39 protein-coding genes are annotated in these 43,912 nt (G+C 49.0%); 29 read left to right on the top strand and 10 right to left on the bottom strand.

The window, feature by feature from the left end; genetic code table 11:
• A partial coding sequence (locus L0156_19615; protein ID MCI0605200.1) for a YHS domain-containing protein occupies positions 1 to 158 on the bottom strand: 158 nt, incomplete at its 3' end.
• 24 nt (positions 159 to 182) lie between these two features.
• Complete coding sequence (locus L0156_19610; protein MCI0605199.1) at positions 183 to 599, bottom strand: hypothetical protein; 417 nt, start codon at positions 597 to 599, stop codon at positions 183 to 185.
• A gap of 28 nt (positions 600 to 627) precedes the next feature.
• On the opposite strand from L0156_19610, the gene L0156_19605 reads away from it, so the two are divergent.
• Positions 628 to 2,523, top strand: coding sequence for a TonB-dependent receptor (locus L0156_19605; protein ID MCI0605198.1), 1,896 nt, complete (start codon positions 628 to 630; stop codon positions 2,521 to 2,523).
• On the opposite strand, the gene L0156_19600 is transcribed toward L0156_19605, so the two are convergent.
• The gene (locus L0156_19600; protein ID MCI0605197.1) at positions 2,520 to 4,403 is read right to left on the bottom strand and encodes a potassium transporter Kup; all 1,884 of its coding nucleotides are present in this window, start codon (positions 4,401 to 4,403) and stop codon (positions 2,520 to 2,522) included. The two genes, L0156_19605 and L0156_19600, sit on opposite strands and share 4 nt — an antisense overlap.
• A gap of 147 nt (positions 4,404 to 4,550) precedes the next feature.
• On the opposite strand from L0156_19600, the gene L0156_19595 reads away from it, so the two are divergent.
• A complete protein-coding gene (locus tag L0156_19595) occupies positions 4,551 to 4,988 on the top strand; it encodes a rhodanese-like domain-containing protein (protein ID MCI0605196.1) in 438 nt (145 codons plus the stop codon).
• A gap of 55 nt (positions 4,989 to 5,043) precedes the next feature.
• Complete coding sequence (locus L0156_19590; protein MCI0605195.1) at positions 5,044 to 5,904, top strand: sensor domain-containing diguanylate cyclase; 861 nt, start codon at positions 5,044 to 5,046, stop codon at positions 5,902 to 5,904.
• 87 nt (positions 5,905 to 5,991) lie between these two features.
• Here L0156_19590 and L0156_19585 read toward each other — a convergent pair whose 3' ends face one another.
• Together L0156_19585 and L0156_19580 are read right to left on the bottom strand one after the other, a co-directional pair.
• Positions 5,992 to 7,113, bottom strand: coding sequence for a PQQ-dependent sugar dehydrogenase (locus tag L0156_19585; GenBank protein MCI0605194.1), 1,122 nt, complete (start codon positions 7,111 to 7,113; stop codon positions 5,992 to 5,994).
• A 49-nt stretch (positions 7,114 to 7,162) separates the two neighbouring features.
• On the bottom strand, positions 7,163 to 9,196 hold the full coding sequence (locus L0156_19580) for a S9 family peptidase (protein ID MCI0605193.1): 2,034 nt from the start codon (positions 9,194 to 9,196) through the stop codon (positions 7,163 to 7,165).
• Positions 9,197 to 9,323: 127 nt separating this feature from the next.
• Between L0156_19580 and L0156_19575 the strand changes: the two genes are divergently transcribed.
• From L0156_19575 to L0156_19480, 20 genes are all read left to right on the top strand, one after another.
• Complete coding sequence (locus L0156_19575; protein MCI0605192.1) at positions 9,324 to 10,325, top strand: trypsin-like peptidase domain-containing protein; 1,002 nt, start codon at positions 9,324 to 9,326, stop codon at positions 10,323 to 10,325.
• A gap of 94 nt (positions 10,326 to 10,419) precedes the next feature.
• Positions 10,420 to 11,508 carry a 3-dehydroquinate synthase gene (gene aroB / locus L0156_19570; protein MCI0605191.1) on the top strand — a complete coding sequence of 363 codons (1,089 nt, stop codon included), beginning with the start codon at positions 10,420 to 10,422 and terminating at the stop codon, positions 11,506 to 11,508.
• A 2-nt stretch (positions 11,509 to 11,510) separates the two neighbouring features.
• On the top strand, positions 11,511 to 13,001 hold the full coding sequence (locus L0156_19565; protein ID MCI0605190.1) for a PQQ-binding-like beta-propeller repeat protein: 1,491 nt from the start codon (positions 11,511 to 11,513) through the stop codon (positions 12,999 to 13,001).
• 63 nt (positions 13,002 to 13,064) lie between these two features.
• Positions 13,065 to 14,741, top strand: a complete 1,677-nt coding sequence (locus L0156_19560; protein MCI0605189.1) for an ATP-binding protein — start codon at positions 13,065 to 13,067, stop codon at positions 14,739 to 14,741.
• Positions 14,742 to 14,909: 168 nt separating this feature from the next.
• Entirely contained in the window at positions 14,910 to 15,908 is a 999-nt protein-coding gene (locus L0156_19555; protein ID MCI0605188.1) for a GHMP kinase, read from the top strand.
• Positions 15,909 to 16,568 carry a 5-oxoprolinase subunit PxpB gene (gene pxpB, locus L0156_19550; GenBank protein ID MCI0605187.1) on the top strand — a complete coding sequence of 220 codons (660 nt, stop codon included), beginning with the start codon at positions 15,909 to 15,911 and terminating at the stop codon, positions 16,566 to 16,568. It abuts the gene before it with no gap.
• Complete coding sequence (locus L0156_19545) at positions 16,565 to 17,344, top strand: LamB/YcsF family protein (protein MCI0605186.1); 780 nt, start codon at positions 16,565 to 16,567, stop codon at positions 17,342 to 17,344. The genes pxpB and L0156_19545 overlap by 4 nt, the downstream gene beginning before the upstream one ends.
• Before the next feature lie 83 nt (positions 17,345 to 17,427).
• Positions 17,428 to 18,321, top strand: a complete 894-nt coding sequence (locus tag L0156_19540) for a biotin-dependent carboxyltransferase family protein (GenBank protein ID MCI0605185.1) — start codon at positions 17,428 to 17,430, stop codon at positions 18,319 to 18,321.
• Positions 18,318 to 18,911 (top strand): DNA-3-methyladenine glycosylase, encoded by a 594-nt coding sequence (locus L0156_19535; GenBank protein MCI0605184.1) that lies wholly within the window; start codon positions 18,318 to 18,320, stop codon positions 18,909 to 18,911. Before L0156_19540 ends, L0156_19535 begins: the two co-directional genes overlap by 4 nt.
• 231 nt (positions 18,912 to 19,142) lie before the next feature.
• The gene (locus L0156_19530) at positions 19,143 to 19,931 is read left to right on the top strand and encodes a carboxypeptidase regulatory-like domain-containing protein (GenBank protein ID MCI0605183.1); all 789 of its coding nucleotides are present in this window, start codon (positions 19,143 to 19,145) and stop codon (positions 19,929 to 19,931) included.
• A gap of 71 nt (positions 19,932 to 20,002) precedes the next feature.
• Positions 20,003 to 20,776 (top strand): hypothetical protein, encoded by a 774-nt coding sequence (locus L0156_19525; protein ID MCI0605182.1) that lies wholly within the window; start codon positions 20,003 to 20,005, stop codon positions 20,774 to 20,776.
• Positions 20,773 to 22,527 carry a cbb3-type cytochrome c oxidase subunit I gene (locus tag L0156_19520; GenBank protein MCI0605181.1) on the top strand — a complete coding sequence of 585 codons (1,755 nt, stop codon included), beginning with the start codon at positions 20,773 to 20,775 and terminating at the stop codon, positions 22,525 to 22,527. Before L0156_19525 ends, L0156_19520 begins: the two co-directional genes overlap by 4 nt.
• Positions 22,527 to 23,120 (top strand): heme-copper oxidase subunit III, encoded by a 594-nt coding sequence (locus tag L0156_19515; GenBank protein MCI0605180.1) that lies wholly within the window; start codon positions 22,527 to 22,529, stop codon positions 23,118 to 23,120. The genes L0156_19520 and L0156_19515 overlap by 1 nt, the downstream gene beginning before the upstream one ends.
• A gap of 8 nt (positions 23,121 to 23,128) precedes the next feature.
• A complete protein-coding gene (locus L0156_19510; GenBank protein MCI0605179.1) occupies positions 23,129 to 23,422 on the top strand; it encodes a cytochrome C oxidase subunit IV family protein in 294 nt (97 codons plus the stop codon).
• A gap of 7 nt (positions 23,423 to 23,429) precedes the next feature.
• On the top strand, positions 23,430 to 23,636 hold the full coding sequence (locus tag L0156_19505; protein MCI0605178.1) for a TMEM199/VMA12 family vacuolar ATPase assembly factor: 207 nt from the start codon (positions 23,430 to 23,432) through the stop codon (positions 23,634 to 23,636).
• Entirely contained in the window at positions 23,633 to 23,896 is a 264-nt protein-coding gene (locus L0156_19500) for a hypothetical protein (GenBank protein ID MCI0605177.1), read from the top strand. Before L0156_19505 ends, L0156_19500 begins: the two co-directional genes overlap by 4 nt.
• Before the next feature lie 88 nt (positions 23,897 to 23,984).
• Complete coding sequence (locus L0156_19495; GenBank protein ID MCI0605176.1) at positions 23,985 to 24,923, top strand: COX15/CtaA family protein; 939 nt, start codon at positions 23,985 to 23,987, stop codon at positions 24,921 to 24,923.
• Positions 24,920 to 25,870 carry a heme o synthase gene (gene cyoE, locus L0156_19490; protein ID MCI0605175.1) on the top strand — a complete coding sequence of 317 codons (951 nt, stop codon included), beginning with the start codon at positions 24,920 to 24,922 and terminating at the stop codon, positions 25,868 to 25,870. Before L0156_19495 ends, cyoE begins: the two co-directional genes overlap by 4 nt.
• A 101-nt stretch (positions 25,871 to 25,971) precedes the next feature.
• Complete coding sequence (locus tag L0156_19485; protein MCI0605174.1) at positions 25,972 to 26,418, top strand: DUF420 domain-containing protein; 447 nt, start codon at positions 25,972 to 25,974, stop codon at positions 26,416 to 26,418.
• A gap of 11 nt (positions 26,419 to 26,429) precedes the next feature.
• Entirely contained in the window at positions 26,430 to 28,961 is a 2,532-nt protein-coding gene (locus L0156_19480) for an EAL domain-containing protein (GenBank protein ID MCI0605173.1), read from the top strand.
• A gap of 69 nt (positions 28,962 to 29,030) precedes the next feature.
• Here L0156_19480 and L0156_19475 read toward each other — a convergent pair whose 3' ends face one another.
• Positions 29,031 to 29,660 (bottom strand): response regulator transcription factor, encoded by a 630-nt coding sequence (locus L0156_19475; protein ID MCI0605172.1) that lies wholly within the window; start codon positions 29,658 to 29,660, stop codon positions 29,031 to 29,033.
• A complete protein-coding gene (locus tag L0156_19470; GenBank protein ID MCI0605171.1) occupies positions 29,657 to 32,671 on the bottom strand; it encodes a histidine kinase in 3,015 nt (1,004 codons plus the stop codon). Before L0156_19470 ends, L0156_19475 begins: the two co-directional genes overlap by 4 nt.
• A 137-nt stretch (positions 32,672 to 32,808) precedes the next feature.
• Between L0156_19470 and L0156_19465 the strand changes: the two genes are divergently transcribed.
• The gene (locus L0156_19465; protein ID MCI0605170.1) at positions 32,809 to 33,069 is read left to right on the top strand and encodes a ferredoxin family protein; all 261 of its coding nucleotides are present in this window, start codon (positions 32,809 to 32,811) and stop codon (positions 33,067 to 33,069) included.
• A 9-nt stretch (positions 33,070 to 33,078) separates the two neighbouring features.
• On the opposite strand, the gene L0156_19460 is transcribed toward L0156_19465, so the two are convergent.
• On the bottom strand, positions 33,079 to 34,266 hold the full coding sequence (locus tag L0156_19460) for a glycine C-acetyltransferase (protein ID MCI0605169.1): 1,188 nt from the start codon (positions 34,264 to 34,266) through the stop codon (positions 33,079 to 33,081).
• A 4-nt stretch (positions 34,267 to 34,270) separates the two neighbouring features.
• Entirely contained in the window at positions 34,271 to 35,374 is a 1,104-nt protein-coding gene (locus tag L0156_19455) for an alcohol dehydrogenase catalytic domain-containing protein (protein MCI0605168.1), read from the bottom strand.
• Positions 35,375 to 35,416: 42 nt separating this feature from the next.
• Between L0156_19455 and L0156_19450 the strand changes: the two genes are divergently transcribed.
• Positions 35,417 to 37,687: a sulfatase-like hydrolase/transferase gene (locus L0156_19450; protein ID MCI0605167.1), complete on the top strand. Its 2,271-nt coding sequence runs from the start codon at positions 35,417 to 35,419 to the stop codon at positions 37,685 to 37,687.
• Between the two features lie 86 nt (positions 37,688 to 37,773).
• On the opposite strand, the gene L0156_19445 is transcribed toward L0156_19450, so the two are convergent.
• Positions 37,774 to 38,016 (bottom strand): hypothetical protein, encoded by a 243-nt coding sequence (locus L0156_19445; protein ID MCI0605166.1) that lies wholly within the window; start codon positions 38,014 to 38,016, stop codon positions 37,774 to 37,776.
• Positions 38,017 to 38,158: 142 nt separating this feature from the next.
• On the opposite strand from L0156_19445, the gene L0156_19440 reads away from it, so the two are divergent.
• From L0156_19440 to L0156_19425, 4 genes are all read left to right on the top strand, one after another.
• Complete coding sequence (locus L0156_19440; GenBank protein ID MCI0605165.1) at positions 38,159 to 39,502, top strand: aspartate aminotransferase family protein; 1,344 nt, start codon at positions 38,159 to 38,161, stop codon at positions 39,500 to 39,502.
• A 76-nt stretch (positions 39,503 to 39,578) separates the two neighbouring features.
• Positions 39,579 to 40,925: an APC family permease gene (locus L0156_19435; GenBank protein MCI0605164.1), complete on the top strand. Its 1,347-nt coding sequence runs from the start codon at positions 39,579 to 39,581 to the stop codon at positions 40,923 to 40,925.
• An 83-nt stretch (positions 40,926 to 41,008) separates the two neighbouring features.
• Entirely contained in the window at positions 41,009 to 42,478 is a 1,470-nt protein-coding gene (locus tag L0156_19430) for an aldehyde dehydrogenase family protein (protein ID MCI0605163.1), read from the top strand.
• Between the two features lie 226 nt (positions 42,479 to 42,704).
• A partial coding sequence (locus tag L0156_19425; GenBank protein ID MCI0605162.1) for a carboxypeptidase regulatory-like domain-containing protein occupies positions 42,705 to 43,912 on the top strand: 1,208 nt, incomplete at its 3' end.

The raw sequence follows: 43,912 nt of genomic DNA, 5'->3' as shown, positions 1-43,912 counted from the left end.
GTACCTCCGCTTTCCTGCGGAACTTGCGGGCGGGACGCTTGCGGTGCGTAGTTTCCAGGGTTTTGGCGGAATTTCACCAGGCAACCTTTACTACAAAAATAGTACGTAGTTTTGTCGAAAGTGAACTGTCCTGCCGCTTTTTCGGGAACCACATCCATGCCGCAAACCGGATCCTTCATGAATCAAAATTTACGGGGACGACCTGTTTTAGGCAATCTTATTTCCGAACGGCTCTTCAGGTAGTATTCCACCAGATCCACAACCGGATACCAGATTACACCTTCCTTGTCCCGCACATAAGGTATTTCTTGAGTCTTGCGGCGCCTGTACAGGGTCGCCTGGGAAATCTTAAAGCGCTTCTGGACTTGATCCTCGCGGATCAATAACGGAAAACCGGATCGCGCGGCTTTGCGGCCAAAAGATTGCCATGCTTCTTTCAAAATTGCATCCAGGATAGCGACAAGTTGTTTCAGCGTATCTTTTTTGATCAACCTCCGTTTTTTCAGTTCTTCCAGCTGAGATTCGAGTTCGACCGAAAGTTCATCCGCCTGCTGCAATTTTTCAAATAGTTCCGGTAAACTGGCCTGAGGTTTCTTCATGCTTTATTTCAAAATATCATTAAATACGTTGAATTCTATAAAGGCATTCGCCTGGATTCTGATTCTGTCCATGATTGGAGCGCGGGCATGGGGGCAAGAGACGGAGGATCCTCAGCAGAAAGCAAAGCCGGTGGTCATAACCGTTTCAGCTCAGGCGATTCCGGAATCCTCGGTATCTGCGTCTGTTACTGTAATTTCGCGCGAGATGATTGAAGCAAGTAAAGCGGAAAATGTGATCGACCTTTTGCAGGGAGTTCCGTTCCTTCACATTTCTCAGACCGGTGGGGCGGGCGGACTCTCGGCAGTCATGCTGCGCGGGGGCGATCCGAACTTTACATTTGTCATGATCGATGGAATTCCGGTAAACGATCCAACCAATTTGCTGGGCGGCTCGTACGATTTTTCTTATCTAAGCACGGATCAGATTGAACGAATTGAAATTGTGCGGGGTCCTCTTTCTTCTGTTTTTGGATCGGAAGCGATCAGCGGAGTGATGAACATCGTTTCCCGGAAAGGGGCCGGACCATTAAAACTATTTCTGGAGGCACGCGCGGGGAATTTTGGTTCGCAGGAAGTGCGAACTGGTATTCAAGGTCAGCATTTGAAATGGTCTTATGCTTTCAGCGGCTCCTACTTTGATATTGATGAACAAACGGCACAGGATACTTTGAACCGGAAAACGGCCGCCCTTTTTTCGAGTCTGGATTTGGGAACGGGCCGGGTTCTCAATTTCACCACGCGCTACACCGGCAGTGACGCTTCCGGTTTTCCTGAAAATGGTGGCGGGCCCCTCTTTTCGATACTGCGCGCTCCGGAGAAATCTGAATCGGAGGAATTGGTGTTAGGCGTGCGTTATCAGCAGCCGGCATTCGAAATAGATTTCGATTTCTTTGAGCACTGGAACGATTCCGCAACTCCCGCGATTCTGGACGGAATTCCACCGGGAGTTTTTTCGTTGCCTTCCTTTGAGAACAAGAGTGATTTTGAGCGAACCAGGATTCAGGCAACTGGCTTCTGGACACGGTCGCCATGGTCCGCTACAATCAGCGCATCCTGGAAACGCGAATCGGGTAATAGTGAGGGGATCATTGCCGAAGTCTTCCCCACCGAGTTTCAGCTTCAACGAGATACTCTGGCCGGTGCAGGCGAGATTCTTTACGATTCAGGCAATTTGCACGCAACTTTTGGGATTCGTGTGGATGATAGCGAGAATTTTTCAGAAGAAGTTTCTCCGCGTTTCGGCGCTACATATTTTTTTCCTAACGCAGGGACAAGAATTCGCGGGACGTGGGGCGAAGGTTACAAACTGCCATCCTTTTTTGCTATAAGCGATCCGAATATTGGAAATCCTGATCTTTTACCGGAACGAAGCCGCGGTTGGGATATCGGAGTTGAGAAGGAATTTCTTGATGCAAGGCTATTTGTGTCCGGCGCCTGGTTTCACAATTCCTTTCGCGATTTGATTGACTTCAGTTCTGATGAATTCCGGCTGGTTAACCGGCGCGAGGTGATTTCAAAAGGAGCCGAGGTGGAAGCGAGATTTCGCGCAACACACGCGATCCAATTCCTGGCGCATTTAAATTACGTGGATGCGGATATTCGTGACAGCACTGAGCCTTTACGGGACCGTCCGAAGTGGCGCGGAGGACTGGGACTGGATTGGCAACTTACGGACGCCGCCCGTTTGCATTTGAGATACACGGCGGTAGGGAAGCGCTTCGATTTCCAGATTCCAGTGCCCGAGCGTTCCGTCGCGGGGGAATACCAGACACTGGATCTTGCCGCTTCCTACCAGATCCTCGATAGCCTTGCGGCTTTTTTGCGCGTCGATAACCTGCTCGACCACGAATTTCAGGAGTTCATCGGTTTTCCAAATTCGGGAATCTACGCGCGCGCGGGCATTTCTTTGAGCTTTGAACCTTAAAGTTCGACCTGGGCGCCGAGCTCTACTACGCGGTTAGAAGGAATACGGAAGAAACTTGCGGCATTGGTGGAGTTTTTGGACATCCAAATGAAAAGTTTTTCCCGCCAAATTGCCATTCCCCATTTGGGGCTTGCCACGAGTGATTCGCGTCCCAGAAAATAGGAAGTATCCGAGGGCTTGAATTCCAATCCGGGAACCTTTACCTGTTCTAGAACGCGTGGCACATTGGGATCTTCCATGAAGCCATAGCGGATAATAACGCGAAAAATGCCATTTCCCTTTGGGATGACGACAACCCGGTTCTTCTCGTCAACATGCGGTAGCTCAAGAGTTTCTACCGTAAGCAGCACAACTTTCTCATGCAGCACTTTATTGTGTTTGATGTTGTGAAGAAGTGCGTGAGGCGTGGCTTCCGGCGTACGATCCATGTACACCGCAATTCCGGGAACGCGGACAGGTGGATTAATTTCTACGCTACTGACAAATAGCTCATCCGGTAAAGCGGAAACCTGCAACCGGTCACCCAGAATTTTTCGTCCGCGCCACCACGTGGTCATCAAGGTGAAGACAACGGTCGCGATTGCTAGTGGGACCCAACCACCGTCCGGCAGCTTGATGATATTCGCGCCCCAGAACGCAAGATCGATCGCAAGGAAGAAGGACATTAATAAAATTGCGGGAAGTCTTTTCCAATGCCACAAATCGCGGGCCACAACATAAAGCAGAATCGTTGTAATTACCATTGTTGTTGTTACGGCGACTCCGTATGCCGCCGCAAGATTGCTGGAAGTTTTAAATTCGTGAACCAGGATGATTGTGGCAATCATCAGAGCCCAGTTCACCGCAGGGATGTAAATCTGTCCGATTTCTTTTGCTGATGTATGAAGGATTTGAACGCGGGGAGAATATCCAAGCTGCACAGCCTGGCGGGTCAGAGAATATGCTCCTGAAATCACAGCTTGCGACGCAATCGATGTCGCTGCAGTAGCCAGAATCACGAGTGGAATAATGGCCCAGGAGGGCGCCATGAAAAAGAAGGGATTCACAGCAGTGTCGGGTTTGTTCAAAAGCAACGCTGACTGTCCAAAATAATTTAGCGTCAACGCAGGCAGAACAATGTAAAACCAATTGAGGCGGATCGGACGCTTTCCAAAATGTCCCATGTCCGCGTAAAGTGCTTCGCCTCCTGTGACAACGAGAAAGACGGAGCCAAGAACAAGAAAACCTTTCCAACCATTGAGAAGGAAAAAATGAACGCCGTAAAAAGGATTGATAGCAGCAAGTACCTGAGGGCGCTGAAAAATATGGACGATCCCGAGTATGGCAATCGTGAAAAACCACAAAAGCGTCAGAGGTCCAAAGATTGCTCCGACTCCCGCAGTGCCTTTTCGTTGAAAGAAGAACAAAAAGAAAAGAATGCCGATCGTAATGGGGATGATCTTGTTTTCAAAGAATGGTGTTGCTACTTTCAAACCCTCCACTGCGCTGAGAACAGAAATTGCGGGAGTGATGATTCCGTCCCCGTAGAGTAAAGCAGCTCCAAAGAGTCCGATCGTCACCAGAAAACCGAGCCCAGTTCTTCGAGGCAGGCTTTCTGTTCTTAGCAATGACATCAGTGACAGAATTCCTCCTTCGCCGCTATTATCAGCACGCACCACGAAGATCAGATACTTGATTGAAATGACAATGATCAGCGACCAGAAGATGAGAGAAAGGACTCCCAGCACGTTCGCCTGCGAAACTGGAATGGAATGCGGACCGTGGAAGCATTCGCGCAAGGCGTACAAGGGACTTGTTCCGATGTCCCCGTAAACCACGCCAAGGGCACCTAGACACAACACTAGAAGATAACGTCCTTGCAGACGATCTTCAGTGGCTATTGATTGCGAGTCTGTTTCTGTCTGTTGATCGGTTGCTACAGTGCTCAACGATGACTCTCAAGTTGACCAAGTATAACTGAACCATCTGATTCTTCAAATTTGGTCGTTCTGTTATAATAATTCAAGCATGAGGTGATAGAGGCGAAGATGAAGGAGATAGGGGCTAACGAAGCCCTCGATCAGTTGCAAAAGGATCCGGAAACTGTATACCTGGACGTCCGTTCTGTCCCGGAATTTCAACAAGGGCATCCGATCCGTGCGATCAATATTCCCATTTTGCATTTCTTGCCCGGCATGGGGATGATGCCCAATGAAGACTTCCCAAAGGTTGTAGAAGCCAACTTGACTAAGGAAACGAAGCTCGTTGTGGGCTGCAAAACGGGGGTTCGATCTGCAAGGGCCTGCGAAATTCTTGCGCAACTTGGCTACTCCGATGTATCGAATATCCGCGGAGGTTTTGTTGGTGTCATGGACAACATGGGCCGAGTATTGGAGCCCGGATGGAGTTTACTGGATTATCCCCTCTGCGGCGCATGCACTGAAGATGCGCAATACGATACACTGGCGACAAAAGCAAAACTTTAAAACGAAATACAACTTGCTTTGGGCCGGTTAACGAAAGTTACCTTGAGGGGGTGCCGTGGCTAACATTCCTTTCCAGCTTTTAAAAGACCTTGAGAGCGTTCGTTCTCTGTTTAGAAACCTTAAAATCGGCCTGTACACAATCGATGTTCACGGGAATTTTCTGGAAGCTACGGAAGAGTTTCTTGAAATTTTAGGTCTTTCTTCAATTAAAGAGCTTCGCCAGAGCAATGCAAGAGAAAGATTGAATCTGGAGCCTTATGACCGGAACCCGGCCATGCCCAGACAGGATCGCCTGGTGCGTGAACTGGACCTATCCGTGCGAAGAGCGGACGGCCGCCTGATGACCTTGTTAGATATCTCCTACGCGTCTCACGATGAAAAAACGGGCGATTTGATTTATCACGGGATCATTATGGATGTCACGGACCGCAAGCGTCCCGAGCGTAGCGCTCTGGAACAACCAAGCTTGAGAGATCCGCTAACAGGTTCTTATAACAGACTCTTTCTGGAAGAATTTGAAAGACGAATGATCGAAATTGAAAAGAACTGGGGTTGCATTTACATCTTCATCGATCATTTCAAGCAGTTTAATGACAGGTACGGTTATGAGACGGGCGAAGAGGTTCTTCGAAAAATGAGCCACTTCTTAATGAGATATGCACGAGCGAGCGACGGAGTAATTCGTATGGGAGATGATGAGTTTCTGGTTTTGCTTCCCAATGTGGATTCCTCGATCGTTTCCCGAATCAATCGCCGGTTTCGCCAGGCCGCTCTGGGTCAGGCACCTATCACTTTTTCCATGGGGACCGCTACACGACATACCGGTGAGTCACTGGAAAAGACAATTCTTCGCGCTAGCCGTGACTTAACTCCTGTTCGTGTACTGTTAAGAACCCCCAAAGTAGTTCGGCGTTAGAAAAACAAAGAAGAAAATTGTCGCTAGTACTGCAGAGGAACATACAATTTTTAAAGCTCTGCGTCCCTGCGCCTCTGCGTTAAAAAATTATTGTTCGGCGAGTCGGAAAATCTCGCCGGTGGGGGAGTGATGGGCGATGTAAAGCTCGCCGTTTTCATCTTCACCGAACGTACTGATATTTTTACCACTCGATAGCAATGGAGAAACGATCCACTTTCCGGAAGAACGTTTTGCTCCCGAAATAACTCCGGAACAGTAGTCGGCAAAAAGATAAGTGCCTGCTAAAGCAGGGATTGCGCTCCCGCGATAAACGAAACCGCCCGTGACAGAGCATCCCTGTGAATGGTTGTACTCAACAATGGGAAGCTTGAGTCCGGGACTGTTGCAGTTTGAGGAAGGATTGAAACAATGCTTTCCTTCCATCTTGCGCCAACCATAATTCACGCCTCCGGGACTTTTCCTTCGCTGGTAGTTGATCTCCTCCCACTCACCCTGTCCAACGTCACCGATATAAAGGCCGCCTCTTCGACTGTCAAATGCGATTCTCCATGGATTGCGAAGACCGTAAGACCAGATTTCAGGTCTTGCGGGCGGACGGTTTGCGAATGGATTGTCCGGCGGGATTGCGTACGGTGAAGCGCTATCAACATCGATTCGCAAAATTTTCCCGAGCAAGCTGCCGAGATTCTGCGCATTGTTGTTTGGATCACCTCCGCCACCACCGTCTCCAACAGAAAGATACAGATAACCATCTCTGCCGAACTGAAGTTTGCCGCCATTATGATTACCGAAATTCGGATGAGAAATTTTCAAAAGAGTTCTCTTGGAACGTTTCCTCGCAACATTCGGATTGGCGGAAGTTTTGAACCGGGCAAGAACCAGATCTCCTGAAGAGTCCACGTAATACACATAAAAGAGTCTGTTGTTTTCGTAATCGGGATGAAACGCCAGACTGAGGAGTCCCTGTTCTCCGCAACAGGTTACGGAAGTCTGAATACTCAGAAATGGCTTCGTCAAAACATTTGTGCCGTCGTAGACAACAATCTTGCCACCCTGCAGAACGATGAATAGCCGGCCGGATGCGTCTCCAGCATGGACAATATCTACGGGTTTGTCGAGATTTGCCGCAACAGAAACGAGTTTGATTTGAGCTTCAGCACCCGCAAAAAACAAAACCAGAAAGAGGCAAGTCGCAATAACTCTGGCCATAGTAAAACATCACTCTTCTTCAAAAGATATATCCTGTCCGAAAGTCTGTCTACTTCGCCGGGACTTTGCTGGGAGCTCCTTTCAGGTAGTAATCAAACCACGCCATGTATCTTTGGAAGCGATCTTTCTGATACGAAGGCGTATTGATACCATGTGGTTCACCCGGGTAGACAACGAGCATCGTGTCGATTCCTAATCGTTTCAGTGCCTGAAAGATCTGTTCTGAATTAATTAAAGGGACGTTTTGGTCCGATTCTCCACACATCACAAGAGTGGGCGTCTTCACTTTTTCAATGTCAAAAAACGGAGAAAGCTTCATGTACAGCTCCGGTCTTTCCCAGGGGAGTCCGATCTCTTTTTCCCATTCGTACTGATAATGATCCACGCCGTAGTCCATAAAGTAGTTCGCTTCGCTGGCGCCCGACATCGCGGCCTTGAATCGAGTTGTCTTTGTGATGATGAAATCGGTCATCATTCCACCGTAACTCCATCCTCCGACAGCCATTTTTTCGCCATCTGCATAACCCAGCGAGATCAGATGATCCACTCCTGCCATTTCATCTTCGTAGTCTTTATTTCCCCAGTCGGCAAAAATGGCTTTACAAAACTCCTCACCGTAGCCGGTGGAGCCTCTCGGGTTCACAAGCAAGACTACATAGCCGCTGGCTGCAAACAGTTGCGCGCGAAAATCGAAATCCTCCATGTATTGTGATGTTGGTCCGCCATGCGGCCAGAGCACGAGCGGATACTTTTTGGATGCATCAAAAGAAGCGGGCTTTACGACGAAAGCTTCCACGGAAGTTCCATCTTTGCTTTTGTAACGAACTCTTTCTGTTGTCCCGAGTTGAATTCCTTCCACTACCTTTGTGTTTGTGAAAGTGAGCTGTTTGCTTTTGCCGCCGGTTGAATGAAAAATCTCAGCAGGCAATGTGGTTCTGGAAGCGAGAAGGATGACTGATTGATTCGGACCGAAATCGTAATCATAGACAACGTTTTCGCCTCCAACATTTTTGTTCAAGCCAGTGCCGGTCGCAGAGACAGAGGCAAGCAATTGTTTGCCTTCATGTTCCAGGATGAAGAAAATGGTGCGTCCGTCCCCGCTGAATCGCGGCATGAAGCAGTTCCGGTCCAACTCTCGCGTGAGCACTTTCGGCGCTCCGCCCCTTGCGGGAATCACCATGACTTCTGTTGTGTCATACCAGATCAAATCTGGTTGATGCTGTGCCTGGTATACAATCCACTTTCCATCCGGACTCCATTGCGGTGCTTCATCGGGTCCCTCATTGGTCGTGAGTCTTTTTACCTCACCCCCTTCCGCCGAAACAAGAAAAATGTCCGTGTTGCGATTCGCATCCGGATGCTCTGACCGGTTGCTGACAAACGCGATCTGTTTGCTATCTGGACTCCACTGTGGCGACGAGGAAGCTGAGCTCCAAACCTCACCGCCATCGTTGTATGGACCGGACGTGATCTGTTTTAGCTGTTTGCTTTGAACATCCAGTGTGTAAATGTGATCGTAAAGTTCCTTGAGGTACCCATATTCATCGAATTTGAATTGCAGCCGCGTGATCACCACCGGCTTTTTCGTTTTTTCTTTCTCTTTTTCCTTGTCATCATCCAGCGGCGCATCGGGATCCGCATCGTTAATCACAAGCGCCAATCTCTTGCTGTCCGGCGACCATGTAAAATCGGAGACTCCCTGTTTGACTTCAGTCAACTGCATTGCTTCGCCGCCGCTTCGATTCAACAGGAAAACTTGTTTCTTCTTGTTTCGTTTTGAAAAGAATGCAAGATACTTGTTATCAGGGCTCCAGCGTGGATGGCTGTCCTCTTCTTCATGTGTCGTTAATTGAACCGCCTCTCCCCCGGCGACCGGGACCATATAAATATCTTTGTTGGCCTTGTCTTTCTCTGCATTCATCGTTTCAACGACATAAGCAATCCATTTTCCATCAGGGGATGTTTGTGGATCGTTCACATCTTTGAAAGCGAACAAATCGTCAACCGTTAGATTTCTTTTTCCCTGCGCGAATACAGTGGCCGGTAGGAAGAGGAGGAGAATGATCATTAACGTTTTTTTCATGGCGCTCCTTTGAAATGGCAAACTCTAAATATACAGGGTTGCTTTTTATCTTTGTAGAGCGTTTCACATCGTGAAATTGGACATTTTCGCCAATCGTGGCGATCTTCATGATGGATGGGAGGAATCAATGCCTGATTTTCGCTTTGTTTCCAGCTTTGCTTCAGCTGATGGAATTTCACAACCCATCTCTGAAATCGAAAAGGATGAACAACTTCTCGATGCTTATTCACGTGCTGTCATCACTTCAGCGGAGAAGATCAGCCCTTCAGTTGTGAATATTGAATCCGGTTTTTCTGGATCAAGAGAGCAGCACGGAGGCGGTTCCGGTTTTGTTTTTACACCGGATGGTTTCATTTTGACGAACAGCCATGTTGTGAGTCGAGCTTCCCGCGTGGATGTCACACTATCCGACGGACGTAAGCTGAGGGCAACCCTGGTCGGCGATGATCCGGACACGGACATTGCTGTGATCCGCGTTGACGGTTCCAGAATTATTCCCGTTGAATTTGGCGACTCTCAAAAAATTCGCGTGGGACAACTCGCCATTGCAGTTGGAAACCCGTTCGGATTTCAAACGACGGTCACCGCCGGTGTTGTGAGCGCTTTGGGTCGTTCTTTGCGTTCCAAGTCAGGTCGTCTAATCGATAATGTCATTCAAACGGATGCCGCGTTGAACCCGGGCAATTCAGGCGGTCCACTGGTCAATTCAGCAGGACAGGTGATTGGAGTAAACACAGCGGTGATTCTTCCGGCGCAAGGACTCTGCTTTGCGATTGCAATCAACACAGCGAAATATGTTGCCGCACGACTCATCAAAGAAGGCAAGATTGTTCGAGGCTACCTCGGTGTTGCGGGCCAAAATGTGCCGCTGCACCGGCGGATTGTTCGCTATCATGGTTTGAATATCGAATCTGCAATCCTGGTTGCATCCGTAGAGCCAAACAGTCCGGCATGGCGCGTGTCACTTCGCGAAGGAGATCTCATTGTCGCCTTCGATGGTCATCCAACTCCCGGAATCGATGTTCTCCACCGATGCCTGGCTGAAAAAGAGACAGGCACGAATGCAACTCTCACCATATTGCGCGGCACCGACAAAAAAGTAATTCAAATACATCCTGAGTTCCGGTAGGGCAATGTAGAGCGGCCGTCCCGGCTGCTAGAGCTCCGCCGGCGAGGACGCCCGCGCTACTTTGTTTACACGCTATCGATTAAACTATGAAGCCATGGAGTTCACCTGCAAGAGCGCAACAGATCGCACGTATAGGGTCCATTTTGAATGGGGAATTTTGAACCAATTGAAGTCGATCCTGGACCAGGAGAACATTCCTGGGCCCTTCTACGTTATTAGTGACCGGAACGTATTCAGGCATCAGGGCAGGCGTCTGGAAGAGGCCCTGCGTGGCGCCCCCTTTCATCACTTTCTGGCTCCTCCGGGTGAAACTTCGAAGGACTTAAAATACTGGAAACGGATCCAGGATTTCTTGTTGAAGAAGGGCGCAGACCGCCGTTCAGCCGTGATTGCTTTTGGCGGTGGTGTGATTGGAGATCTTGCGGGATTTGCCGCTTCCACTTACATGCGCGGTCTGGATTTGATTCAGATTCCGACGACCCTGCTTTCGCAATCGGACAGCAGTATCGGAGCAAAAGTGGCTGTGAATCATCCAAAAGCCAAAAATTTGATCGGCAGTTTTTATCAGCCAAGGATTGTAATCACCGATCCGGCGCTGTTGGAAAGTTTACCGCCGCGAGAATTTTCTGCCGGATTGGGAGAAGCAATTAAGTACGGCGTCATTTCTGACCCGGAGCTTTTTGAGTTGTTACATGCAAACGTTGAAAAAATCCTTTCCTATGATCGGGAAATGCTCGGATCTTTGATTGCGCGATGCATTGCAATCAAAATCCAGGTAGTAGAAGAGGATGAAAGGGAATCTGGTCTCCGTAAGATTCTCAATTTTGGACATACCATCGGCCATGCGTTAGAACAGGCAACGCGTTACAAAGTGCTTCGCCATGGCGAAGCGGTGGCCTGGGGGATGCTGGCAGCCGGATGGATAGCAATCCGCAGAAACATGTGGGATTCAGGTGAATTTGAAAAATTGAAATCGATTCTCGTTCGATCAAAATCTATGGTTCCTTTTGGCGACTTGAAAAGGACTGATATTCTCAATGCATTGAAACATGACAAAAAGAAAGCAGGGAAGAAATTGAGCTTCGTCTTGCCTGAAAGGACGGGAAAAGTCACAATTGTGAAGGACATTAGCCAGGAAGAAATAGAAACAGGACTGGACTATATTCTCCGGTTCCGGAATTAAATATGGATTCGTCAAAAATAATATCGCTGGAAGATTTCATCCGTAAGGAGAATCGCTATCCATCAGAAGAAGAAGCGCTGATCTGGGCGCTTCAACTCTGCGACATAATGGAGGATTCGGCGGGCGGTTTCCGGATGTTGAGTCCGAAAAATGTTTACGTCGAAAATGGAAATCGCTGGAGCACGGCTCATCCTCCCCTCACAGACGATGTATCGGAAGCGTTATTTCGATTTGGGGCGCTGCTACATTTCCTGCTGACGCGGAATCCTTTCAGGATCAGCCATTATCTGGATGGACCTCCTGCGGTTCGCGAAAGAAATCCCCAAATATCCGTTCGGTTTGAATCGATTATCGTGAAATTGCTTCAGAACGTGCGGTCGCTCCGCTATTCGAGTGTTCCCGAATTCAAAGAAGATTTGAATCAACTGCAAAGAGAACTAAAGGGTGATTGGACCGTTCACTGGTACGGTTTTAAAGCAAATGGCGCTCGCACAAATCATGTGAATGATGCTTCTTTTCAGCCTGCAGGAAAAACACTGAAAGAAGTCTGGAAAGCGGACATCGGCGATGTCTGGGGCTCGGCGGTCGTTGCTGGTGAATATCTGTTTGTCGGCTCAGGGGATGGAAATTTTTACAGCATCGACTCGCAAACTGGAAAAATTATCTGGAAACTCGGGCTCGGAGCGAGGATCGAAAGCACGGCCTGTATCGATTGCAAAACGGCGTACATCGGGAATGATTTTGGGGCATTCCACGCGATCAATATTCGAAACGGCTCTATGCTCTGGAAAAGGAATCTAGGTGAATACATTCGCTCGTCTGCCTATTATGATGATTCGTTTGTATACGTAGGAAGCATTAATCCCGCGCAGAAAACAGGATTTCTCTGGTGCCTGAACCGCGAGAATGGATCCGTTGTCTGGAAAAAGGGGATGGGGCCGGTATTTTCAAGTCCGGTGGTGGACCGGAATGAGATTATCCTGGGAAGCGACGATGAAAAGCTCTATTGCCTGAGCATCCAGGGAGCAGAAAAGTGGAAGCTCAGCTTATCAGGCAAAATCAGAAGCACGGCTCTGAGCATTCGAGACTTTGTCTACATTGGCAGTTTTGGCGCTGTGTTCTACAAAATTAGAAGGAGTACGGGTGAGATTGTATGGGAGAACCGCGATGCAGGCGCCATGTATTCTTCGCCGGCCTATGGTCGTAGTTTCATTTGTGTGGGCGGCAATTCCGGCGCTGTAAGTTTCTACCAGCAGGCAACAGGTAAAAAGAGCGCGGAATTTGCCACCGGCGGTCCGGTGACTGCAACACCTTTGATCGTCAATCAGTTTGCGCTGGTGGGATCGAACGATGGCATCTTCTACATTCTCGATTCGGGCGGAAATGCAATCTGCGCCTTTGATGCAAAAGCTCCCATGAATTCGACGGCTTGCTATCATAATTCTATGATTTACGTTGGAAGCGATAACGGTTTCCGGGCACTGAGCTTTTAATCAAAGTAGCGCGGACGTCTCATCTGCGGATCCTGCAGGCGGGACGCCCGCACCACTTTGTTTATGCAGGACGTTGTACAAATACCGAAATGGTTGAAGGAGAAGGTGATTGACCGCTTCAACAGCGGTGTCTCTCATATTTTTATTCTCCATTTCAACATCAGCGATTATTTCCCGGTTCAAGATCGTTTTGTGCCATTGCAGGACATGCTGGAAGAGCTTTGCTCGCAACGTGAAATTCTATCCACGTATCAATATCCTTCGGGCTTGCAATTTGCGCGCTCCGAAGTGGATGACAAATTCAGGCGTCTTGCGGGGATTGGTTCGCGCGAACATCTACCGTCCGGGCCGCATCAAAGCCTTCAGCTGATCGATCGCATTCTGAAGAGTGATGCCTTTCCACCACGGCAGCTCGCTTTAATCATTCCGTTTGCAGAAACAATTTTTCCTGCAAACCCAAATCTGAGTCCTGAAGACAAAGCGAATGTGATCACTATCATGCGCTGGGCTAATGACCGTTCGGTTGCCGTGCGGAAACCGATCATGTTCCTGCTTACGGCAAATCTAAAAGACCTGAACAATCAGATTCTTTCCTCGAGTCAAGGAATCGAAGTTGTTCAGATCCCGAAACCGGAACAGGAGGACCGCAGACATTACATCGATTTTTTGATCGCACACAATCCGGCGCTAAAGTTGAATTTGACCGCAGAGGAGTTTGCGCACCACACACAGGGATTGAGTCTGAATCAGATCGAAGACATCGTGCTTCGCGCGACTGCTGAAGGGAGCACCATCACAATCGATTCGGTCCTTGTGCGGAAAGTCGAGATTCTGGAACAGGAATATGGACAGGTCCTGGAAATCATTCGTCCGAAGTTCGGTCTGAGTTCCGTAGGGGGGCTGGATTATGCTGTCCGGGAGCTAAGAGAGATTTCAGAAATCATGAAAAAAGGATTAACAAGCGCGGCGCCCATGGGCGTGATTCTGATGGGACCACCCGGCACGGGAAAGAGCTATCTCGCGGAATGTTTTGCGAGGGAATGCGGTTTGCTCTGCGTAAAATTCAAACCGCTTCGTGATATGTACGTGGGGCAGTCGGAACGCAATCAGGAGCGGGCCTTCTCTGCGATCCGCGCGCTGGCTCCGGTTGTCGTGATGGTTGATGAAAGCGATCAGCAGCAATCTTCACGCAATTCGCAATCCGGAGATTCAGGTGTGACGGAGCGAATGCGCGCGCAGTCTTTCGAATTTTGGGGAGATCAATCTCTTCGCGGAAAAGTGCTCAGGATCGATCTGACCAACCGTGTCGATTTGATTGATAGCGCGATGCGACGATCGGGACGAACGGATGTCAAAATCCCGATTCTGATGCCCGGTACGGTTGCCCGCAAACAGATTCTCGAAGTTCTTGTAAAACGTTACGGTTTTAAAACGGAAAGTCAGGATTTTCAAGAATACGCTGACAAGACGGAGGGATTCTCAGGCGCCGACCTTCAGCTTGTCCTGACGACTGCCTACCGGTTCGCGTCCTTAGAAGCAAATTATGAAGGTGATGTTCTGATCAAAAAGGAACATCTCGATCGGGCGCTCGAGGACTTCATACCAACTTCGCGCGACCAGGAATCTATCGATGAAATGACTCTGGTGGCTTTGAACGAATGCAGGTCGAGACGTTTGCTTCCGGAAGGACACGAACAGATTCGCCAGGGGATTTTGGAGAGAAGTATTCGTGGATCGTGATCATGATCGTAATCGTAATCATGATCCTGAATCGTAATCTTCGGTCCTGAATTCTATTAATAAAAGGATGATGATTGGCGATTAAGATCAACGATCATGATCACGATTACGATCCACGATTATTTATGATATGGTTGAACGCTACATTTTTACCAAGGAGTCACTCGAATGCAGATTTTAGCCAAGGCGCCCACCCGCATTGATTTATCCGGCGGAACGCTGGACATTTGGCCTCTTTACCTTTTTGTCGGGGAAGCTACCACCATTAATCTTGCTATTAATTTGTACGCAACCGCAAAACTCGAGCCCCTTCCCGGGACAAAAATCAGCATCGTTTCGAAAGATCAGAAAGCCACACAGGAAGCTGCAAGTTTCAATGAGCTCAATCACGATAGCAATCTTGGACTGGTTACGCGCTTGATTCAGCACTTTTCGCCGGAGCAGGGCTTCCAGCTTGAAACCGATTGTCAGGCGCCCGCTGGCGCAGGTCTTGGCGGCTCCTCCTCCCTTGCCATTGCGGTCTGCGGCGCCTTAAACGAATTCACAGGCAAAAATTATTCTCCCGAGCAATTGATTCGCGTTGCTCGCGATGTGGAAGCACAGGTTCTCGGGATTCCAACAGGAAGACAGGATTACTACGCAGCAATGTTTGGAGGTTTTAACGCCTGGCATTTTCGCGTTGAGAAAGTCGAACGAGAAGCGTACCAGGTTTCCCCGGATGAGCTTCGGGAACGATTGCTCCTTTTTTACAGCGGCCAGCGGCGTTCGTCCGGCATGAACAACTGGCAGATCATCAAGAATCGCATCGATGGTGATTCGAATACTGTAGAAATGCTGCAGATGATCAAGCAGGAAACGGAAAAATTGCACAAAGCACTGAAGGAGGAAGATTGGGGAGAGGCTTATGAAGCGATCCACCACGAATGGATGGCTCGCAAAAGACTGGCCCCCTCGATCACGACCCCTGAGATTGAGGAATTAATCGAATTCGGTATCACCAATGGATCTCGCACCGGGCGAGTCTGTGGAGCCGGTGGCGGGGGATGTGTTGTTTTCGTCATCGACAATTTCACGCGACAATATCTTTACGATCTGGCCAAGGGAAAGAAATATCACGTTCTGGATTTTGAAGTCGCGCAAGACGGTCTCTCAGTCCAAACAAGCTAAATGCAAATCGTTTACACGGGCGAACAGGCAGTAGTACTATCAGTATCGTACGATAAGACGCGCGACTGCGTCGCTGCCATCCGCCGCATGGTTCAATTCATCCGTGAGCATCCGCATGACGCTGTTACCTCCTGCCGCGCAGGGCTGGATTCGCTTTTAATCGAATATTTGCCGGATGCTTCTTTCCCGGCGTGGCTTCAATCTCTCTCTGGACTTGAAGGCGATTCTTCCGTTATGGAGAGCGATGAGGAAGTCTGTATTGTTCCGATTTGTTATGATTTTGGATATGACATCGCGAAGATTTGCGCAGAAAAAGGCTTAAACGCGGAGGAGATCATTCAAATTCATTCGGAGACCGAATATCAGGTATGGATGATCGGTTTCATGCCTGGATTTCCTTACATGGGAGAGCTTCCTGCCCAATTGCAGCTGGAGAGAAAAAAGAATCCCGATCCGGTGGTTCCGGCGGGATCGGTCGCAATTGCAGAAGAGTATGTCGGCATCTACCCGTTTGATTCACCGGGGGGCTGGCACGTCATTGGAAGAACGCCCTGGAAGATTCTGGATTACAGTAGAAATGTACCCTGGATATTTAAATATGGAATGAAGGTCAGGTTCCAGCCAATTTCGACTCAAGAGTACGAAAGGACAAAACAATGAAACAGCTTGCGATCGATTTGAACTCGGATGTTGGGGAAGGTTTCGGGCCTTACAGAATTGGAAACGACGAAGAAATCTTTCCTTATATTACTTCCGCAAATATCGGATGTGGTTTTCATGCCGGAGATCCCACCACAATCAGAAAAACACTGGATCTCGCAGCCAGACATAACGTCGCTGTGGGCGCGCATCCCGGCTATCCTGACCGTTTGCACTTCGGTCGTATTCCTATGACGATTCCTCCTGAAGAAGTTGTAGACATGATCCTCTATCAAATGGGTGCGCTTCAGTTGATGGCAGAAAGAGCGGGGCTCAAATTGCAGCATGTGAAATTGCACGGAGCGCTCTATCATTCGGCCGCGGAAGACCGGAGACTTGCAGAAATGTTTTTGGATGCCATCGTGCGCCTCGTGCATCCCCCCATTGTTTTGGGACCGCCCGGTTCTCTTTTGCAGACGGAAGCGGAAGAGCGTGGACTCGATTTTGCGGCCGAAGGTTTCGCTGACCGTATTTATGGAGAGGAAGGGAAGCTGATGCCGCGAAACAGCAAGCAGCCGAGTACGATTTCCGATCCAGCGCTGGCTGCTGAGCAGGCGCTCCAACTGGTGAGGGAACGGAAGGTGCAAACCGTTTCGGGCAAGAGAATCGAATTAAAAGTGAGTACGATCTGCATTCACGGCGATACTCCGGGAGCAGCAAAAATCGCTCGCGTGGTGTATGAAAAACTGCAACAGGCTAAGATCTCGATCCAATCACTAAAAAACATTATTGATTGATTGAACCGCCAAGACGGCAAGAACGCCCAAGAAAAAGTTCCAATTCCGATCTTGGCGAACTTGGCGCCTTGGCGGTTAAATTCATGATCGAAGTGGTGCAACCCGGAATGCTTACGACCATTCAAGATTCCGGGCGGAAGGGATTTGAAGCATACGGAGTTCCGGTGTCGGGCCCCTTTGATCCTTTTCTTGCGGCAATGGCGAACAGACTTTGCGGGAATCCGCTTGATGCGCCTGTGTTTGAATTTGCCATGATCGGTCCCACATTGCATTTTCATGAAAAAAGAATAGTTGCTCTTTGCGGGCTCAGCGTTCAGTATGAGCTGCAGGGGCAGACAGTCCCGTTACTCACCTCAACCGAAGTTCCGGCTGAATCTGTTTTGAAATTTGTGAGCATGGAGGGATGGTACGGATATCTTGCAATTGCAGGTGGAATCGAGACGGAGAGTGTTCTGTCCAGTGTTTCTACATATCTTGCCGGCGGAATTGGGAAACGTTTGGAGAAAGGTCAAATGCTGAAGACCGGGCCTGAGCCCGGCGGCGGATCTGCGCTGCGTTCTGTTTCGTGGTCCTATCCGCTGGAACCGGTGTTGTATTTGTTACCGGCGCAACACAGTTCACATTTCAGCGCCAGAGAGCGTCAGAAGATCAGGGAGCACAATTACAAGATCAGTCCGCAATCGAATCGAATGGGAATTCGATTGGAAGGCGCTGCCATTGATCCGCCGGTGATTCGCAGATCGGCGCCGGCGCTTACCGGAACTGTGCAAATTCCGCGATCCGGCTTTCCGATCATTCTGGGTCCTGAAGGGCCAACAACCGGTGGCTATGCTCAGATGGGCGTGATCAGCCGCGCTTCCTGGACTCTCCTGGCGGGAAAAAGGCCAGGATCAGCAATTCGCTTCGAATGGACGGATCCGGAAACCGCCCGGCACTGGTGGAATGACAGGCAGGACTTGTTGCGTGCATCCTTATGAAACCACTGCCCAATTCCTTCTATGCGCGTAATACTATAACAGTAGCAAGAGAATTGCTGGGAAAATTCCTTGTGCGGCAAGAGGGAACGCACAAGTGGACCGGCCGGATTGTGGAGGTGGAAGCGTACATCGGCGAGGACGATCCCGCTTGCCACGCTTTTCATGGGTTCACTCCACGCACTCAGATCATGTACGGCCCACCCGGACATGCGTATGTTTACTTCACGTACGGCATGTATTTCATGTTGAATGTTGTTACCGAGAAGGAAGGTTTTCCGGCGGCGGTGTTGATCCGCGCGGTAGAACCGGTCTCCGGTTTTTCCAGCAAGGATCCTAAGCCGGCGAGTGGGCCAGGTAAACTCTGCAGGTCGATGGAAATTGATAAAACGCTCAATGGAGTTTCCCTGCAATCGAGCGAACTTTACTTAACCAAAAATCCCGGCAAGCAGCCGAAAATGGGCATCCGCTGGTCATCACGGATCGGGATTACCGAGGGCGCCGATAAACTCTGGCGAGCTTACCTGTACGGAAATCCTCATGTTTCCCGTAAATCAAACCCTCTGGACTCCCTCGAACCCTCTCCAATCTGAGAATCTTGGATCGTAATCGTTATCGTGATCGTAATCAAAAATCGTAATCGCAATGCGATGTCCGACGGACGAACTGAAGATTCCGGTTAAGATCAAGATTACGATTATGATCCACGATATTACCATCTTGCATCCTTTTGGGACCCTCTTTATAATGAGGTGCTTGCGAAGAGACGGCCTACCCTCAGGCAAAAAAAATTGTAGATTTCATAATTCGGAGGACAATTCAATATGCAGTACAAAAAACTCTCGTGCTACGCTCTGTTTCTGATTGCGATTACGATTTACGCCTGTGGTGGCGGCGAGGAAAAACCGGCGGCACCATCCCCCGGCGCGCCTGCGCCTTCAGCGGCGGCCCCTTCGGGCAACGCTTTTGATCCGTCTAAAGCGACAGCTACGGTCACCGGCAAAGTGACGTTTGACGGGGGAAAACCTGTGCTTGCGAAGCTTCCGTTAACTCCGGAATGCAAGCAGGTACATCCAGGCGAAGCGATGGAACAATCCGTGGAATTGAACGCGGATAATACTCTGCAACATGTTCTGGTTTATGTGAAATCCGGCGCGGATAAGTGGACCTATACCACTCCAACCGACCCGATTGTGCTGGATCAGGTCGGCTGCCAGTACAAACCTCATGTAGTATCCTTGATGGCGAATCAGCCATTGAAAATCCGGAACAGCGATCCGTTCCTTCACAACATTCATCCGCTGCCAAAGAACAATCCCCAGTTCAATCTCGGACAACCGGTCAAGGGCATGGAAACCGAAAAGAGTTTTGCAACTCCTGAGGTGGCGATCCCGGTGAAATGCGACGTCCATCGATGGATGTCCTCTTACATCGCCGTTCTCAGCCATCCCTTCCACAACATTACTGCTGCAGCCGGCACCTATACAATTAAGCTGCCCGCCGGCACATTTACATTGGAAGCCTGGCATGAGAAATTTGGAACGCAGACTCAGGACGTAACCGTAGCAGATGGTCAGAGTCAAGAAGTAAACTTTACGTTCAAAGCGTCTTAAGAATACATTGGTTCTTCGTATTTACTCCGGAGGGCAAGCGCGGTTTGGCCTTCCGGTTGTGAGGAGGGTAAATGAATCCTGGAACCTGGAGAGACTGGCTCCCTTATCCACCCAACCTTTCCGAACATGGTCCTGGAGTTGATCAGCTAAACACTTACGTCCATTACCTCATGTTCGTTATGTTCATCGCATGGGCAATCTATTTTGTTTATTGCCTGATCCACTTTCGGAAAAGGGAAGGACACAAGGCTGTTTACAATCCGGCCAAAGGCAAACTTGCAAAAGTCTCTGAGGTCGGAGTTATCTTAGCGGAAGCGATTTTGCTTATCGCTCTGTCCATGCCGGCCTGGGCCGCTTATAAGAAGAATTTTCCTTCACGTGAAGAAGCGTTGAACGTTCGCGTGATCGGGGAGCAGTTTGCATGGAATTTTCACTATCCGGGAAATGATGGAGTTTTCGGGAGGACCGATCCAAAATTGATGAACAACACCGGTAATTCGTTAGGTATTGATATGTCGGATCCTCATGCCAAAGATGACATCATTACGCTCAACGAGTTTCACGTCCCTCTGAATAAGCCGGTGATCGTCGATATCAGCTCAAAGGACGTGATTCATAGTTTCACAATCAATGTATTGCGAGTAAAACAGGATGCAGTTCCCGGGATGGTAATTCCGATTCATTTCAAAGCGGTGTCAGGAGTCGGCGCGCATGAAATTACGTGCGCACAGCTTTGCGGGTTGGGGCATTACCGGATGCAAGGTTTTGTTTATATCGATACATCCGAACAATATGCGCAGTGGCATGCGCAAAAGGAAAGTGAACTTCAAGGAGCAAGTCAATGAGCGAAGTTGTTAACCATCATCCCGTTCATGAAGCTCATCACGAAGAGCTCGGATTTTTGCGAAAGTATGTTTTCTCCACAGATCACAAAGTGATCGGAATTCAATACGGACTTACCGCACTGGTCTTTTTATTGTTTGGTTTTTCGCTGATCATGTTGCTTCGCTGGCAGCTCGCTTATCCTGGAAAACCGGTGATATGGCTGGGGAAAATTCTTGGAGAAAACTTTATGCCTGGTGGCATCATGTTGCCGGAATTTTACAACATGCTTGGCGCCATGCACGGTACAATCATGGTCTTTTTGGGGATTGTCCCGCTGGCTGTAGGCGCCTTCGGTAATTACGTGATGCCATTGCAAATCGGGGCACCAGATATGGCTTTTCCGAAAATCAACGCCGCCAGCTACTGGTTCTATTTTGTCGGTGGCGTGGTCATGCTGTATAGCTTCTTTGTTCCTGGAGGTCCTGCGCAAGGAGGGTGGACTTCTTATACGCCACTTGCGGATATCGCACCTGTTGGCCAAACCTGGTGGCTGGTAGGGATGGTTTTCCTGATCACCTCTTCGCTTCTTGGCTCCATTAATTTCATTGTTACCATCGTTCAAATGCGCACGAAAGGGCTTTCTTTCTGGCGACTTCCAGTTTTTGTCTGGGCTCAGTTTGTTACTGCATTTCTTCTTCTCCTTGCCTTTCCTCCACTCGAAGCTGCGGCGGTGTTGCAATTGATGGATCGTCTCGCGGGCACAAGTTTCTTCTTGCCAAGCGGTCTTGTGGTATCCGGCCAAATGATTCCGAACACCGGCGGCGGCAGCCCCCTGCTTTGGCAACATCTGTTCTGGTTCCTGGCGCATCCGGAAGTTTACGTTCTAATTCTTCCTGGAATGGGTATTGTCGCAGAAGTGATCGCGAACAATACACGTAAGCCGCTCTGGGGTTACAAAACGATTGTGTTCTCCATTCTTTTCATCGGTGGAATGTCCTTTACGGTATGGGCGCATCACATGTTTATGACCGGAATGGGAACAACCATGAGTACGTTTTTCCAGACAACCACGATGATCATTTCGATACCTTCGGTCATCATTCTCACATCGTTGTTGCTTAGCTTATGGGGCGCCTCGATCCGATTTACAACTCCCATGCTGTTTGCCATTGCATTTCTTCCGATGTTTGCCATCGGAGGATTGACCGGGCTTCCTCTCGGTCTTACAACTTCGGACATTCACCTGCACGATACCTGGTACGTGATCGGCCATTTCCACTATGTGGTTGCGCCAGGTACGATCTTCGCGCTCTTTGCAGGTATCTACTACTGGTATCCAAAAGTTACGGGCCGGATGTTGAACAGTGTTCTGGGAAAGATTCATTTCTGGCTTTCGCTGGTCTTCATGAATGGAGTATTTCTGCCGATGTTGATTCAAGGCATGGCAGGAATGAATCGTCGTTACTATGACCCCACAGCTACTCCCTGGGGAAAAGCAATGCAACCGTTTATGGAATTCATTTCCTGGTCCGCATGGTTACTTGCGATTTCTCAGATTCCTTTCGTCATTAATTTCTTCTGGAGCATGTGGAAGGGAAGGAAGGTTACATCCGATAATCCATGGGATGCTACAACGTTGGAATGGTCCGCGCCCACTCCTCCTCCGCATGGGAATTTCCCAACTCCGCCGGAAGTGTACCGGGAACCGTATGAGTACAGCGTTCCCGGCAAAGAGAAAGACTTTTCACCGCAGTTTATAAAGGAGGCGTGATGGAGATTCCGTATAGCGTTAAAGCAAATCCTGTTACCGGGATCCCGAATGGAAAATTTGGCATCTGGCTTTTTCTTGCTTCAGAAGTGATGCTCTTCGGCGCGTTGTTTTCCAGTTACGTGCTGTTGCGCGTGGGAGCCGATGTATGGCCTCATGGAAGAGATGTAGGACTTTCTATTCCGCTTGCGACACTCAACACAATGGTCCTGATTGCCTCTTCCGTGACGATGGTTATGGCGTGGGCTTCTTTAAAAATGGATCAATTCAAGAAATTCAGACTTTATCTGGGACTCACGATTCTTCTTGCGTTTGGGTTTCTTGTGGTGAAGTACTTTGAATATACAGCAAAGTTCCACCATGAAATCTATCCGAGCACCAGTACGTTTTTTGCTATTTACTTTACGTTGACAGGATTGCATGGTCTTCACGTTATTGGTGGAATCATTGTAAACAGTTATCTCTGGGGACCTGGAGCCAAAGTGTGGAGATCCGAGCCGGATCGATTCGCAAACCGGATTGAGTATGCCGGCTTGTACTGGCATTTTGTGGATCTTGTATGGATCTTTCTGTTTCCGGTTCTTTATCTTTTATAGGAGGGGACATGAGCGCAGATTCCGCCGAAGAAATCCGAAAACATGTAAAAGTTTATATCACAGTGTTTGCTGCTTTAGCGGCCTTGACGATTATCACGGTAGGGATTTCCTATTTGCACCTACCGGCGTTCTGGGCAATTACGTTTGCGCTGCTCGTCGCGACGGTGAAGGGATCGCTTGTGGCCTGTTATTTCATGCATTTGATCTCTGAAAGAGCGATTATTTTTTGGGTCTTGATTGTTTGTCTGATTTTCTTTGCTCATTTGCTATTGCTTCCGGTGGCAACATCGAGCCATTATTGATTTTAGGATGTCTTTAAAAGCGTTTCACGTATTCTTCATCATCGTATCGATTTTGCTGACAGGATGGTTTGGATGGTGGGGCGTGAACAGTTACAGGCAAAGCGGAGATTGGACGCACCTGCTTATGGGGCTCGGTTCCGTGGTTGCAACGATTTTGCTCTTATTCTATTTCCGTTGGTTTATGCGGAAATTAAAAAACGAGAGTTATTTATGAGTTTTATGAGGATTGTTTTGCGAGTGCTGCTTCTAGTTGCTCTCGCTACACTTTTGATGCAAGATGCCGGAGCCTGCGCTGTTTGCTTTGGCGATCCAAATTCCTCCATGACGCATGGCGCCAAGGCGGGCGTTGCCGTGTTACTCGGCGTGGTGGGCGTGGTTCTTTGCGGCATTGGCGGTGTGGCGTTTTACTGGATCCGCAGAGCGCGTCTGCTGCAGGTTCAGGCGGCCATGCGTGGCGAGTCCATAGAGTTGTAGTTTTTCAACGCAGAGGCCGCAGAGACCGCAGAGAAATAAAAAATTGTTGTCCCTGCGTTCTCGGCGATCTCTCCGTTAAAATTTTGCTATGTGGTTGAATCGATACTTGCGGTTTATGGTGTTGGCGACGTTGCTGTTGATTGTTGCCGGGGGACTGGTAACCAGCCAGGATTACGGACTTGCAGTTCCGGATTGGCCAAAGTCTTACGGAATGTGGTTTCCCCCGATGATTGGAGGTGTCTTCTACGAACATGGCCACAGAATGATCGCAGGCTTTGTGGGGATATTAACGGTTATTCTGACTGCATGGTTATGGTGGAAAGAGCCGCGTAAAGGAGTGCGTCTTTTCGGCACAGCGGCGTTACTTTCGGTGATTGCGCAAGCCATACTTGGAGGCATTACGGTCCTGTATTTTCTGCCTACCTGGGTTTCCACTGTGCATGCCACACTCGCGCAAACTTTCTTCTGTATGATCGTTTGCCTGGCCGTTTTTACATCGCGATGGTGGAAGGAGAACGGTACTCGCACTGGAAAACCTCCGGCTGGGAATCCAACCGGACGCTTTATCCTTGCTACCGGTTTGATCTACCTTCAGCTGATTCTGGGTTCCTGGATGAGGCATAGCAACGCTGCGCTTGCCATTCCTGATTTTCCGCTCGCTTTTGGCAAAATCATCCCGCCCTTCATGACTCCGGAAGTGGCGATCCATTTTGCACACCGCGTGGGCGCATTGCTTGTTTTAGCTATTATTAGTTGGAACCTATTAGTTGTAATAGGTTCGTATAGAAAGGAGCCCGTCCTTTTTCGGCCTTCTGTGGTGCTTATCCTGCTTGTGATGGTACAGATCACGCTGGGCGCCTTTACCGTTTGGACGAGAACGGGAGTCCTTTTTGCAACCGCGCATGTGATTGTCGGCGCTATTCTTCTTGGAGCCAGTCTCGTTCTGACTCTTCGGTCCTACAGAATTTTCCGGTCTCCGAAGGATCAAGCCGCTGCGGTCTGGCAGCCGGCGGTCAGAGCCATATGAAAACAAGCATCACCGCAGAGACGCAAAGACGCGGAGAAAAAAGTTCGCTCCTCCTTATCTCAGCGACTCGGCGTCTCTGCGGTGTTGCTCGAGCGGCGTTTCCGGAGTTTTTGAGTCTTACCAAGCCACGAATCACATTGCTGGTTGTTTGCACGACGCTTGTGGGTTTTTATCTTGGCGCTGCGGATACGGTTCCGGTTTGGTTACTGATCCACACCCTTTTTGGCACGGCATGGATTGCTGCCGGCGCGAGCGCGCTGAACATGGCATTTGAATGGGAACCGGATTCAAAAATGCGGCGCACGGAGAGTCGTCCCATTCCTTCCGGCCGGCTGTCTGTTCTGCAAGCAGTCTTTTTCGGCTCGATCCTCTGTTTGGCCGGCGCGCTCCATCTGTTGCTTCTGGTCAACTTACTCACCAGCATTCTTTCGGTGATTACCGCCGGCTTGTATCTTTTTGCTTATACGCCGCTAAAGAAGCGAACATCACTGTGCACTGTGGTCGGGGCGATTCCGGGAGCCATCCCTCCCATGATGGGTTGGACCGCTGTAAGAAACTCACTGGATTTTGAAGCATGGTGGCTTTTTGCAATCCTGTTTCTATGGCAATTACCTCATTTCCTTTCCATCGCCTGGCTTTACCGTGAAGACTATGAACGGGGCGGATTTCCCATGCTGCCCGTGGTCGATAAGGACGGAAGACAGACGAGCCGCCAAATTATTTTGGAAACTTTAGCTTTGCTTTGTATTACACTATTACCTGCCGCGCTGGGTGTTTTTGGACAGATATATTTTGTTGGCGCCTTTGTTCTTGGCGCTGTGTTTTTGTACATGGGTATCAGACTGGCGCGTATGAAAGATGCATTCTCCGCGCGGAGATTGCTGTTGACGTCGGTTGTCTATTTGCCGTGCTTGCTGATACTAATGATGCTTGCAAAGCAGAACTGAGCAAAACCGCCGAGTCGCAGAGTCGCAGAGATAGGATAGAGATAAAATATTCTCACTTTTCTCAGCGTCTCTGCGGTGCTGCTCTGGTTATTTAAAATCGGGTGGGAGGAATTGTATTTTCAAAGATGCTCAGTACCGGTGACCTACCTACCGTTAACGCATTGTTGAATTCTACGAGTGCGTTGTTTCTCGTGATTGGTTACCGTTTTATTCGCGCGAAGAAGGTGCAACAACATCGCGTGTGCATGGTGATTGCCTTTGTTGCTTCCATTCTTTTTCTTGGGTCGTATTTGACTTATCATGTGCTCGCAGGCTCCAAACCATTTCCCGGTGCCGGTCCCGCAAGAACCATTTACTTTTTGATTTTGATCAGCCACACGATTCTGGCAGCGGCAGTTCCTCCACTTGCTGTGATCACTCTTTACCGGGCGTGGAAGGGCCAGTTCGATAAACATCGAAGGATCGCGCGGTGGGGATTTCCGATATGGCTTTACGTTTCCATCACGGGGGTTTTGGTTTACTGGATGCTTTATCGCATGGACTGGTAGGGTGCTCTGATATGGCAAAAAAAGGCTCTAAAAAATTCATGAAAATGACTGCATCCCAGCAGTATGAGGGGCTGCAGTTTATCATGGATAAGATCCGCTCGAAAAAGCCTGTTGCGGACATCTTTCAGGAAATCGTCAACGAATTTCCAGCATCCTTTCCTTTTGTTCGGATTGACTATGATTCCGGATCGTGTGAGGCATTCAGAGAAATCGAAACAGCCGATTCGATTTCGCCGGATGCAACTTTCCTTTTTTACTTCCCGAACGGCGGCGGCGCACTGATTGTTGGTCACTCCGATCCTATTGTGAGACTGGATGACGGCCTTTCCCGGTGGCTGGAAAATGTAGCTACGGTCCTTGGTTTAGCTTTAAAATCAGCAGCTCTGCCAAAGCGGCATACGGATGACGAATACGAAAATCTGAAAGCGAACCTTCAAGCCGCCAAGGAGGAAGCGCACAATGAAATTGAAAGAGTAAAAGAAGAGGCTCAATTTCAAATCCGGCAGATAAAGGAGCAAACCGAAACAGGATTCCGCGAACAAGCACTCTGGGATGAGTTGACCCTGTTACCGAACTCAAAACTTTTCCCTCTTATGATGTCCCCTATGCTCGCTCACGCCAGAAGGAGCGCTGATTTAACTGCTGTGATGTTTCTGGAAATCGGGCGTCTTGATGAAATGACGAAAACGCATGGCTTTCATAATGCAGACAGAATCATCAAGCAGGCACTGGAGCTGATCATGAAGAATCTGCGGGAAGGAGATGTAGCTGTTCGCGCGGGAGCTAACAGGATTCTGTGGTCTCTTGGTGGACTTCGGAGCATTGAAGATACAGCAACCGTTGCAGAGAAAATGTTGCTCAGCTTGAGCCGGCCGCTGGAAGTTGACGGAAAACTGGTGAGTCTCTCCGGAAGCATCGGCATCAGTCTTTTTCCGGTGGATGGATCGGATCCTGAAACATTGATGAATCATGCCGAAATCGCGCTGGAGGTTTCCCGCAAAACGCCGGGCAATTCCATCCGGTTTTATTCCAGGGAAATGAACGAGAAGATCCGGACTTTCCTGGTATCACGGAAGGAATTAAAAGATGCCACGGCAAAACAAGAATTTGCTTTGCATTATCAACCGGTTGTCCGCTTTTCTTCCAATGAGGCAGAATCGGTGGAAGCTTTGATCCGGTGGAGGAAACCTCAGGGGCTCACAGTGTATCCGGGAAATTTTCTGGATCTGTCTGAGCAGATCGGGATTGCTTCGCAGCTGGATGAATGGATGATACGAACGGCCTGTCTCCAGCGAAATGTATGGGAAAAGGAAGGGCTTGGCTCACTGCGCGTTTCAGTGAATCTTTCACAGAATTTTTTTTGGGAAGGGGGAGTGGATAGGATTTCGCATATCCTGCGTGCCTCGGGAATGCGTCCTGATTTGCTGGAATTGGAAATTGCGGAAAAAGTGCTTTTAAAAGACGCAGAAAAGGTGATCAGCAGGCTGAAGGAATATTCAGATTTGGGAGTGAATTTGACAATTGATGATTTTGGAAGCATCGGTGGCTTGTTGATGAACTTGAGCCGGTATCAGGTTCAAGCAATCAAATTGTACCCCGGGCACATTCGTGGAATCACCCAGGAATCGGCTCAATCTGCCGTTGTAGCATCCACGCTTTTTCTTGCACACAGCTTGAAAATCCGCGTGATAGCAAAAGCTGTGGAAACGCAAAGCGAGCACTCCTATCTTGAGAAGCTCGGGTGTGATGGTTATCAGGGAAATCTCTTTAGCCCGGCACTTCCCAAGAATCTGTTAACGGAGTTTCTCAGAAAACAGCAGATGAAGGCGGCGCCCGCAACAGCTTCGACTGAATCAACGCAGCCGATGGAAGTAGAGACACCCGAACAACCAATCATCGGAGAGCCGGCGTGGAAAGATGAGAGACCTTCCTATGTTATTACCTGTTTCAATTGTCAGACAAAGTTCAACGCGAATGAAGCTTCCTGGTGTTTATGCATAACTCCCGATTCAACGGTTGTTTGCCCTTCCTGTAAAAAATGTTTTTGCAGGGCAACGTTGGATTACAGGCACGGCGTTTGGGGCTCAGCTCCTGAATCTTTTTGGGACAGGAAGAATCGTTTCGTAGAAGAGAGTGGACCGGTTGTCACGAATCCGCCGCCTGACCAGGTCAAACACCCGTTGGTCCTTGTTGTAGACGATGAACCAGGCGTTCTGAAAGTGGCATCCCGGTTGATTCGCGGTCTTGGATATTCGGTGATCCTTGCACGAAACGGTGAGGAAGGATTACAGGTGGCAAAGGACTATAAACCGGAGCTTGTGATATCGGATGCACTCATGCCAAAACTCGATGGACGCGAGATGTGTTCGATGCTAAAGCGGGATCCGGTTACAGCCAGAATCAAAGCTGTAATCATGACTGCGTTCACGGGCGCGGCAAAATACAAAAGCTCTGTCATACGAGAATATCAATTCGACGAACATTTACAGAAACCGGTCGAGTACGACCGGCTCGTCACCGTCCTCCGCCGTTTCCTTGGGTAGCAAGACAAAGTAGCGTAGGCGTCCCGCCTGCGAGCTGCCGCAGACGAGACGTCCGCGCTACTTTGTTAACTATCCTTGGTGGACGATACCGCGTTTGAGCGCTTCCAGAATCGCCTGGCTGCGCGAGCTGACATTGAGTTTCATCAAAATATTTGCAACGTGAGTCTTCACGGTAGTTTCACTGAGATTCAGATCCGTTGCAATCTCCTTATTACTTTTGCCCTGCACCATGAGCCGAACGACATCCAATTCACGCGGAGTAAGCATATCGTTCAACATCCGGTCGGCCAGATTCGATGCGGCAGAGGGATGCAAATAACGGCGTCCCTCATATGCTTCACGGATTGCATAAAACAATTGATCAGGCGTGGAATCTTTGATGAGATAACCGAGAGCTCCTGACTGCAATGAGCGAAAGACATCTTCGCTTCCGCTGTAGACACTCAACACAAGCAGTTTTGCCTGAGGAAAGCTTTTCCGAATCCTTTCAATGACCTCTACCCCATGAATATCCGGCAAGGAAAGATCGATGAGTGTGACATCGGGGTTGGTTTTTTCAAATAATGACAGGGCTTCTTTGCCATGCGAGGCTTCTGCTACAACCGTCATGTCCGTTTCATGGGAAATCAGCATAACGAGTCCGGCGCGAACGACCGGATGATCATCCACAACCATAATTCGGATCTGTCTGGATGTCATAAGTTCGAACCGACCGGCACTGTATCTTTGAACATCGGCTCAAGCTGCACGGACAAAACGATGGTTGTGCCATGTTTGTCTTCACTGTGGATCGTCAAATTTGCTCCAATTTTTTGCGCCCTCTGCTGCATTCCGGAAAGTCCGAACCCGAAACGGGAATAACTTTGCAAATCTGTGGAATCAAAACCTTTCCCATCGTCCTTTACTTTCAGCTCTACCAGCTGGTCTTCGTACGTCAACGAGACGTAAATTTCTTTTGCGTCGCTGTGTTTAAGGGCGTTTGCGAATGCTTCCTGCGCCACACGCAAAACCGTTAACTCAATCTCTTTGGAAAGAACGCGTCTCCTTCCCATGAGCTGGCAACGAACCTGGATGGAAGTATCCGTGGACATTTGTTGCACAATTCTCTGCAGCGCTTCAAAGAGATCACCACGCTCCAGCAGCAGGGGATGCAGAGCAAATACCGACCTCCGTGTTTCTTCCAGGCTGTTTCTGCCCAGTTCACAAGCTGTCCGAATTTGATTGACAGCCTGAAGCGTCGAACGTTCCATCAACTTAATCGCATGTTCAAGGTGCACAATCATGGCGGCGATGCTCTGCGCAACATTGTCATGCAATTCCTGCGCAATTCTGTACCTTTCTTCCAGGACAGCCGTTTCTTCCGCTTTCTGGCGGATGGAGCTGACCCTTTCCTGAACTCTCATTTCAAGTACCTTTTTCTGGTTTACCAGACTGCGCAGGCGGACGCGCACAAGAAGAAAAGTCACCGCCACCAGCATCCCTAAGAAAACCGCCTTGAAGCTTGTTCTCTGATAAAAGTAGGGCAGTACTGAAAGTTTCAAACTGGCCGCAGATTCACTCCACACCCCATCATTGTTCGCGGCAAGAACGTGAAATACATAATTACCTGGAGGTATGTTCGTATAGAAGGCTGAACGCCGGTTTCCTGCATTCATCCAGTCTTTATCGACGCCTTCCAGTTTATATTTAAAGCGCACTCTCTGTGGAATCAATAGACTGAGACCCGTGTAGCGAAATTCGTAATTCGTTTTTCCAGGCTCAACGCGAATCGTTGAAGAATCCATCGAGACTCGTTGCTGGTCGATCAACACTTCTTCGATACGAGTCGGCGGTGAAACACTATTCTTGGCGATGTGATCCGGATGGACACGGACTGCGCCGTCGATTGTGGGAAACCACAAACTCCCATCGGCCGCCTGCCAGCCGGCCGGTTGAAATGCGCCGGTTGCTTCGCTGCTCCTCATCCCATCTTCAGGGCCGTAGACGGTGCACTGCAATAAGGGAATCAGTTTCTTCTCATACTTATCAAATTGATCCTTCTGAATGGAAAAGATTCCATAGTTGGAGCTCATCCAAAGAGTGTTGTGCCTGTCGCGCAAGATTTGATAAATGCGATCTTGAAACAAACCATCTTTGGAAGTGAAGGAGGAAAAGTTGCCATTACGTAGACGATTCAAACCTTGATCCGTTCCGATCCAAAGCGCGCCTTTTTCATCTTCTAAAATGGTCAGGACCATATTGTCTACAAGACCTTCTCTGCTTGTGTAGGTTTTGGTGCGGTTCTCTTGCAAAAGAGTTAGTCCGCGATTGGAACCGACCCAGAATTGGCCCTTGCTGTCTTCCAGGAAACAGCTGACTGAGGCGCGCCATGGATGTCTATCATCCGTAAAAGTATGAATCGTGTCTTGATCGTACCAGTTGATTCCGGAAACTGTGCCGATCCAAATGCGTCCTCTGGTGTCTTCGTAAAGCGCTTTTACATGGTTGGATACCAGACCATTCTTCATTGTCAAAGATCTGAATTGATTGTTTTCAAGAACCGCCAGGCCGTGTAGTGTACCGATCCACAATCGATTCTTGGTGTCATGCCACAAAGAATTCACAATATTACCCGGAAGTCCGTCGCTCACGGTGAAGGTCTGAATCGTTCCGTTTTTCAGACGGTTGAGACCCTTATCGGTTCCAATCCAAATTGTTCCATCAGGCTGTTGCAACACGGGTGTCACGAGTTTTCCGGAGAGACCTTCCAGAGTGGAAAAAGTTACAAACGGACCATCTTTCAGGCGGTTCAATCCGCCTGTTCCAATCCAGAGACTTCCTTCGCGATCTTCTGAAATGGAAATTACAAAATCCTGAAGAAGGCCGTCGGAGGTTGTGAAATTCTCTGCGCCCTGTTCATTGATTCGGAACAAACCACCGCCATAAGTGCCAACCCAAATGTTCTGGTGTTTATCCTCATGAAGGGAAGTGATCATCCATTTGCCGAGTTGAGGATCCGGATAGGGAGTCAGCACTCCGTTTTTCCAGGAAACGAGACCATCCTGTGTTCCAATCCAGAGAGTTCCATCCTTGCCTGGCGCCAATCCCCAGGCCGGACGAATTTTCATTCCGTTTTGGCTGGTTAGCAGCTCGAGCGATGCGCCGCGGATTTCATAGATTCCGGTTAAAGTTCCCGCCCATAGAATTCCGTTTTGTGATTTCAATGAGAAAACGGATGTGTTGTCGAGTCCTTTCACAAACTCAAAGGAATTGTTCCTGTTCCTCTTCATCAGTCCCCGATCGGTCCCGATCCAATGATTCCCTCGATCATCGATCGTTTGAGAAAGTACGCGTGAAACTCCTTCAACAGGAATTTGTTTGACCTCATTGTTATGGAATGCATTCATTCCGCCATGCGTTCCAATCCAAAGAGTTCCCTCAGAATCTTCGAGCAGGGTCAAAATCGCATTGCGCCTGCCTTCAAACTCCTTAGTGTTTTTTCGGTTGAAGAACGTAAAGCGAACACCGTCAAAACGCGCCAGACCTTCATCCGTTCCGATCCAAAGATAGCCGTCGCGCGTTTGGTGGATGGTGTTCACCCAGCCTGCAAGAGGGGGGAGTCTTGGCCAGGGATCATTTACGTACTGCGTAATGTGTTTTGAAGGATCCAACGCATAAACGGGAAGCAGCGGCAAGAGCAAGAGGATCAATCCCGAGACCAGTTTCTGCATACTTTCTACGAATAATACTAGCCTTTGCCGGTGCATTCTTCATCCAAAAGAAGGAGACGTTTTCGTGGTCTCCGAGTCGTTGACGACTACCCCAATTTTAGTTATCATTAACCTTCTTTTTATTCGGAGGAAAGAGTATGGCATATACGATTGCCGAGCCTTGCATTGGTACTAAAGATACTGCTTGTGTTGATGTTTGTCCCGTCGATTGCATTCATCCCCGTAAGGATGAAGAGAATTTTGAACCTGAGACGCAGCTTTACATCAATCCCGACGAGTGTATTGATTGCGGGGCCTGTGTTCCTGCCTGCCCGGTTCAGGCCATTTTCCCGAACGAAGATGTGCCGGACAAGTGGCAATCCTACATAGATATTAACGCAAACTGGTTCAAGAAATAGTCATCCGCGTCAGATCAAATTCAGCGATTTTCCGACTTCTTCAAAAGTCGCGATTGCTTTGTCCAGTTGACTCTGCGTGTGGATTGCTGAGAGTTGCACTCGAATCCTGGCCTCTCCCTTAGGCACGACAGGATAGCTGAAACCAACCACAAAGATTCCGCGTTGATTCATTTGCCGCGCCATTTCAACTGTGCGTTTTTCATCTCCCAGCATAATGGGAACAATCGGATGAATTCCCGGTTTAATCTGGAATCCACGGCGGGTCATTTCCTCACGAAAATACTTTGTGTTTTCGGCGAGTTTGCGCACCAGCTCAGGATGTTGTTCCATCAGCTCAAATGCTTTCATGGTGCCATAAACGACCGGAGGCGCAACGCTGTTGGAAAACAGATAAGGTCGCGATCGCTGACGTAACATGGCAACGATTTCGGCCCGTCCGGAAGTAAAACCACCCGAGGCGCCCCCCATTGCTTTTCCCATCGTGCTTGTGATGATGTCGATGCGATTTTGCACTCCAAAATGTTCCGGTGTTCCTCTACCGGTGGGACCGAAGAAGCCGGTTGCATGCGAATCGTCCACCATGACCAGAGCATCATGACGCTCGGCAAGATCGCAGATATCTTTCAGAGGAGCAAGATCACCGTGCATGCTGAAAGCTCCATCTGTAGCGATCATTCGATATCGTGTTCCAGCGCTGTCTTGTAACTTGCCCTCAAGGTCATTCATGTCGGCATGCTGATAGACTTTGCGTTGCGCTTTGCAAAGCCTGACGCCGTCGATAATGCTTGCGTGATTCAGAGCGTCGCTGATGATCACGTCTTCAGGCCCTAGCAGTGTCTCGAACAAACCACCATTCGCGTCGAAGCATGAGCTGTACAGGATCGTGTCTTGAGTGCTCAGAAAATTGGAAATGGTTTTCTCCAAGTCTTTGTGTATATCTTGCGTGCCGCAAATGAACCGTACAGACGCCATGCCAAAACCGCGGGTATCCAGACCCGCTTTTACGGTGGAAATAATATCCGGATGATTCGCCAGTCCGAGATAGTTATTCGCACAGAAGTTAACCGTTTCTCCTGCATCTGTTTTGATCTGGGCCCCTTGCGGAGAATGGATAACTTTTTCTTCCTTGAATAGTCCTGTTTCCTTTAGATTAGCTAATTCCTTCTGTAAGAATTCTTTGATCGCACCGTAAGCCATGTTTTTAACTCCTGAACGCATGATAAGCGCGTTTCAATACTCCCGGTTTTGGATGACGCGTATTTTCTCCGAGCTGATCCAGAGTTCCCATAACATGAACCGGTTTCATGAGCTGATCCTGCAAACTTTTTTCGCGGCAAACCATCTCAATCAGTTCTTCCCAGATCCCTTCTCGTCCCGTAATCCCTGCGACAGTCAGGTCCTTTCCCTCGTATTTGAAGCGTAGCGTCTTCATATGGAATATGATTTCGTTTCCAGAGACCCCGTCAATGTAGAACTTGTCCCCGCTAAAGAGTCCGAAAAGGAGAATCACGCCACCATGTTTTGTTGTTTTGCAGCAAGCTTCGAAACCCTGGCCCTGTTTGCCCACCATATCGATCGTAACATCAAAAAGATTCCCAGCCGTAAAATCCCGGACGTTCTTTTCCAGGTTCACGGTGGGGTCGAAGATCTGATCGGCAATTTCCAGGGAGGAGGCAAACTTTTGGCGATAACTGTCCACTTCAAATGCTGCGATTCTGTGGATGTCCATGTGCCGCGCAAATACCTGTGCAAATAATCCATGAGGTCCACATCCGAAAATTCCAAGATCTTTGGGGTGCGCCATTTCTCTAGCACGTTTGATCAGGAAATAGTCATTCCCTATGGCTTCGAAAAGTGATGGCCAGAAATGATCTGAGATCAGTTCTCCCGGAACTCGATACGCACATTCAGCGGGAATGACCAGATATTCGGAATAGGCGCCATGAATGGGGGGCTCCAATTCTCCTTTCCGGATTTCCGGCCCCCACAATCCGATGATGCCCTGATCCGCTATGCCGGGAAGGTTGTAATGTGATTCGCCAGCTATCCGCTGTCCAGTGGAAAGATGCTTTACTTCACGACCCAGTTCGACGATTTCTCCGTAGAATTCATGACCAGGAATAATTCCATCCGGAACTTTTTTCAGTTCACCTTTGAAGAGAGATTCGTCCGTTCCGCAAACGGAGACTTTTTCCACTCGCACAAGAACTTGATTTAGGCCCGGCGAAGGGTCGGCAACCGTTCCTTCAAAAATGTGAATTCCCTGAGGATCAGTCTTCTCCTTCCTGTAGATCCATGCCCGCATTTGCTTGATATTCTATCAAAGTTTAAATTGCTATCATTACTCATGCGCAAAATTGTTCTGATCTTTGCTGTTATCGCCGCCCTGGGTGTTGCCGGGTATTTCTATTTTCAGAAAAGCGCCAGACCAGCCGTTGTTCGGAATGTGCTCTTGATCACGATCGATACGCTTCGCGCGGATCATCTTGGGATTTACGGATATGCGCCGGCGCAAACCCCGAATATCGATCGCCTCGGTGAACAGGGCGCTCTCTTTCAAAATGCGATCGCCGTGATTCCACTGACTTTACCTTCCCATTCTTCCATTATGACGGGCTACAACCCTTACGTTCACGGTGTCCGAGACAACGGCGGATTCTATCTGGATGACAAAGCGCAGACTCTGGCCGAGACCATGAAGGCAAGCGGCTTTCGCACCGGTGGCTTTATCAGCGCTTTTGTGCTGGATCGCCGGTGGGGAATTGCTCAGGGCTTTGATGAGTACTTCGACAACTTTGAGTTATCCAAGTACAAAACGGTCAGTCTCGATTCGGTGCAAAGACGGGGAGACGAGACTCTTCAACAGGCGCTCAACTGGATCAGCAAGAACAAAGATTCGCGATTTTTCGCGTGGGTGCATTTTTACGATCCTCATACTCCCTACGATCCCCCGGACCCGTTTCGCTCTGCTTCGAACACAAAAGGCAATGTCGGACTCTACGACGGAGAAATCTCTTACTCTGACAATTTGATCGGGCGCATCCGAGAACAGCTCGAACAAAATGATCTGTTGAATACTACACTTGTAATACTAACAGCGGATCATGGGGAATCGCTGGGAGAACATGAGGAATCCGGCCACGGGTTTTTCATTTATGACGCTACGATGAGGGTTCCGTTGATCATCAGAATGCCCGGGGCAAAACCTGTCAGGGTAAAGGATCAGGTTCGCAGCATCGATCTCTTTGCAACGATTTGTGATGCGACCGGCGTATCGGCCAAAGCGGGGGAAGGCACAAGTCTCATGCCACTCGTTCACGGCCGGCCGATGAACAAACACTTGGTAGCTTACAGTGAGTCCTACTATCCTCGTTTTCATTATGGCTGGAGTGAACTGAAAGCTCTACGCACAAATGAATATAAGTACATTCAGGCTCCTGATCGCGAGCTTTACCGTCTCACCGAAGATTCCACCGAAAGGCTCAACCTGTATACGCGAGAGCAAAAGCGAGCGCAGCCTTTTGAATCGGAGCTCGCAACGATGCTTGCAAATTTTGCGACGGTAAAAGGGCCGCAGACCATGGATGACGATTCACTCGAAAAACTGCAGGCATTGGGTTACATCGGGTATGTAGCCCAAACTCATACGTCGGAATCCGGAATTTTGCCTGACCCGAAACTAAAAATCCGGCTTTACAACCGGATCAAGCTCGCGCAGTCGTTTTCAGCCGAGGGGAAACTAACCGATGCGTTTAATAACATCCAGCGAGTTCTCCAGGAGGATGACCGGATCCTGGAAGCACATCTTGTATTAGGAAATATTTACGAAAAGCAGAAGAAGCATACTTTGGCCCGTGAAAGTTTTCAGAGTGCGTTGAAATACAATGCCGATTATGTTCCTGCGATTTTTGCGCTGGCAAGAGTGTACAAAGAGGAAGGAAATTTTGAAGCGGCGAAAGCAGGTTTTCAGCATTTAATGCAGAAAGATCCAAGAGATTCAAAAGCTTATTTCAATCTGGCTGATATAGCTCTGGATGAGAAGGATTTTGAACTGGCTCTCTCTTATTTCAAGAAGGTTGTGGAACTGGATCCCGAGCAAGCCATCTCGCGAAACCGGCTTGGCGCATGTTTTGTGGAATTAAAAAAGTACGACGCAGCCATTCCCGAATTACAGAAAGCCCTTCAATTGAACCCGCGAATTCCGAATGCGCATTTCAATCTGGCATTGGTGCATGAAGAACATCAGGATCTGGAACAGGCGGGAACGGAATACCGGAAGGAACTCGAACTGTTTCCGGAATCGTATCCGGCAAATTTTAATTTAAGCCGCGTTTATCGCAAGCAGGGAAGACGTCTCGAGGAACGTTCTGAGCTGGAAGCCTGCATTCGTTCCAAACCTGATTTTGGCATCGCGTATTTGTATCTGGCGAAGAATCTAATGGATACAGGGGGAGACATTCTCCAAGCAAAAACCTTCGCCGAGGAAGGGATGCAGAAGCTGCAGGAAAAGTCGCAGCTTCCCTTTGGACACTTTCTTCTGGCAGATATCTACAATCGTCTGGGGAAACCGCGCGAAGCGATGCAGCATGTGCAGCAAGCCCGCGCAGCAGCTTCTTGAAACCACAGATGAACACAGATAAACACAGATGGTAAAGCTAATTTTTATCGGTGTTCAGCTGTGTTCATCTGTGGTTGCTTCAAAGATTAGCGCTTCTTGCCGCCCCGTGCCATTTTCGTGCGGGCTACGTCCCCATCCTTATCAATGAAGTACATGTAACCAGCTTCTTTTTTGACCGCTGTCTTCGCTACTTTCTCCGTTTTGCCTTTCTGGGACTTGCTGTGTCCTCGTACCATCGGGGCGCGGCTTATGTCACCATCCGCATCCAAAAAATACAAATATCCGGATTCCCGTTTCACTCCTGCGCGATTCACTTTTTCTTGTGCCATTCTCTTCTCCTTTTTTACTCATAATGAAGTAACTATTTCTCTGCCTTACAAAAAGGCAATGTAATATTAATAACACTCCGTTCTCGAGAGTCAAGCACCTATTTTCATGTTAAAATGGCGGGCTACAGGAGGGAACCCCATTGTGAGCGCTTCTAAAAGTGAAATGGAAAAGTTTGCCGCACGAACGCCAAAAAGCAAGGCGGCACTGGAGAACGGTAGAAAATACATTCCTCTTGGGGTCACAAGCAATTTTCGGTACTATCCTCCGCATCCCATCTTTGTGGATCATGCCTCGGGGGGCAGATTCTGGGATCTGGATGGAAATGAATATCTCGACCACAATCTCTGTTTTGGCGTATTGATGGCGGGTCATGCGCATCCAGCTATATTGAAGGCCGTTTCTGACCAGTTTGAAAAAGGAACGATGTACGGAATGCCATACGAGTTGGAGCAGAAATTTGCCGAGGAATTGTGCCGGCGCTTTCCGATTGAAAGAGTCAGATTTGCAAATTCGGGTACGGAAGCCACGATGCATGCGATTCGTGTTGCCCGCGGGTTTACCGGTCGCGAGAAAATCATCAAGATGGAAGGTTGTTATCATGGTGTGCACGATTCCGTCCTGATCAGTTACAAGCCTGACGTCAAAAAAGCGGGCGATCCGAAGAATCCAGTAATGGTAAAAGCCTCTGAAGGGATACCTGATGGCACTGCAGCAAATACGGTGCCCTGTACGTTCAACGATCTTGAGGCTTTGCAAAATTGTTTTCGAAAACATCCCGGCCAGGTTGCCGCAGTGATTCTGGAACCGATTCCGATGAATATCGGAGTGTGCATGCCGGAAAAAGGATATTTGCAGGCCGTACACCGGATGTGTCAGGAAAATGGATCCTTGTTCATCATGGATGAAGTGAAGACCGGCGTGAAACTGGCCCGTGGGGGCGCGTGTGAGTATTTCAATGTCAGACCTGACCTCATTTGTCTCGCGAAAGCGATTGGGGGTGGTTTTCCGATGGCTGCTTTTGGTGGCCGGAAGGATGTGCTCGAAGTGCTTGATCGTGGAATCGTATTTCATGCGGGAACTTACAATTCAAATGCTGTGGGTGTCGCAGCAGGTCTTGCCATGCTGACGAAAGTGCTGACAGACGACGTTTATCCGCGGCTGAGTAAGCTGAATCAAATGTTGATCGACGGTTACAATGACATCCTTAAAAAGGAAGGACTGAAAGGATACGCTGCAGGCGCGGGAGTGAATGGAACTGTTCAATTTGCTTCCAGGGAAATTAAAAACTACCGCGACTGGCTGGAAGTGGATGCAGAAATGTGGAAAGTCTGGTGGTACGGGATGCTGAATCGCGGAGTAATGACGCAGGCCTATGCGTGGGACGAGCAATGGACTCTTTGCGTGGCTCACACCGAAAAGGACATTGAGTTTCATCTTGAGAAATTCCGTGAACTCGTGCCTTTGTTGAAACAAACCCAAGGATGAAGGACAAGACAAACCGTGTAGGGGCGACCCTTGTGGTCGCCCGCGAAGGGCAGGGACAAGCCCTGCCTCTACCTGCATGACATCACCTCATCTAAAGCGGGAGCTTGGACTCTTTGATCTCACGCTTCTTCTTGTTGTTGCGGTTGTAAACGTCAACATACTTCCTCGAATTGCGGGCGAAGGCTGGCGTTCCATGACTTTATGGCTGCTGGCCTTTGTCCTTTTCCTCATACCGTGTGGCATCGCCGTCGCGCAGTTCGGGAAGCGTTTTCCGGGAGAAGGTGGAATCTACATCTGGACGCGTGAAATGTTCGGAGATTTTCATGCGTTTATCTCCGGATGGTGCTACTGGACCAACAATCTTTTTTATTTCCCTTCGGTGCTTTTCATTTTGGTGGGAGTTCTTGTTTATGCAGGAGGCACTGACTCGGCCAGCCTTGCTGAAGGAAGTAATTTTATTGCAATCGCTTCGCTTTCCTTTCTGTGGCTTATCACGTTTTTACACATTCGTGGATTAGGAGTAGGGAAGTGGCTGAACAACATCGGCGCATTCGGGACGTGGATCACATTTGTGATACTGCTGATTGCGGGTTTCTTGATGCTTCGCAGAAACGGCGTTGCTGCAACGCCATTTGAACTTCGCGCGCTCGTCCCTTCCTTTACGGATTACGGAGGTTTTTCCGCTCTAAGCATTGTGATGTATTCGCTTGTCGGATTGGAGCTTGGCTCCGTGATGGGAGACGAAATCAAAAATCCGGAGGCAATGGTTGGCCGCGCTGCTTTCTGGGGAGGAACAATCAGCATTCTTCTGTATATGATCGGAACTGCAGCGCTCTTAATCGCAATGCCTTCGTCAGAAGTGGGAGCAATTCAGGGAATGATGCAGGCAGTAACTACGGTGGCTTCCGCGCTCGGAGCGAGTGGAATCATTCCTTTCGTTGCAATACTGATCTCAACGGCTGTACTCGGCATCTGCTCGGCTTGGATGTCCGGTGCTGCCAGAATTCCGTTCGTAATGGGGTTAAGCGTTTATTTGCCGCCGGCATTAGGGAAAACACATCCGCGCTGGAACACTCCGTATATAGCGTTACTCGTCCAGGCAGTGATTTCGAGTTGCCTCATCCTGCTTTCACTCTATGGTACGAATGTGCGAGAGGCTTATGAGAAACTGTTGAGCAGCTCGGTTGTAATTCAACTCATTCCATTTCTCTATCTGTTCGCCGGTCTCTGGAAGCTGGAAACGAATCGAGTCTGGGCCGCGCTGGGATTCGTCGCTACCGCCCTTGGAGCGATTCTGGTATTCGTTCCGTCATCAGGAGTCGAGAATCCCACACGATTTTTGCTGGAAGTTTCCGTAAGTCTTGTCGTCATGATCGGTCTGGCTGTGTTGTTGTATTTCTGGGGTAGTCGAAAAGCGAAATAGTTTTGATCCGGTTTGACAAACCGTATTTCATGAAGTAAGAAGGAAGTACGACTAGTCAAATAGCCAACGAAAAAGGAGTTTTTATGGCAGCTAAGACTTACAAAATGTATATCAATGGTGAATTTGTTAATGGTCATTCAGGAAAAACGTTTGAAGCGTTGAATCCTGCGAATCAGGAAGTTATCGGCCTTGTGCCGGAAGGGGATCGCGAAGATGTCAATCGCGCGGTTGCAGCGGCGCGGCGGTGTTTCGATTCCGGTGATTGGCCCGGCAAAACTCATCAAGAGCGCGGACGAACCCTCTTGAAACTGGCGGATGTCATCCGGAATCGATCGGCTGAGCTTGCTCGTTTGGAATGTTTGAACAATGGAAAACCGATCGTTGAAGCGGAAGGGGATATCGGAGATGTTGCCACCTGTTTTGAATATTACGGAGGGCTTGCTACAAAGATCCATGGCGAAGTGCTACCGGTTCCGGACAACGCGCTCAGCCTGGCGCTCAAAGAACCGATCGGTGTTGCCGGACAAATCATTCCGTGGAACTACCCGTTGTTGATGGCCGCATGGAAACTCGCGCCGGCATTGGCGGCCGGGTGCACTTGCGTGTTGAAACCAGCCGAGCAGACTCCACTTTCCATTTTGGAACTGGCCTCCAGTTTCGGCGATGTGGGTTTTCCCCCTGGCGCTGTAAACATCGTAACGGGTTTTGGGGAAGCAGGACATGAAATTGTGGTTCATCCGGATGTGGACAAAATTGCATTTACAGGGTCTGTTGCCGTAGGAAAGATGATTATGAAGAACGCCGCTGACACTCTAAAGCGTGTGACACTGGAGCTCGGTGGCAAATCACCAAATATCTTTTTTGCGGACGCGGACTTTGAAGCCGCCGTGGATGGAGCCCTGTTTGGAGTTTTCATCAATCAGGGTGAAGTTTGTTCGGCAGGAAGCCGGATTCTCGTTCAAAAATCGATTTACGATCGTTTCGTTGAGAGGATGACTCAGAAGGCGCGTAACATCAAGCTCGGTTCCGGGTTGGATCGCGAAACAAAAATGGGTCCGCTGATCAATAAGGAACAGATGGATCGCGTGCTTCATTTTATGGAAATAGCGAAGAAGGAAAAACTGAAAGTCGCCATTGGAGGCGATCTTGCGCGCGAAGGCGAGCTTGCGAAAGGTTTTTTTGTGCAACCAACAATTTATTACGATGTAGACAATCGTTCTACGTTAGGTCAAGAAGAAGTATTTGGTCCGGTTGCTTCGGTAATTCCATTTGAAGATGAAGCAGACGCTGTTCGGATCGCAAACGATTCAAAATATGGATTGGCCGCAGCGGTTTGGACGCGAGATATTTATAAGGCGATCCGCACTGTGAAACAGCTGAAAGCCGGAATTGTTTGGGTCAATCACATGCAGCCGACTTATGTTGAAGCTCCGTGGGGGGGATATAAACAATCCGGTTTCGGTCGTGAACTCGGCCACTGGGGAATCGAAGAATATCTCGAAACGAAACAGGTCTACATCAACTTGAACGAACAACCAATCGGTTGGTATTAAGGAGCGCAGGCTGAGCTTGTTGAAAAATCCAGGCGGTCCTGGTGGAGCGCGGGCATCTTGCCCGCAAAATGCTTGTCGCGCAAACAAGTTTTTGCGGACTGGAAGTCCGCGCTCCAACTGATTTTTCGACAAGCTCAGCTTTTAGCCTGCAGTGCGCCTTTGTAGTTTTGCAGGTTTATGGGAGAATCAAATCTACTGGACGAAGGAATGTTTGCTCTTTGGAGGCATGATGAGAACGAGATACAGAATCCTAGCTACTCTCTTCCTTCTATTGATTACGACGTTTGCTCAAGCCCAGCGCATTACCGGATCCATCAAAGGGGACGTCACCGATGAAGAAGGCGGACCTCTCCCGGGCGTAACAGTTACTCTGGAAAGCGATGCTTTGATCGGAGGTCCACAGGTGATTACCACCAGCGGAGATGGTGGTTACCGTTTTCCTGCGTTGCCGCCTGGGACATACTCTCTGACCTTCGAAATGGGTGGCTTTCAAACCATTGTTCACGATCAGGTTCGTGTAGTGTTAGGAAGCACCGTTGAGCAGAACACTACATTGAGGCTATCTCAGGTAACCGAACAAATGGTGATTAGCGGTGAAACTCCACTTGTCGATCCTACCAAGCCTGGATTTTCCACGAACTATACGCAAGAATACATAGAGAACACTCCGATCGCGCGCTTTACGTTCTTCGATTTCGTCCAGATGGCGCCAGGCTCCTCTCCGATGCGCTTTGACAACACAGCCTTTGCGCATTCGATTCTTGGTTCCAACACGAACGAAAACGCGTATCAAATGGATGGAACCGATCTTACGTCTGCTCTGACTGGAGCCGCCTGGCCCTGGCCCAACACTGATATCATTGAGGAAATCGAAATACTGGATATCGGGGCGCCGGCTGAATATGGAAACTACCAGGGAGCAGTCATTAACGTCGTAACAAAATCAGGCGGAAATGAATTTCATGGTGACGCAAATTTCTTTTTTCAGACTCAGGGCCTGACCGGAAATAACGCCGAAATCGATGGGATTCCTTACCATCGCGAACGCTATACGGATCTTACGGCTCAAATTGGCGGACCGATTTTAAAAGACAAACTCTGGTTCTTTGGCGGTGTGCAAACCAGGCGCGAGCATTTTTCGCAACCAGGAACGCCCCCTGAATCACCTGTCAAAGAAGATGATGACCGTTACTTTTTTAAATTTACGTACGACATAAATAAGACCAACAATCTGCACTTCAGTTTGCATAACGATTACTACAACATTCCGGAACCGGTGACAGTCAATAAACCGATTGAAACCGCTCTTGTAGAAACGGGAAGCAACCCCACACCCAATGTTCTGTGGACTTCCACTTTGAATAGCAACACCATTTTAGAAGTAAGGTATGCCGGATTTTACGGCCATGATGTCGGCGAACCGCAAAATGGAAT

Source organism: bacterium (genome assembly GCA_022616075.1).
GTDB lineage: Bacteria > Acidobacteriota > HRBIN11 > JAKEFK01 > JAKEFK01 > JAKEFK01.
Note: the sequence above shows the minus strand (reverse complement) of the source record. Positions and strands in the feature narration are given on the sequence as shown.

Excerpts from the sequence above, each read along its gene's own strand:
- L0156_19610 (MCI0605199.1), bottom strand. The coding sequence starts at position 599 with ATGAAGAAACCTCAGGCCAGTTTACCGGAACTATTTGAAAAATTGCAG.
- L0156_19595 (MCI0605196.1), top strand. The coding sequence starts at position 4,551 with ATGAAGGAGATAGGGGCTAACGAAGCCCTCGATCAGTTGCAAAAGGAT.
- L0156_19585 (MCI0605194.1), bottom strand. The coding sequence starts at position 7,113 with ATGGCCAGAGTTATTGCGACTTGCCTCTTTCTGGTTTTGTTTTTTGCG.
- L0156_19580 (MCI0605193.1), bottom strand. The coding sequence starts at position 9,196 with ATGAAAAAAACGTTAATGATCATTCTCCTCCTCTTCCTACCGGCCACT.
- L0156_19575 (MCI0605192.1), top strand. The coding sequence starts at position 9,324 with ATGCCTGATTTTCGCTTTGTTTCCAGCTTTGCTTCAGCTGATGGAATT.
- aroB (MCI0605191.1), top strand. The coding sequence starts at position 10,420 with ATGGAGTTCACCTGCAAGAGCGCAACAGATCGCACGTATAGGGTCCAT.
- L0156_19565 (MCI0605190.1), top strand. The coding sequence starts at position 11,511 with ATGGATTCGTCAAAAATAATATCGCTGGAAGATTTCATCCGTAAGGAG.
- L0156_19560 (MCI0605189.1), top strand. The coding sequence starts at position 13,065 with ATGCAGGACGTTGTACAAATACCGAAATGGTTGAAGGAGAAGGTGATT.
- L0156_19555 (MCI0605188.1), top strand. The coding sequence starts at position 14,910 with ATGCAGATTTTAGCCAAGGCGCCCACCCGCATTGATTTATCCGGCGGA.
- pxpB (MCI0605187.1), top strand. The coding sequence starts at position 15,909 with ATGCAAATCGTTTACACGGGCGAACAGGCAGTAGTACTATCAGTATCG.
- L0156_19545 (MCI0605186.1), top strand. The coding sequence starts at position 16,565 with ATGAAACAGCTTGCGATCGATTTGAACTCGGATGTTGGGGAAGGTTTC.
- L0156_19540 (MCI0605185.1), top strand. The coding sequence starts at position 17,428 with ATGATCGAAGTGGTGCAACCCGGAATGCTTACGACCATTCAAGATTCC.
- L0156_19535 (MCI0605184.1), top strand. The coding sequence starts at position 18,318 with ATGAAACCACTGCCCAATTCCTTCTATGCGCGTAATACTATAACAGTA.
- L0156_19530 (MCI0605183.1), top strand. The coding sequence starts at position 19,143 with ATGCAGTACAAAAAACTCTCGTGCTACGCTCTGTTTCTGATTGCGATT.
- L0156_19525 (MCI0605182.1), top strand. The coding sequence starts at position 20,003 with ATGAATCCTGGAACCTGGAGAGACTGGCTCCCTTATCCACCCAACCTT.
- L0156_19520 (MCI0605181.1), top strand. The coding sequence starts at position 20,773 with ATGAGCGAAGTTGTTAACCATCATCCCGTTCATGAAGCTCATCACGAA.
- L0156_19515 (MCI0605180.1), top strand. The coding sequence starts at position 22,527 with ATGGAGATTCCGTATAGCGTTAAAGCAAATCCTGTTACCGGGATCCCG.
- L0156_19510 (MCI0605179.1), top strand. The coding sequence starts at position 23,129 with ATGAGCGCAGATTCCGCCGAAGAAATCCGAAAACATGTAAAAGTTTAT.
- L0156_19505 (MCI0605178.1), top strand. The coding sequence starts at position 23,430 with ATGTCTTTAAAAGCGTTTCACGTATTCTTCATCATCGTATCGATTTTG.
- L0156_19500 (MCI0605177.1), top strand. The coding sequence starts at position 23,633 with ATGAGTTTTATGAGGATTGTTTTGCGAGTGCTGCTTCTAGTTGCTCTC.
- L0156_19495 (MCI0605176.1), top strand. The coding sequence starts at position 23,985 with ATGTGGTTGAATCGATACTTGCGGTTTATGGTGTTGGCGACGTTGCTG.
- cyoE (MCI0605175.1), top strand. The coding sequence starts at position 24,920 with ATGAAAACAAGCATCACCGCAGAGACGCAAAGACGCGGAGAAAAAAGT.
- L0156_19480 (MCI0605173.1), top strand. The coding sequence starts at position 26,430 with ATGGCAAAAAAAGGCTCTAAAAAATTCATGAAAATGACTGCATCCCAG.
- L0156_19475 (MCI0605172.1), bottom strand. The coding sequence starts at position 29,660 with ATGACATCCAGACAGATCCGAATTATGGTTGTGGATGATCATCCGGTC.
- L0156_19470 (MCI0605171.1), bottom strand. The coding sequence starts at position 32,671 with ATGCAGAAACTGGTCTCGGGATTGATCCTCTTGCTCTTGCCGCTGCTT.
- L0156_19465 (MCI0605170.1), top strand. The coding sequence starts at position 32,809 with ATGGCATATACGATTGCCGAGCCTTGCATTGGTACTAAAGATACTGCT.
- L0156_19460 (MCI0605169.1), bottom strand. The coding sequence starts at position 34,266 with ATGGCTTACGGTGCGATCAAAGAATTCTTACAGAAGGAATTAGCTAAT.
- L0156_19455 (MCI0605168.1), bottom strand. The coding sequence starts at position 35,374 with ATGCGGGCATGGATCTACAGGAAGGAGAAGACTGATCCTCAGGGAATT.
- L0156_19450 (MCI0605167.1), top strand. The coding sequence starts at position 35,417 with ATGCGCAAAATTGTTCTGATCTTTGCTGTTATCGCCGCCCTGGGTGTT.
- L0156_19445 (MCI0605166.1), bottom strand. The coding sequence starts at position 38,016 with ATGGCACAAGAAAAAGTGAATCGCGCAGGAGTGAAACGGGAATCCGGA.
- L0156_19435 (MCI0605164.1), top strand. The coding sequence starts at position 39,579 with ATGACATCACCTCATCTAAAGCGGGAGCTTGGACTCTTTGATCTCACG.
- L0156_19430 (MCI0605163.1), top strand. The coding sequence starts at position 41,009 with ATGGCAGCTAAGACTTACAAAATGTATATCAATGGTGAATTTGTTAAT.